Raw genomic sequence first — 54,693 nt, 5'->3', positions numbered from 1 at the left:
ATACCGTAGTGGGCTTATTCGGATTATCCAGGTACTCATCGTACTTCTTTTGGCAGCTACTGCCCACCAAAGCCATTATAGAAATAATTATTATTGAATGCAGGAATTTCATAACTGATAATTTGCTGTTTGTTGATTAAAACACAATATTGATGTTCACGCCATAACGCTTGGTAGTAGGAGTTTGCAGATTGGAACTTCCCTGGCTGCCAGCATACTGATCAATATCCAAATCCTTATACTTTGAAAAATACAGCAGGTTACGACCTACCAACGAAATACTGGCCTGCTTCATAAAGCTCTTGACCAAGATGGTCTGTGGCACATTATAAGTAAGGGTCACTTCCCGTAATTTGGCAAATGTCTTTTCGATCAAATTAGCTTCGTTGGTATTGTAGTAGAAGCTGATATAATCCTGAAGGTAAGTAGGCGTAGTATTGGCAGCATATTGCAGCTTGCCATAATTGGTCACATTGCCCAGGTTATCGAATTCAATAGCAGTATTATTACTGATCACCACACCTTCTCCTACCCATGATTTTACCCCTTTATAATCCTGCAAACGTGCCTCGCCCATTTTGCCCTGTACCGTGTTGATGTGACGGCCACCACGGTAAGTTTGTTGTTGGATATAGTTGACCATCTTGCCACCTACACGTCCATCAAACTGGAAACCTAGCCTGAAATTCTTATAACTTACATTATTAATAAAACTCCATACCCAATCCGGATTGGTATACCCCTGTACCTGTGAAACCGGATTGCGGATAGGCCGCCCACCAGCATCATTGATGATCTTGCCATCAGGCGTTTTAACAAAGGCTGAACCCGTAAATTTATCTACCCGGTCACCTATTTTATTATAAATATCAAGCTGAGTCAGATCGCCATAAAACTTAGTATATACCTCTTTAAATGTCGACCAGTTTACCATCGTAGTCCAGGTAAATCCACTGCGCGTACTTACCGGCGTGGCATTCAGTGTTACTTCCCAGCCCGTTTTTCCGTGGTGATACCATTTTGCAAGGCACCTATGTAACCAGTTGTTTGCGACAGGGGCGAAACAAAGATCTTTGGACCATCCTTAGCTGTAAAGTAAGTCACATCCACACCGATCTTATTGTTCAGGAAGCGAAGATCGGCTCCTACCTCATACACCGTACTGGACAAAGGCTTAATATTCAGATTGTTCAATTGTTGGGAATAATACGCACCCGTTTGATTATTGTATACCGGAGGCGTAGTATAAGCAATAGAATTTTGATAAGAAGGTCCATCATAACTTGAATAATACTCTGTGCCATATCCCAGCGGATAGCTGGCCTGTGGTGTAGCACCAATCGTAGCCTGCGTTAAGCCTCCTTTTACATTCGCATAAGAACCACGAACCTTCAGGAAAGAAATAGCTTCTGGCAATTGCAAATAATCACTCACTACCGTACTTAAAGAAGCAGAGGGATAGAAATACACATTGTTACCAGAAGGCAAAGTAGACAACTTATCAAAACGACCTGTTAAAGAGATATTGGCATATTTGCTCAATGAAACGTCAAGATATCCATAACCGCTTAAGGTCATCAAATTGGCAACGTAGCTCGAAGCCCGCAAAGGATTGCGTGTATTGTTGAAATTGTACCAACCGGGTACGTTCAGATAATCTGTAGTTACAAAGCTCGAATTGTACCGGAAGCTACGGATATTACCACCTATCGAACCTTTCACATCAATATCGCCCTTAAAGCGGTTGGCATAGGTAGCCAGGAAATCAGTGTTGTTTTCAAACAAAGTACGTTTGTCTTCCCGGTAATCACCACGACCTTCTTCACGTCCATAAGGATGGGCGGAGAAAGGCATTTTTTCATTCCTGAACAAGTCGTAAGTGGTAACTTGTGTGCGTGCCATCAACTCCACATTCCGTACCGGATCATAGGTAAGTTTGGCATATCCGTTCACATCTGTTTTGTAATGCCCGCGCAACCATTCTTTCACCATGAACCAGGGGTTATGGTAACGTTGATATTCCGCATAAATACTTTGCACACCCTCTTTACCCGGCTGCCAGTAATTACGCATCTGGTCTATATCCCAATCCGCGCCAGCCCAAATAACTACATTATAGATCATACTATTGGGGCCATAGTTTACATCAGGAAAATTGGGTGTATACTGACGGTTGTAATTGAGGTACCCCTCCATACGGACCTTATCAGAAAACTTGTACCCCGCCGAAATATTGAAGTTGGTGATATTGATCTTCATATTGGGCACAATTCCTTTCTGGTATGTATGTGACAGCGAAAAGCGCAAATCATATTTATCACCCCTTGAAGACATCGAAATATTATTAGTTGACAGGAGCCCTGTTTGCAAAAAACGCTTCAGGTTATCCTTACCACGTGCAACCCAGGAAGTACCCTGCCTTACACCCGTTACCGGATCAACCGGGCTATCATATTGAGGGATAAACTGCCCTTCAAACCTAGGTCCCCATACGTCATAGTCGCCATCGTTCGTACCACCACCTTTACCATCTTTAAAAGCATATTTACCATGGTCGCCAGCGCCATACTCGTCCTGCACCTTAGGGATCGCATTAAAACCCTTCTCCATCAAGGTGCTTGAATTAAATTCAATGGAGAATCCCCGCTTATCACGGGTACCTCTCTTAGTGGTGATCATGATTGCGCCAGATTGCCCCGTGAGCCATACAGCGCAGAAGCAGTGGCGCCTTTTAATACAGTATAAGATTCAATATCATCTGGACTGATATTCCAGGTATCGGAGTTAATAGGCACCCCATCTACTACAAACAGGCTGATGCCTTGTCCACGCAATACCAATTGTGGTCCCGCCAGCATTTCGGCAGAAGCGCCTACCGTTAAACCAGCAACTTTACCTACCAGCGAATTGATAGGGTTCGGCTCACGCGCCTTCACCAGGTCCTCCCCCTTCACTTCCTGCACAGCATAACCCAATTTTTCTTTTCTTTCTTAATACCCAATGCAGTAACTACCACTTCGTTCAATGCACGGGCATCCTGCTCCAGCCCTACGTCCAATTTACTACCCCGCACTACTACCTCTTTGGGCAAAAACCCTACGCCACTGAATACCAGTACATCGCCATCCTTGGCTTCAATAACAAATACGCCATCTGCTGAAGTAGCTGTACCCGTTGCAGTTCCTTTAATTACAACCGATACACCCGATGCAGGCGACTGGTCTTTAGTAATGATAACTTTTCCGGAAACCGGCTTTTGTGCGAGAGATAGCAATGGTATGGCAAATAATAGGCACGCCAGTACCACCCTTGTAATAAGGTAGCATTTACTCATAAACAGATTTTTTAAATGGAAGGAGTGATATTAAAATTGTAGTGCAAAAGTAGAAGCCTGGTGTAAAGGAATCGTTATGCAGAGTTTAACAAAGCATTAAATGTTTATAAATACTAAACTGGAGTTAAGTATTTATAAAAACGAAGTAGGTGCGCTTGAGCCGATGAAAATCACCAACTTAAAACAGATATGCGATCAGGATGGCAGCTTCGCCATCACCAATATTCGGAGTTTGTGCCGGGCGCGTCCGTCAAAGAACAACGTATCGCCGGCATTCAGGATGAATTTTTCCTTCTCTATCTGGTATTCAATACTTCCTTTTAATATATGCTTACATTCAAAAGCATCCGTTTGTATCATTTGTTTACGCGTTGCTCCCTTTTTTGAGCTCCAGTACCGCCATATCAATAGCCTGTGCAACAATGCTTTTGGTAAGGATGCGCTTATAGGAAAATCCCTTTACCGGTTCCTTTTCAAAAGGCTTTTCATCCCCCTTTCGTACAATTAAAACATGTCCATTGGTAAAATGCTCATGCATATCCTCAAAAAAGCTCTTCAGGTCATCCCCCAATGAATGTATAAGATTAAATAATACGGGCAGGGAAGGAACCGTACGGTTATTCTCAATCTGGGATATCAGTCCCTTGGTAACGCCGGCCCTATTGGCCAGATCTTCCAACGTAATATTCTTTTGCGTCCGTTTAGACTTCAGTTTTTCGCCTATCAGTAATATAAGATCTTCCTGCATGATGATGGGATACGTTAAGTGCAATTTAATATTTATTAAAAATAGAATCTCGTAGAATATATCATCCCCGTTTCCAATTAAACTGTAGTTAAAATAGCGTAATCGCTTAATACACTGTTCATATTTGCAAAACAATTACTTAACATCCGCTTAAGATAGAGGTAATATTAGCATTGGAAATTTGCAAAACCCAAACTCCATGGAAAAACGTCCAGTAGACGTAGTGGTTATTTCCGATGTTCACCTGGGAACTTATGGCTGCCATGCCCGGGAACTGGTAGCATACCTGAAAAGTATCGCACCCAATATTCTTATCCTTAATGGTGACATCATCGACGGATGGCAGTTTTCCAAACGCTACTTCCCCTCCTCCCACATGGCCGTTATCAAAGAAGTGTTGAACCTGATGACCAAGGGCACCAGGGTATTTTACATCACCGGCAACCATGACGAGCTACTGAGACGATATGCAGATTTTCAATTGAGCAATTTTACCCTTACCGATAAGCTGGTATTGGAGATCGATAATAAAATGACCTGGATATTCCATGGCGACGTATTTGATAATACAACTAAAGGGGGAGCCAAGATCCTGGCCAAACTGGGTAGCAACGGATATGGCATGCTCATCCTCTTTAACCGGTTTGTAAACTTTATCCTGAAATCCTTCGGACGTGAAAAATTGTCCATCTCCAAAAAGGTAATGGCTGGGGTAAACAAAATGGCCAAAATTGATGCTTTTGAAATGATCGCGGCAGAGTTGGCCATTGAGAAAAAATACGATTACGTCATCTGTGGCCATATCCACCAGCCCCAGAAAAGAGTGGTCGAGAACCAGGAGGGAAAAGTAACCTACCTCAATTCAGGTGATTGGGTAGAGCACCTCACAGCACTGGAATACAGCCATAACGAATGGAAGATATTTGAGTACAATGAAAAAGATTTCCAGCATGTGCCAGCAACCGACATGAGCCGGAAAGTGAATGTAGTGACTGATGAGATCAATTTCTACATCAATTCACTCGCCATATAAAAGTAGTATACATTTATTCATTATATAGTAAAAGAAACAGGGGACTCAAACAAACACATGAAAATACTTTATGCTTTACAGGCTACAGGTAACGGACACATCAGCCGGGCCATGGAATTATTACCCTTTATACAAAAGTTCGGAACAGTAGACCTTTTCCTTAGCGGAGCCAATAGTACCCTGCCCCTTGATGCACCTGTTAAATACCGCAGTAACGGCCTTAGCTTGTTCTATACCTGCAAAGGCTCCCTGGATTATTGGAAACTTACACGCAGCATTTCTCCCTTGCGCATCATGAAGGAAGCCAGGGACCTGCCCGTAGAAAAATATGACCTGGTCTTAAATGACTTTGAATGCATTACTTCCATTGCCTGCGCCCGTAAAAGGTGCCCTCCGTCAACTTTGGACATCAGGCCAGCTTCTTGTCCGATAAAACGCCACGCCCTGAAAAGCCCAATAAAGTGGGTGAATGGATCCTCCAGAACTATGCCCGCGCTACACAATATGTAGGATTACATTTTGAATCCTACGATGATTTCATCTTTTCTCCCGTTATTAAAACCGAGATCCTGCAGGCAGAGGCTCGCAACGACGGACATATAACCGTTTACCTGCCTTCTTATTGCGACAATGAATTATTGGCTTTACTGGCGCCCTTCAAAGATCATCGCTTTGAAGTTTTCTCCCGCCAAACCAAGGAAAGAAAGACCTTTGGCCATATTACCCTTCTGCCGGTTGGCAAGGATTTATTCAACCAAAGCCTCATCAGTTGCCATGGCATCATCTGCGGCGCAGGATTTGAAACACCTGCCGAAGCTATTCACCTCAAGAAAAAAATGATTGCCATCCCCATCAAAGGTCAATACGAACAAATGTGCAATGCGGCAGCCCTAAAAAGATAGGCATAAAAACATTGGATAAACTGGACGATGACTTCCCGGATATATTCAATAACTGGGTGAACGATCCCAATACCCCAACCATCTCCTACCAGTACTCTACCGAGGCCATTATTAATATCCTCATGTTTCGCTGCTCTAACCTGAAACACCAACTCGATATTCCTTATCCCGAGCTGATCTTTAATTAAACCGCCCATTCTTTCTATATATATAAAGTCGTACAATTTTTGATAATTGTACGACTACACTTTACCTTTTTGATCCCATGACACTTTTTTTAGTGGCGATACTGTGCCAGCGCCGTGTCTCTTTTCTCCGTAGAGTCTTTTTCTTTTTGTCCTTTTTCTTCTTGGTCGTGTCCTGAAATTAGCGGTGTAACTTTCGTCACTTGGTGGCATTACCCGATTGCCAGTACCCAATGCACTTAGTGAAGTAGCCGTAAACAGAACGGCCACTACGATCAATAGTGTTTTCATAGATTAATTTTTAAAAATAAACAATAGCGTAAGAATATCAAGCACTGTATCAGATATTGTTATAAGAAATTATGCTGCCTTGAGAAAGTAGAAGTAGCTGTAAGAGTGGGTATGATTAACAGCACACAAGGGGATCACCAAAATTATGCCCAGCGGTATAAAATAAAAGAGCCGTCACGATAGAAATCGAACGGCGTCAGTCACATGAGAGAATTCCTCTCACTTATAAAAAGTTGTATTATTCAATTCAGGCTGTAAAGGTACGTACCTATATGATTATGAATGCATAAACAGCCAATTATTTCAACTCAAGATAAATATGCGACTCTGCATAATGTATTGCCGGCAGCATTTACCCTATGAACGGCTTTGCTCAAATGATCCTTTCATCATTCCATAAGCCAACTCGTAAAACTACGAAACCGGACTGCCTATCCAAATCCATCGCCTCCAGGTAGCATACCAGACATGCTTTCTCTATTGCCTAAAACGTTTGTATATGGGACAGTTTAATGTCTCTACAAGTGCATATAACAGGTATATATAGGTTGCAACAGCCTGTTCATAGGCTTATTTTTCGCAAAAACTACAGCCCTTTGCCAATAAAAAAGCCGTCACGATGGAAATCGTACGGCTGTAGTCACATGAGAAAATTCTACGCTTTAAACTCTTTTCTTAATCTCTTTTTGCAAAAATGGCTGTTTGGCCCTGCAAGTTAGCTTGCTCCTGTTATCCCGCCTTTATGTCAAGTTTACCCTACCGTTAAGAATAGAATACACAAGGAAAAGAAAGGACCACCCATTAGGAAATGCTTATATAACAAAGAGTTGCAATCTTAATATTGCCATTTTACTAATTTTTCGTAAATTATGATACACACAAGCGCTTGCCGTGCTAAGTAAAATGATCATATTATGGCTCCTTTTGGCTACCACCCAACCTATTCTTGCTAAGGCACAGTACCCAATTACCACTATTCAATTCGATTTTTGCGGTTCTCCTATTCAATTTGAGTTTGACAAAGACAATCTTCAACCCACGCCATCACCTTTATCACAACAATCCATCCAATCATTCTATAGCAGCATCAATACCGAATATTACCAGCCCATGGTGAACGCCTTGCTGATGTACAAGGAAAAATACAAACCCGATGATTGGCTATTTTATCAATTGATCCGCAAAACTGCCCAATACATTAGCCCCAAGGCCGATGATTATATCAGGTATACCCTTTACAAATGGTTCCTCCTCACCCAAACCGGTTATGATGCCATGTTGACAATATCAGGCAACCGCATGCTCTTTTATATACGTTGCAATGAAGACGTTTATAATATTCCTACCCGTACAAGCAATGGTAAACAATACGTTTGCCTCAATTATCATGATTACGGGGAGATAGATTTTAAAAAGAGGTATTCACTGCCATAGACATTCCCGGTATTCCTGCAGAAAAGATATTCTCCTATAAAATCCGCCACCTACCCGAATTCAATCCTCACGACTACCAGGAAAAGGACCTCCATTTTACCTACTACGACAATGACTACCATTTTAAAGTAAAACTAAACCCACAAATAATCACCCTATTTACCAACTACCCAACCGTTGACTACGAATTTCAACTCAACATCCCCTGAGTAAAGAAACCTACCAATCACTAATTCCTTTGCTCAAGAAAAATGTGCGGCGCATGAGCACCAAAAACGGCGTAGATTATCTTATGCGGTTTACTCGCTATGCCTTCCTCTTTGAAACTGACTCCAAAAACTTTGGTACCGAAAAGCGACTTTCGCCCGAGCAAACCTTATTTTACGAACAAAGTGATTGCGAGGACCGCGTAGCATTATTCTTTTACCTGGTAAAAGAAATTTACAACCTGCCCATGATTGTCCTGGCTTATCCCAAGCATGTCACCATTGCTGTACAGTTTGATAAACCGAGGGGTAAGTCCATCGTCTATAATGGCAACAAATACTCTATTTGTGAGCCTACCCCTCAAAAGAAGATCTGCCTATTGGCCACTCCCTGGCCAGCCTGCGTAACATACCCTATGAAGTCGTGTACCACTATTCTCCACAGCCAGGCAGTGAGTCCTATAAACCGTAAAGCTATCCCACAAAAAAAGACCGCTTCCAGAGAAGCGGCCCTTCAATACTAAATACGTTATTGTTCAATACTTAGAACTTTGTCCAGCCTTTATGCCAGTTGGCGTAAGCACCTGCAGGAGCAATAGCACCAATGAAATCCACTTTCTGTATGAAAGGACGGGCAGTTAAGATAGGATCGTCAAAATATGTATTTGAGGCTGTAGGAATAACCAGTGTTGAATTACCAAAAGGTACAAAATCAGCATTGGCATAATCAAAAGGACGCGTATAACGGATATCGTCTACAGTTGCCAAAAATTTGTTCTTGGTATTAGCGTTAAAGGCAGCCGTCAATGAAGCTTCCGTTGTACCAGCTACAGTACCAGGACCCGATACAAAGTTAATTGCCTTTCTGCAACCAGCTATTACCACACCACTTAACTGCAGTGTTTTTGCTGTCAGGTAATTTTCGGAGGTAGAAGTACCATCCTTATCGCTGATCTCAATGCCTGAAGGCCAACCAACAATGGCAGTATTAAAGAGAGAGATAGAAGAATTACGTCTGATCTGTGCAGCCGATCCCAGATAATTGGTGCTACCTACATTATTCAGAGTAGCCAAAGGGCCAAAAGCAGATACATTACAGAATACAGCCTTTGTTTGCGGTGTTACATTCGTACCTGTACTATTATTATCACTTTCAAATGCTTCTGATTTTGAGATGTCGGCAATCAGCGAATCACGTACAATCAAGCCAAATTGCACACTACCACTAAAGCCATTGTCTGTATCAAAATCATCATCCTGTGTTTTGTAAGCGATCAGGTATTTACAATTCACTGTACCGCCAAACCACTCGTATGCATCATCTTTTGCATAAGTTACCTGCACGTGGTCAATCACTGTTTTACGTCCAACAGCAGCCATGGTAAGGCTGTTTACCTCTTTATCGGGTTGGAAAGCGTATCCTGCATATTCAATACGTACATAGCGCAGTACGCCTGAACTGTCATCATCATTTGGAGTAGTACCGCCACCGGCCAACGCATCACCATTACCATTATTGATACCACCTTCTACTTCAAAAATACCAGGACCACCTCCTGTGCCAGTGAATGTAGTATTGATACTTGCATTACCGCAAATTACAATACCACCCCAATCGCCAGAAGCAGGAGCGGGCGAATTAGAGGTAAATACGATCGGGTTTTCTACTGTACCATTAGCTACGAGCTTTGAACCGCGTGTAATTACCAATACAGCCACATCAGAACCTGAATAAGCTCCTTTGATCACAGTACCTGGCTCAATGGTCATTGTATGGTTACCTACCAGGTATACTTTATCCTTCAGAATATAAGTATTTACTTTACGCAGAACAGTGTCCGCATTAATACGGCCGGTCAGGGTAATCGTTACTCCGGGGTTATTACCACCACCGCCACCAGGCACAATAATCACTTCTTTTTCTCCGTCCGTTTCAATTTTACGGCAGCCTGCAATAAGAAGTGCCGAAAATGCGGCGAGGAAAAAATCTTCTTTTTCATATTCTTGTATTTGTATTTTAAAGAGATTATAATATAGAGTAGTTAAAGGTTACACCGATGGTAGTGCCGAACTTCCGTGTAAACCGGTAGGGGTCTTTATCTTTCTGCAAACTATTCTTACCGCCGGCATTCTGATAGAAATACTGTGTACGGTTCAGGATGTCAGATACATTTACACGAATCTCTCCCTTGCTTTTCAGCACTTTCTTAGCCATTTGGAAATCGAGTACCGGCCTGGGCGCTTCGTAAATATCAGGAGCACCTGCACCAGCACTGATATCACCTACCAGGTAAATACGTTCTCCAATTTGGTTAAACAATAAGGTGGCATTGAACCCATGCTTTTGCAGATCATAATTCAAGCCCAGGTTCAACAGATAGGGCGATTGTCCCTGCATCGGCCTATCGATCTCAATACCTTGTATATTGGCTTGCACCCGGCTTTTAATATAAGCCGCGTTTGCTTGTAAAGTGAAATTTTTCAATGCAGAGGAGAAGTCCAACTTCTTACGGAATTCAACTTCCGCACCATAAGAGATGGCTTTATCTGTATTCTGGAAGTTAAAGGTGCTGGCACCGCCACTACCTTCATTATATATCTGCTCAATAGCTTTATCAAAATATTTATAGAATACACCAAACGTAAATACCTCGCCGGCCTTAGGATACAACTCATAGCGGAGATCCAAATTCGTTGCTTTTGTTCTTTTCAAAGAAGGATTACCCTGTACAGAAGCATTCAATTCAAAATCATACAGGTTCAGGAATGAAAGCTCACGCAATTCGGGCCTGATCACCGTTTGAGAACCTGACAAACGGATATTGGTTTTCTCATTCAGTTTATAAGTAGCATTCAACCCAGGCAACCAGTCAAGCACCTCACTGTGCGTATGACGGGGGTCCCATTTCTTTACACTACCCACCAGCTGATCATAATTCTCAACACGCACACCCCATACTACCCGGAACTTATTACTAAACTGGTTATCAAATTGTAAGAACCCTGCATTCATTATCGTATTCGCTAAATAACGGAAAGAGTTTCCTTTGATAGCATCAAACCCAAACATAGTGCTCCTGGGAGCGCCGTCACCAAAGTTTTCTGAAGCAAATACTTTATCAGCTGGTAACTGCCTTAGTGAGGCATTGTCCAGCGGAAGATAATTCGCAAACAGTTTCGCATCATACAAGCGGTCTTTGATCTGCAACATATAACCACCCTTCACCGTTTGGCGCTGGCCAAACATATCAAAATTATAAGCCAGGTCGCCACCAGCTGTATATATATAGTCACTCAGGTTCTGAAAAATACGGCTGCCGCTTTCCTGAGAAAGAGAGTTACCTATTAACAGGCTATAAGGATCTTGGGTGTCGGTAGTCCGTGTATATACAATACGACGTTGGTCAGGGCTATAACCATCCAGTATATTAAAAGCGCCATACCATTTCAGTTTCAACGGAGCAAACAGCGTATGTTCACCCGTCAACTGAGTAGTAAAGAAGGTATTTTGCTTGAAGGTCATTTCACTACCCCTTACATCATTCGTCCGGTCAAAATCAAGCCCATTACGATTAGTAAAGTAATTGACGGAATTAATATTGATGATCGATTTCACTGATACCTTATTACGCGGGTTCAATTGTACACTTAAGCTGGCCAAAGCACCTGCCAATACATCTTGTGAATACCTATCATCATTATAAGCATAGTTCTTACTGATGGTTGAACCATTAATATTATTCCGCTGGTTCAGCATATCGATAAAGCGGTTAGTCTTATTATAAGTAATACCAAAACTACCGCCCACCGTTTTATTGAACACCTTGGTGGTAAATCCACCGTTGGCTTGGAACGAAGCATTCAGAGGAGCATTGGAGGTAGTAGCAGTCCATACATTAGGCATTTGCTTACCCATGGCTGTTTTTTCAGCAGGTGCAAGAATATCAAAATTAGATTTGGTGGTATATCCTGGAGGTAATCCCCGTGCACCATCATCTATACCCAACCAGTCCCAGCTTCCACCTTTTGCTTTGTAAAAGTCTTTCCCAATTGTTTGCGTATTGAAACCAGTACCTATCTGTACATTCAAAAAGTTTTGAGAAGGAATATCTTTTGTATTTACCTGGATAAGACCACCAGCCCATTCGCCGGGATACTCTGGCAAGAAGGCTTTATTGATAACAATATTATCAATCATGGGGGCAGGTATCAGGTCGAAAGAGAAGGTCTTACGGTCGGGTTCTGTACTGGTAAGGAGGATACCATTTAGCATGGCCTGGTTGTACCTGTCGGCCAACCCTCTGATCACCAGGAACTTTCCATCCTGTAAACTGGCGCCCGGAGTTCTTTTCAGTACGTCACCTGTATTTCTGTCCGGAGAACGGCGGATGGTTTCTGCCGATACTACAGAAGCAACTGTACCTGTATTTTTTTGGAAAGCGATCACCGCATTTACCGTTTCAAGACGAGCGGGTGTCCGGCGACTGGTCACAGTCACTGTACTCAATTCTGCGCCCCCTTTCTCCATAATAATAGACAAGTCGCCTACCTGGCCGGCAGTAACTTCTACATCACTCACTACCTTGGCAGCATAACCTACTGCCGTAAAGGTTAATTCATATTTTTATCAGTGGAAAGCGAAAGTGTAAAACGGCCTTCTACATCGGAAGTAGTGCCGCCTGGAGCTCCGGTGACCTTGATCGATACACCTTGAAGAGGTTCATTTTTACTGTTCAGGACTTTACCGGTTATTTTCCCGGTCTGGGCAAAAGAAACAAATGCTGCAAATATAAATGCCACTAACAGGAAGTACTTTTTGCTCACAACAGTCTATTTAATGTGCGGGCAAAAGTATCGGCGTCATATTACCGCCATATTACTACAATGTTAAGGAATTATTAACTGCGCCTTTTGCAGGTCCAATGTTAAGCCAATATTACCATTACATTTTTTAAATGTTATTTATTAGCTCAAAACACACAAAAACATGCTGGATCAACCAACCCGAGGTCTTTGTCCCGGTCTGGATCTGTTAAAATCTGAACTGCAGCCGGCAGGTTAAAACATTGGCGTGAAGATTGGATGCATAGGCAGATAAAGAAGTAGATTCATTGTTCACCCAATCGTACCAGAGCAGTAATTTGAGGTGTTCATTTACATAAAAATTATAACCCAGGCTCCAGGTATCATACCGGATATTCGCAGCTGTAACATTACTACCAGGGTATCCGATCTCTTTACCTTTTACCTCAGTGTTTGGATCATACCAATCATATTTAATACCTATTTGGTGTTTCTTATTAACAATATTTTGCAGCAAGTAAAAGAAGGCTCCATCAAATTTCCTTATATAATAAGGTGAATTGAGCAATAAGCCGGGTGTTTCCGAATTATCAGCAGTCGCTGTTTGCGTACCCCACCAATATTCACCACGCAACTCAGTAGTTCCCCAGCCATGTTTGAGCTTCCATTGCATGTCCATACCCCGGTAATGACGTGGTGCCTCATTATATAAATTGTCTTCCGAAGAGTCTACCACAAACTGCTCTTTCCCATTAATTAGTTCCGTATTGTATACGTATTTGGTGTTTTGTATAAACCCACCTTGTAAAAAAGAAAATCCTGCCGACACAAAGAGATTCTTCGTAATAGGATAAGGTTTTAATGACACCCGGGTGATGATATCCTTGAAGCCATCGTATTCATTGGGCCCCGTTAACCCCTGCCCATTAAAAACGCCCAGGTCCAGTTTAAAGTACCGCCAACCATTCGATCTTCCCCTTGGCTCCAGTGAGCCCATAACACCCAGGTCACGCTCACTCTTCATCAATATTTGCGACATACGCCCCCGCTCAGGTGATTCGCGGTCAACCGACGATACATTCACCTCATACCCAAAAGGCCGCGCAAACATCCCGGCAGTGAAGGAAAACAAGCGCCAATTATTTTCAAAAACACGCCCCCAGAAATCCCGGATATTTACCCCCGCTCTGTACCATCAAACTGAAACACAAACTGGACAAAAGGCTGATTCCTATCATTAAATCGTGTATAATCGAAGCGGATACGCCCCCGCCGTAACATAAACCGGCTATTGGAATGGGGAGCAAAATCACCCCCGTTAAAACTTTCTATCCCTTTGTGATTAGCCACCTGGTACTGCGGCTGCATATAACCGCTGATATTGATCCTGTCAAACTTCTTATAAATGGAAAGCAACCCCTTCCCCACGTCCGTACTGGTATCTACCATGTCCATCAAAAACTGGGCTTTCGACAATTGTGTCGTCATTATCAATACTATAAAAATCCACAACCGGCGGGTGCTTAACAATAATTTCATATATTCATAACATTGCTACAAAGGTAATTTGGAACAAAAAGCTATTGTTAAGAAATTATTACCAATTTACCTCCACTTTAACCGTAGGCTATTAGTTCTATTTTTGCCACCAAATTATAAGGGATATGGGTTTAAACTCGATTATGAAGATTTTTATGCCGAAAGATAAGATCTTCTATACACTGTTCGAACAGGTGGCTGTTACAGTGGCCCAAATGGGCAAATTGATGAAAGATGTGGTTACAGAGCCAGATTTTGATAAAAGGGCTGCCATCATCGCCCAAATTGAGGACATGGAGCATGTAAATGATGATTATACCCACAAGATCTTCACCGAGTTGGGCCGGAATTTCATTACTCCCTTCGACCGGGAAGATATCCACTACCTCGCCACCGCCCTGGACGACATTGCCGATTACATCTTCGCTTCCGCTAAAAGATCAACTTTTATAAGGTAAACCCCAATGATCAGGGCATCCAGAAAATGGCCGACCTGATTGAACAAGGCTCCGAGCAGATCAAAAATGCAGTATTCGAGCTCCGTAATATGCGCAATATGCGGGCCATTACAGATGCCCTGGTTAAAGTAAATAGCATTGAAAATCAGGCAGATGATATCTTCGACTTAAGTATCGACAGGCTGTTTGAAACAGAACCCGATGCCAAAGAAGTTATCAAGAAAAGAGAGATCTATCAGGTAATGGAAATCGTGACCGATAAATGTGAAGATGCAGGGAATGTGATCGAGTCCATCATTATCAAATACGCGTAATTAATTTGAGAATGTGACAATGTGTTAATTTGAAAATGAAGCCCCGAAGGCCATAGCATTACTAAACAATTTCCCCGCTCAAAAATTTGAAGCAATAAAATTTGACAAGATGGTCTTCCAACAGTCATTTTCAAATTTTCAAATCTTCAAATTTTCAAATTCCACCATATGACTTTCCTGGTTATCATCATCATACTGGCGCTGGTATTCGACTATATCAACGGATTTCATGATGCCGCTAATTCCATTGCCACCATTGTTTCTACCAAAGTACTCACCCCTTCCAGGCTGTGATCTGGGCTGCAGTATTCAACTTTGCCGCCTTCTTTATTGCCAAATACTGGATCGGTGAGTTCAAGATCGGGATGTCTTTTGCCAAATCCATCAATTCCCATTTCATTACCTTGCCCGTGATCTTTTCGGCCCTCGTGGCAGCTATCTGCTGGAACCTCCTTACCTGGTGGTTCGGTATCCCCTCCTCTTCTTCCCATACCCTGCTTGGTGGATTCATGGGCGCAGCCATTGCCCATGTAGGTGGCCTCTCTTCTGGTGGTTTTGATGTGATCAACTACAGTGTGGTAGTACCTATCTTCTTGTTTATATTTGGTGCCCCCTCATCGGTATGACCATGGCCCTCATTATCACCCTTATTATTGTGAACTTGTGCCGTAAGGCCAATCCTTATAAAGCCGAAAGCTGGTTCCGTCGGCTGCAGCTCGTTTCCTCCGCCCTATTCAGCCTTGGCCACGGTAGTAATGACGCCCAAAAAGTACTGGGCCTCATCGCCGCAGCCATGGTAGCCAACGGAAGCCTGGATAGCGTTAAAAACGTGCCCGACTGGGTGCCTCTGGCCTGCTTTACCGCCATTGCCTTCGGTACCATGAGTGGTGGCTGGAAGATTGTAAAGACCATGGGCTCCCGTATTACCAAAGTAACTCCACTGGAAGGCGTTGCCGCTGAAACAGCCGGCGCTGCCACCTTGTTCTTAACAGAACACCTCGCCATACCGGTCAGTACAACACATACCATCACCGGCGCCATCATGGGCGTAGGCGCCACCAAACGCTTATCGGCTGTACGTTGGGGGTAACCATTAACCTCCTCTGGGCCTGGATACTTACCATTCCCGTAAGCGCCTTGCTGGCCGCTATTGTATATTATATTGTAAAACTCTTTTTATAGAAGAACTTCCTTCCAAGAAGTCCTGCCCGTTTCACGACCGGCAGGACTTCTTGTTTTAAGGCCATTCCAGTACAGCTTACTCCAGATTTTTTACTATTTTGGCAAATAATCAATGACTTTTGCGCACAAACAACCAGATCTAATAAACCGCGTGTAGTAATTTTTGCTGTACAAAAGAAACTACTATACCGAGATTCCATCTGGCCAAAATAAAATAACAGATGAAAGGAATTATACTGGCAGGAGGTTCCGGAACACGTTTACACCCCATTACCTACGCCATCAGTAAACAGATCATGCCTATTTATGATAAGCCCATGATCTATTACCCCTTGTCCACCCTGATGCTGGCCGGTATCCGGGAAATACTGATCATTTCCACTCCTTACGACCTGCCACAATTCAGCAGGTTGCTGGGCGACGGCTCCAAACTGGGGCTTAAATTCTCCTATGCGGAACAGGCTATACCCAATGGACTGGCCCAGGCCTTTGTAATTGGCGCCGATTTTATCGGACAGGACAATGTAGCCCTCGTATTGGGCGATAACGTATTCTACGGTGCTGGACTGGGTGAGCAACTGGCTAAAAATACCCAGCCCAATGGTGGCATTGTATATGCCTACCATGTAAGCGATCCCGAGCGTTATGGCGTAGTAGAGTTTGATAAGCAAAAACAGGTGATCTCTATTGAAGAAAAACCATTAAAGCCCAAAAGCAACTATGCTGTTCCCGGCCTCTACTTTTATGACAATGAGGTAGTAAAAATTGCCCGCGAACTGCAACCTAGCCCAAGGGGTGAGTACGAGATCACCGATGTAAACAAAGAATACCTTAAACGCAAGCAGCTAACCGTATCCATTCTCGACCGCGGTACTGCCTGGCTCGATACCGGCACCTTCGATTCCCTGATGCAGGCTTCACAGTTTGTACAAGTCATTGAACAACGCCAGGGCATCAAGATAGCCTGCATCGAAGAAATAGCTTACCGAAAAGGATTTATTTCAAAGGAACAACTGGAAGCAATGGCGCAACCCTTGCTCAAAAGTGGTTACGGTCAATACCTGATGAATGTGCTGAAGGAAAAAAACGAATAGGGGTCGTGCGAAATAAGCTGTCAGGCAGTAGCTCCGCCACAGGACGGGTGGTTTTACTACTTGTAGCTCGGCGCCCAAACCTCATCGCTTTTTGATGTATTGCCTGATTAATCCTAATTTGCGGTCGAATTCACTTCCTGAACAATACCGTACCCCTTACAGGAGTTTAATAGAACTATTTTAGTAAAACAATTTTCAACCTGGTCTTTGATAATTCAAGGCTCTGTCAGATGACGCGATTCCTGCTTACTCAGGCAGCATTGATCATTGACCACTCACCATTCACATACGATGAGTAAAATTCTTGTTACAGGCGGATGTGGCTACATCGGTTCACATACCATAGTAGACCTGGTAGAAAACGGATATGAGGTTATTTCAGTTGATAATAACTCACGTTCCACACCCCGCATTTTTGAAGGCATTGAAAAATAACCGGCAAAAGGATCAAAAACTATAAGGTAGACCTTTGCAATTTTGATGATACGTTTGCCATTTTCCAGGAAAATGAAGACATATCAGGCATCATTCATTTCGCTGCCTATAAAGCGGTAGGAGAGTCCGTGGAGCAGCCCCTAATGTATTTTGAGAACAACCTGGTATCGCTCATCAACCTGCTCAAATGCGTGCAGGAGTTCAACATTCCCCATTTTGTATTCTCTTCCTCCTGTACCGTATACGGCAACCCCGATAAGATACCGGTAACCGAAATGACGCCCCCAAACCAGCAGAATCGCCGTATGGGTATACCAAGCAAATGGGTGAGCAGATCATCAATGAATTTTCCAAAGCCAATGCCGCACAATGTGTGTTATTGCGCTATTTTAACCCAGTTGGCGCCCACCCCTCTATCTTAATTGGTGAACTGCCTATTGGCAAACCCGCCAACCTGGTACCCGCCATTACCCAAACTGCCATTGGCAAACTGCCTTTGATGCAGGTTTATGGCGATGATTATGATACCCGTGATGGCTCCTGCGTACGCGATTTTATCCATGTAAGCGATATCGCCCATGCCCATACCCTGGCCATCCAATTCCTGGAAGAAGGCAAAAGCACCAAACGCTGTGAGGTGTTTAACCTGGGCAGTGGCAATGGCTTTACCGTACTGGAAGCCATTAAAACTTTTGAAAAAGTAAGCGGTGTACACCTCAATTATGTAATAGGCCCTCGCCGCCCCGGTGATGTAATAGCCATTTATGCCAATAATGACTTTGCAGTGAAAACCCTGGGATGGAAATTAAAATATTCCCTGGAAGATATGCTCCTTACCGCCTGGAAATGGGAGCAGCGTCTCAAAACCGACGAAAAATTCTACCAGAGCAAACCCGCAGATTTAAATTAGACCGGAAGACCGCCAGTCAGTAAGTCCGAAAGAAGGAGACACTTTGCACAATAATGTATTTTCGGACTTCCGGACTTTCCGACTTTTCGGACTTATATTTGCACCACCAAATTTTGATCATGCTGAAAGAGATACAGCCCACCGGGCAAAAGATACAAGAAGTGGATTTGGCGATGGCATTGCAGAAGCTGCCCGCAAAAATCCCAATATCGTAGCCTTAACAGCCGACCTGGCAGGCTCGTTAAAACTCAATCAATTCATTAAAGAATTCCCTGAGCGTTTCGTTCAGTGCGGTATTGCCGAAGCCAATATGATTGGCATTGCTGCCGGATTAACCATTGGCGGTAAAATTCCTTACACCACTACTTTTGCCAATTTCTCTACTGGCCGTGTTTATGACCAGATCCGTCAGTCAGTAGCCTATTCCGGAAAGAATGTAAAAATATGCGCTTCTCATGCCGGTTTAACCCTGGGAGAAGATGGCGCTACCCACCAGATATTGGAAGATATTGGTATGATGAAAATGTTGCCCGGCATGACCGTGATCGTGCCTTGCGACTATAACCAAACCAAAGCAGCTACCCTGGCCATTGCCGATTACCAGGGTCCTGTATACCTCCGTTTTGGTCGTCCTGTATGGCCCATTTTTACCAAGGTAGAAGACTTTGTGATTGGTAAAGCACAGGTATTCTCCGAAGGTACCGATGTTTCCATCTTCGCTTGTGGTCACATGGTATGGAAAGCCATTGAAGCCGGCGTGATCCTCCAGGAAAAGGCATCAGCGTGGAAGTGATCAACATCCACACCATTAAGCCACTGGACACCGAAGCAGTGATCAAATCCATCAGCAAAACCAAATGCGCTGTTACTGTCGAAGAGCACAACATCATTGGTGGCCTGGGCGATTCCATTGCACAGGTAGCTGCCCGCAACCTGCCCATCCCTATTGAGTATGTGGGCACCAACGATACCTTTGGCGAAAGTGGTACCCCTACCCAATTGCTGGAAAATATGGCCTGTCTACACCACATGTCGTGGAAGCAGCCCAGAAAGTAATAAAACGTAAATAACCCTTCCAGGGTTTAACCCATATTGCAGGCCCCGGTTAAAAACCGGGGCTTTTTATTGCCTGGTACCAATCAGCTACTTTTTGTTCTCCAACCTAATAGATATTATAAAATACAACCATATGAAATAGCTGACGAGGACCTGTAGAGGACATACAGAGGACCTGACGAGGACCTGATGAGAACCAAACCCTAAGATCATGGTAGGATGATCCACATACCACCCATATAATACCCACTAAACACACCCTACATAACCACCAGGTACAGCATAGCGACTAGCTAGCCGGGAGCGGGTGTTCAGGCTATTCCAGTAGAATACGTAGAGAATATCCAGGCTATTAGCCATGCATAAAGCCCAGCTTTCCCTCCAATTCGGGATGGAGGGCAGGCAGTTTTCTCCGCTCTATTAAAAGCTGGTAAGACGGGCTATTTCTGCGAAAATGTAATGTTTATCCAAAGCCCCTTTGAGGTAATCGCGGCCTGTACTGCCGCCAGTGCCAATACGAGTACCGATCATACGGTGCACCATATTCATGTGGCGGTAACGCCAGGTACTCAGCTGCTCATCGATCTCCAGCAGGTTATTCAGCAATTGAAAGGGAAGCTGTAGAATGGGGTATCCCCGGTACAACATGATAAACAAAGCCGCCCGGCAGGCCCGGGGCTCAATCTTCTTTCCTCATTGACAGAAGCATCATCAAATACCCCATCAAAGAAAGCCTGGTTCTCCTGTTCGGCAGTGGCCAGGCTGGTTATGTAAATATGCCGGTAATCGTTCCAGAAATTTTTCGCTTCATCCACAAAAGGCATCCGCTCCAACCAGTCATTCAGCAATTCAATAAACGACCTTTCCGATTCCACTTGCCTGATGAGGTCTACCTGTTCCTGTCGCAATTGCGAAACATAATATTGCTGACCAAAACGATGTTGATATTTCAAACCCAACTTAGCTTCCAGTATCTTGAATTGCCAACTTTGAAATCCCGAAGCGGGCCGCAACATATCACGAAAATCAAGGAAGTCCATTGGCGTCATCGTTTCCATGATATCGATCTGCTGCACCAGCACTTTGAGGATAGATACCATGCGGGATAAGCGATGCACTACTGTTTGCAATTCCGGTGAGTTATCATTCACCGAAGGCTTCTTCATAATACCAGCCACAGAATCTACTTCATACAACAATTGTTTGAACCAAAGTTCATAAGCCTGGTGAATAATGATGAACAACATTTCATCATGAGCAGGTTGCTGTAACTTTTCACTTTCCGGCAACTGCGCTCCCAGTATCTTATCCAACTGCAAGTAATCGCTGTAATGTACATCCTGATGGGCCATGTGTATCTTATTATATGGACTTTTACTTTCTGTTATTCCAACCAAAAGAAGTAATCCACTATCCTAGCAAAGGAATTACCGATTGCTGACGTTTTCAAAGCAATCGATTCACTATTCACTAAACTCATATCCAATATCCTTCCTGTAATACATATCTTCAAAACTGATCTGCTGCAATACCTTCTTTGATTTATTGACAGCTCCACTGATCGTATGGTCGAAGGAAGTTACACACAATACCCTTCCACCGCTCGTCAGCACTTCATTTTCTACAGGCACTGTACCCGCATGAAATACCATACTATCAGCCGGGAAGGATTGGTTCAACCCATTGATCGGGTAACCCTTTTCATATGATCCCGGATATCCACCACTAACCGCCATAACGGTACAGGCAGCACGATCATCTTTTTCAATCCGGATGCTATCCAGCTTTCCTGTTGCTGTTGCCATTAACAGGTCAACCAGGTCTGTTTTCAATCGTGGCATCACTACTTCTGTTTCCGGATCACCCATACGGCAATTGTATTCAATGACCATTGGTTCATCTCCTACCTTTATAAGCCCTACAAATACGAACCCTTTATAGTCAATATTTTCCTTTTCAATACCCTTTACAGTGGGCTCAACCACTTTTTCAATCACCTTCTTCATAAAAGCATCATCTGCAAAAGGTACCGGACTCACCGCTCCCATTCCTCCCGTATTCAATCCCGTATCTCCTTCGCCAATACGCTTATAGTCTTTCGCTTCCGGCAGCAACACATAATTTTTGCCATCCGTTACTACAAATACACTTAGTTCAATACCATCCAGAAATTCTTCTACCACTACTTTTTACCGGCATCTCCAAACTTACTTTGCTGCAACATCAGCTCAAATTCGGCCATCGCTTCTACATGCGAATGACAGATCAATACACCTTTACCAGCTGCCAATCCATCTGCTTTCAATACGATGGGCAGAGCATGTTCCTGCAGGTAAGGTATCCCTTCCTCATAATTCGTAGCATCAAATTCACGATACCGGGCGGTAGGTATCTCGTGGCGCATCATGAACTTCTTAGCAAAAGCTTTACTGCCCTCCAATTGCGCACCATATTGCGAAGGGCCAATGATGGCAACGGATTGCAGATCCTTGTCTTTCCTGAACAAGTCTACAATACCCTTTACTAACGGCTCCTCAGGACCGACCAGCACCAAGCCAATTCCCTTGTCCAATACAAATTGCCTGATAGCGTTAAAATCCGTAACAGACATGTTAATATTGGTGCCGCACAATGCTGTTCCGGCATTGCCCGGTGCGATGTATAACTGTTGACACTTTGGACTTTGTGTAAGTTTCCAGGCCAGTGCATGCTCACGGCCTCCAGAGCCAAGGAGTAAAATATTCATAGTGTTCATGGTACATTTTAACCGCTGCGAATTTCGGGGATTCGCGGGTATTGGCGAATTTTAATTGGTGTTTGGGACGGCTGTATAGAATTTATCACTATTTTACGCCGCTATGGGTCTGGTCACCCCTACGGATGCCCACCCCCAATCTTATCCCTACAACGAATTGCTAAATCAACCCCCAACATATATGGCGCAGCCTTTAAGCGGCAAACATCCTCAGGGACTTTTCGTATTATTCTTCACTGAAATGTGGGAACGTTTCAGTTACTATGGCATGCGGGCTTTACTGGTATTATATGTAGTCAATGCCTTGCAAATGAATGATAAATACGCGCAGGATGGCGTGTACGGCAGCTATACCGGCCTTATATGGCTCACCCCTATCCTCGGGGGATACATTGCAGATCGTTTTTGGGGCAACCGCCGCTCTATCATCGTAGGCGGTTTTCTCATGGCGGTAGGCCAATTCCTGATGTTTATAAGTGCTTCCAATTACTCCAACCCCAATTTGGCCCATGCCATCATGTGGGTGGGGCTTGGCGTATTGATCATTGGAATGGGGTTTTTCAAACCAAATATCTCCACCCTGGTAGGCCAACTGTATCCGCAGGGCGACCGCCGGTTAGACTCGGCCTATACCATCTTTTATATGGGCATTAACCTGGGCGCTTTCATTGGTCCTCTCATCTGTGGCGGGTTGGGCAACCAGTATGATGAAAATGGTAAAGCCATTTTGGGCGTCTTCAAATGGGGATTCCTATCAGCAGGCTTTGCCATGTTAGTCGGAACCCTTGCCTTTATCTGGCTTAAAAATAAATACATTGTTGACCCCGAAGGCAAAGGCCTGGGTATTACGCCCAATAAACTAATGGTTAGGCCAGAGGACGAAGTCCGCAAGCCCGAAAGCACCCAATCATCCCTGGCCCAGGTAGGCTTATGGGCTGGTATAGCAGCGGCGTTGTTCCTTGGATTCATGTACCTGGGGGGCAGGATTGGATCAGCGCCTTTATTTTCAGTGTGGCGATAGCCGTATCCGGCCTGATCATTTTCGATCGTTCATTAACCCCTACTGAACGCGGAAGAATATTGGTGATCTTCATCTCTGCTTTCTTTGTGATCTTCTTCTGGGCCGCCTTTGAACAGGCCGGATCATCCTTAACCTTGTTTGCCGAAAGAAACGTGAACCGCGCTTATGTTGTCAATACCCAGTTGGGCTCAGCAATTTTGTTCCTGGTGGCATTGGCGGCTGTACTTTACTACTTCTTGCAACGGATCATGTTGATACCCGTAGAGCTGAGAAGGGTATTTGGAGGCCTGGCTATTGCCGCTATAATACTGGCTATCTACCATTACATTCAGCGTACCCCTTATAACCTAAAAGAAATTCCCGCCAGTTGGTTCAATAGCGTGAATTCAATGTGGCTCATCTTAGTAGCACCGTTCCTGAGCCAACTTTGGCAATGGATGGGCAAAAGAACATTGAACCTTCTTCACCCAAAAACAAGCACTGGGTTTATTATGCCTCGCTTTGGGTTACTTACTCATAGCTTATGGCGTAAAAGATGTTGCCGGTTCCGTTAGCATGCTTTGGTTATTGGGATTATATTTCCTTCATACCGTAGGTGAATTGTGTTTATCACCCATTGGCCTCTCACTGGTGAATAAACTGGCCCCTGCCCGTTTTACTTCCGTACTGATGGGCGTATGGTTCTTATCCAATGCTGTGGCTAATAAATTCGGTGGCAAATTAGGTGCATTGTTGCCCAGTAAAGGTCCAACCCAATTTGCAGGTTTCACCATCAATAACCTGTATGATTTCTTCATGCTGTTTGTGATCATGAGCAGCGTAGCAGCTTTGCTACTTTTCTTGCTTTCCTCATGGATGGAGAAACGCATGGGCACTGTAAAATAGCTTAATAAGAGCTCACGTATCTTCGTGGGCTCTTTTTGTATACTGTCAAAAACTACATGATTTAATTTAAACAGATCGCTATGGCGGAAAAGAAGTTCCAGCCGTTTGTTTCTCCGGAAACCAATATGGCTGAGTTCACGTTAAAATCGGTGCTAGTAGGTTCGGCCTTTGGAATTATTTTTGGTGCAGCCACCGTATACCTCGCTTTAAAAGCGGGCCTTACCGTTTCGGCATCCATACCCATTGCGGTAATGGCCATTACACTCAGTCGTTTGTTCCTGCGTACTACCATTCTTGAAAACAACATCATTCAAACAACAGGTAGTGCCGGCGAAAGCATCGCAGCCGGTGTGGTATTTACATTACCAGGCTTCCTATTCCTGAGTGAAAAAAATAGTGCCGATTATTTTAACTACTTCACCATCCTCATCCTGGCGATATTGGGCGGTATCCTCGGCACCTTAATGATGATCCCTTTAAGGAAACCATTGATCGTAAAAGAACATGAAACCTTACCCTATCCCGAAGGTACTGCTTGCGCTTCTGTACTGAAAGCAGGGGAGAAAGGGGGCGAATTCGCCAAGACAGCATTCTATGGTTTAGGTGTTGCTTTCGCTTATGCCTTCCTGCAAAAATACTGCACCTGGTGGCAGAAACACCGCGCTATTTAAGTCAGCAAACCAACAAATATTTTCCTTCAGCCCGTACCGCAGCGGAGATCACACCCGAATATTTAGGGGTGGGATATATTGTAGGCCCTAAGATCGGTGGTGTGCTCGTAGCTGGTAGTGTGCTGTGCTGGTATGTATTTATTCCTTTACTGGCCTCCCTGGTACCCGGCGATGTAGTAGCTACTCAACTGGTAAAATTAGGATACCTCAGTTCCATCACACAAGCCGGCGGCCCCGGCGCCTGGGATCCGGCCACCCATACCTTCGGTGATTTCGCTACCGCCCTCTACCGCGCCTATGTGCGCCAGGTAGGTGCAGGCGCTGTAGCTGCTGGCGGTTTCATTACCCTTATCAAAACCATCCCTACCATCATTTCTTCTTTTAAAGGAAGCCTCGGCTCTTTGAAAGGTGGTGCCTCCACCGAAGCAGTAAAACGTACCGACCGCGACCTTTCCCTGAAAGTGGTAGGTATTGGTAGTTTGCTGATGATTGCACTGATCTCCATTTTACCACAACTGCCCGGTACAGGATTTGGCAGCAAATTATTGATCGGTATACTGGTGGTTATTTTCGGAGCATTCTTTGTTACCGTTTCTTCCCGCATTGTAGGATTGATCGGCTCTTCCAATAACCCCATCAGTGGTATGACCATTGCCACCCTCATGGGCACCTGCCTCGTGTTCATTGCTGTAGGTTGGACCGGTAAAGTATATGAACCCATGGCACTCGTAGTAGGCGGTCTTATTTGCATTGCCGCCGCTAATGCAGGCGCTACCTCACAGGACCTGAAAACAGGCTACCTGGTAGGCGCCACACCGAAGTTTCAACAGATCGCTTTATTTATAGGCGCTATTGTTTCTTCTGTTGCCATCGGTCTTACTGTAAAGATCCTGGATACGCCAACACAAGAAATGGTACAACAAGGAATTACCCACGCCATTGGTACCGATAAATATCCTGCGCCGCAGGGAACCCTGATGGCCACCCTCATCAAGGGGATCTTATCCTTTAACCTCGATTGGCAATTTGTACTCGTAGGCGTTGCCATTGCCATCATGATGGAATTGTGCGGTATCAAAGCCCTGTCATTTGCCATTGGTATTTACCTGCCCCTGGCTACCACTTTGCCTATCTTTATTGGTGGTGCTATCCGAGGTTTTGTTGATTATAAACACAAGAAACGTGGCGAAGCCGTTGCAGCTGAGGAAGAAGACCTTCGTAAAGGCAACCTCTTTGCTACCGGCCTGGTGGCAGGTGGCGCACTGGCAGGTGTTATTGTAGCATTCCTTTCCTCCAGCGACAAGATCAGTGCAGGACTGGCAAAGATCAATATGGAACATGGATTGATAGATAAAATGGGAGAAAATAAATACTTCCTGATGGGTGTAGTGTTCTTTGCCCTCATGGCCTTTATCTTATACAGAGTGGGTATGCAAAAGAACCCGGTCGATACAACAACTAAACCGTAAGTATAAGATCATAATAATATTCCTTTCACGAAAAAGCCACGGACCTTCTCAAAAGTCCGTGGCTTTTTATTTTAAATAGCTCTTATCATTCTTTTATTATTACGGTCAAAGGAGCCCCACCGAAAAGCAAAGCTTGTCCTGCTCCGCAGGAAGATTCCGATTGCCGGTACGCGAAGCAAAAGGGCTCTTAACTATCTTAATTCATCTTAAACGGAACAATCATTTCAAACACGGGGATGTTTACCTCGAAATGTGCCTTGCTGTGGAGGTTTTCCATGAGGTAGATGCCATACATCTTACCCATTTCACTGCGGAGGTTGCAACCACTTACATATTGGTACCGTTCGCCGGGTTGGAGGGAGGGCTGAACGCCTACTACCCCTTCGCCTTCTACTTCACGCGTACTTCCATTACTGTCTACAATGTACCAGTGGCGGCGATGGAGCTTTACGGGGAAACTATTATGATTTTCAATGGTAATGCGGTAGGCAAACATGTATTCTCCGGACACCGGATTGAGTAATCCGGCTGGTAGAAAGTTTCTACGCTGATCTCAATTCCCTCGGAGATTTTAGATACCATACTATCGGTTTGCCCGTTTAAAGGTAAACAAAAATAAAGGCCGTGTGTAGTATTAGGTAAGATTTAATAGCATTTATTGCCTGTAGGTGCTAATTTTGCCCCGCTTAGAGTCGTTTTCTTCAAAAATTACCCATTTACATTAAATAATTCACTTATGAAAATAGCAGTTGCGAAAGGTGATGGTATCGGACCAGAAATCATGGAAGCAGTTTTATCAATTTTGAAGCCAACAAAGTTCCTCTCGAGTACGAAGTAGTTGAAATGGGTAAATGGGTATTCGATAAAGGTTTCTCCAATGGTATGACCCCGAAGCACAACAAACCATTGAAAGCCTCGGTATGCTGTTCAAAGGGCCCATGGAAACCCCCAAAGGAAAGGGCGTAAAAAGCGTAAACGTTACAGCCCGCAAAACCTGGAATACCTTCGCCAATAAAAGAGTATTTCAAACCCTGCATGGTGTAGACACCGTTTTCTCCAAAGCAGGTATCCCAATTGATATTACCGTTGTTCGTGAAAACATCGAAGATACCTATGGTGGTATTGAACACATGCTCACGCATGACGTAGCGCTTAGCCGTCGTTTTATTACCAAACCTGGTAGTTTACAAGTGATCCGCTATGCCTTTGAAATGGCCAAACAGAAAAAGCCAAACGCATCAGCTGCGGCCACAAAGCCAATATCATGAAGCTCACCGATGGCCTATTCCTTGAATGCTTCTATGAAGTTGCCAAAGAATATCCCGAACTGAAAGCCGATGATATTATTGTAGATGACCTCTGTATGAAAATGGTTACCCGTCCAGATCTTTTGACGTGGTAGTACTCACTAACCTCCAGGGTGATATCGTTTCCGACCTTTGTGCCGGCCTGGTAGGTGGTTTGGGTTTTGCTCCTTCGGCCAATGTGGGCGATCATATCTCCATCTTTGAAGCCGTACACGGCACCGCACCCGATATTGCTGGTAAGAATATTGCCAACCCTACGGCCCTATTATTGAGCGGCATATCAATGTTGCAACACCTGGGCTTGACAGAAAATGCAGCCATCATTGAAAATGCTTTGCTGTATACCCTCGAAAGTGGCGTTCATACCGGCGACTTTGGCGATAAGTCAAAATCATCGGTTAATACCACCCAATTTGCAGAGGCTATCATCGGCAACTTTGGCAAACAACCGGCACACAATCCCAAACCCGTTTTCCCCAATCAGCCTGGTACACCCACCCCTTTAAGCTGAAGGAAAATGCCATGATGGAGTCCAAAGAATCCGTAAATGAAAATATTGTGGGTGTAGACATGTTCATTGAAAGCAATGAACAACCCCTGTCTATTGCTACCAAATGTCAACGTCATGCAGGTGTTAAATTCAAGCTGGTCAACATTAGTAACCGCGGTACCCAGGTATGGCCAACCGGATCAGTATATACCAACCTGGTGAACGTATATAATGTGCGCTTTGAATCACTCGATGGCGAACCCTCAATCAGCAAGATATCCTTGGCCTGTATGTGAGCCTTAGCGGCAACTTCAAAATCTGCTCTTCTGAATTGCTCAACACCTGGGGTGAAAAGAAAGCCTATAGTGTGGCAGCAGGACAATAAGACGCCCAATTACATAGCATAAAACATACTTTATAGAAAGGTCTACAATCACCAGATTGTGGACCCTTTTTATGGGTTAAACACCTGCACTTAACTCTTTCAAAATATCGTAACTTACATACAAGACGAAATCCGCAAAGCGCGGAAGCATTCTGTATACTGTATTCTAAATTCTGTATTCTATTCACCATGCCTAAGCAAACACACAAATACACCAACAACGAGGTAACCGTAGTATGGAAGCCCGAACAATGCATCCATTCCAAATTATGCTGGAACGGGCTTAAGGAAGTATTTGATCCCACCAAACGACCCTGGATCAATATGCAAGGCGCTACCACCCAGCGTATCATTGATCAGGTTCGCCATTGTCCCAGTGGCGCTTTAAGTTACTACATGAATGAGGCAGCCGAAACCACCAAGGATCCTGTAGCCGAAGCCGCGCATATTGTCAAAGTAGAAGTAAGCCCCAGGGGCCCTTACCTCCTCAATACCGAGTGTATCATTCAACATGCCGATGGCCGCCAGGAAGTGAAGAAAGGCAAGGTAGCTTTATGTCGTTGTGGCTCCTCCAACAACAAGCCCTATTGCGATGGCAGGCATAAGGAAATAAACTTTGAAGGATAGGGTATTCCATCGTTTTACCGGCGTATCGTTGCAATTCTAAGAAACGCCCTACATCTAAAAATGGCAGCAAGGACAAAAGGTACTAAAAGGAAATAACCATAAATGACCATTGGGGAAGGATGCTATGTAACGATCCTTAGCACAAAGCACAAGGGGTCCACAGCTTAGATTTTCTTTGCCTTTGTATACCCATTCTTCTGCATCCACTGCATCACCTTATCCCGCTGATCGCCCTGGATGATCACTTCCCAATCCTTCACCGATCCGCCCGTACCACAAAAATTCTTGATCTTTTACCCATCTCTTCCAGGTCTTCTTCCACACCCACAAATCCTTGTACAAGTGTTACCGCTTTGCCGCCCCGGTTCTTGGTATCTAATCGTACTTTCAGCAATTGCTGGGCAGGAGGCAAAGTAGCTTGTTGTTCCCCCTCTTCTTCTTCAAACCGGAAATTGGGGTCCGTACTATATACAAACCCTTTATTATCGGGCTTATTCTTTTACTCATGCCTTAGAGATTTATTATTTAAGACGCCGCTCTATACAGTTTATCCGCCATTTCGCAAGCACAGTACTGCTAATTATCAAATCTCCAAATCACCAAATTTTCAAATTATAACAGCTTTCAAGCTCAAATCCAAGCTCTTTGCCTGGTGTATCAGCGCCCCAACGCTTATATAATCCACCCCTGTTTTGGCATAAGACTCGATATTGTCCAGGTTAATGCCTCCACTCGCTTCCGTTTCTATTTTACCATTGATCAACTTCAACGCTTCCGCCAATTGCTGCGGATTGAAATTATCCAGCATAATACGGTCAACTTTTCCAAACGCCACTACCCTTTCCACCTCGGCCAGGTTACGCGTTTCCACTTCTATTTTTAATGCCGGATTTACCTCCTGCACATATTGCCAGGCCCGCTCTATCGCTTTCTCCAACCCACCAGCATAATCAATATGATTGTCTTTGAGCATGATCATATCATACAATCCCATCCGGTGATTATACCCACCACCAATACGTACCGCTTCTTTTTCGAGCAAACGGAAATTGGGGGTTGTTTTCCTCGTATCCAGCACCTTCGTCCGGTAGTCCTTTATTTTGGAGCTGTATGTATGGGTCAATGTTGCAATACCGCTCATTCGCTGCATACAATTTAATACCAGCCGTTCACACTGTAAAATGGTATGAACCGAAGCCATTACCTCAAAGGCTGTTTCGCCAACCTGCATGGCATCGCCATCTATTTTAAAAGGGGTGAATTGCGCGCCAGGTTCTTTATACTGGAAGATCGCTGCAGCCACCTCCATGCCGGCCAGTATCCCCTCCTGTTTGATCTTTAATACGGCTTTTCCACGTGTATCAGCAGGAATACTACTTAAAGTAGAGTGATCGCCATCACCAATATCTTCGGCCAGTGCTGAACTGATGAGTATATCCAATTGCTCGTCAAAAGTTAACATCAAACAAAGATAAAAAAAAAGATCCACCGCACTTTTCCCCAGCCGGCCTTCACTACATACACCTGTATTCAATCCGTTTAATCAGTATTCAATTAGCGTAATCTGCGATAAAAAGGTCCATAGCATTCCTGCTATGAACCTTCAGCTATTTTCAGGGATCAATGAATTTATTCAACTAATTCGAAGCCCATTTCCTGTACTACTTGTTGCTCACCCTTCTGCTTCATAAAAACTTCGTACGGTAATTGCCATTGCTCGTTTGCAAAGTGCCTACACAGAACAATGAACCGTCCTTATTCTCACCCCGGTGTTTGATCTGGAAGTTTTTTACCTTATTGCTGGCAAAAAAATCTTTCAGGATCATTTCAGCCTGGCTTTTACTGTAATTATCACTTTTTCCGGGCATGGAAATATCTACCCTGCTGTCAAAATACCGGGACAGCTGATTGGCATTGCCGCTTCGCATCGCAACAACAACATCATCAATGGAGTAGTAGAACGCAGTGAATGAGACCAGGAATAGCGAAAGAGCTATCGTCGCCAGCCTCAGATGTTTTTTCATAATTGCATCAATTTACTGTTTCAAAATTGCCAAAAACATGCCAAAGTAAGTCTACGTTGAAAAATACTAAACGCTGTGTATTACTTACCTTTGCCCCGACTTTTCCACAAATCTAACATAATCATATCGTTATATGACAGCTAGTAAAGCAATTTTAGTAATTATGGACGGCTGGGGCCTCGGTAAAGTAAAAACGCCGATGCTATCCAAAACGCACATGTTCCATTTGTAAGCTCCCTCTACACAAAATACCCAAATACCACCCTGGTCACCTGCGGCGAAGCGGTAGGATTACCCGATGGGCAAATGGGTAACAGTGAAGTGGGTCACCTGAACCTGGGTGCCGGGCGCATTGTGTACCAGGAGTTACAACGAATCAATGTGGCCGTACGCGACGGATCATTTGATAAGAATCCTGAGTTGTTAAATTCCATACAATATGCCCTCGACAATAAAAACCCCTGCACCTCCTGGGCCTCGTAAGCGATGGCGGCGTACACTCACATACCCTCCACCTCAAAGCCATTGTATCTCTCTGCGCTAAAAAGGATTGAAAGAGGTATTCATCCATGCCTTTACCGACGGACGCGATACAGATCCCAAAAGCGGTCTCGGTTATTTAAAAGACCTGCAAGACCACCTCAACAAAACAACTGGTAAAATAGCCTCCGTAAGTGGCCGTTACTATGCCATGGACCGTGATAAACGCTGGGAAAGGGTAAAACTGGCTTATGACGCACTTGTAAATGGCCAGGGTGAAAAAGCTACCGATGGCCTTGCGGCTGTTGAACAATCTTATGCCCATAATATTACTGACGAGTTTATCAAACCCACAATTATCGTTGGTCCCGATCAACAACCATTGGCTACGATCAAAGACCGCGATGCAGCCATCTGCTTTAATTTCCGTACCGACCGTTGCCGGGAGATTACCCAAGTGCTCACCCAGACGGATATACCCGAGCATGGTATGAAAAAACTGTCGCTACACTATACCACCATGACCGATTATGACAAAACCTTTAAGGACGTACATGTGGTATTTGAAAACGACAACCTGAATAATACACTGGGAGAAATATTAGCAGCCAATGGCAAAACCCAGATCCGTATTGCTGAAACAGAAAAATATCCCCACGTATCTTTCTTCTTCAGTGGTGGCCGCGAAGTTCCATTTGAAGGAGAACGTCGCATCATGATCCCCTCGCCCAAGGTGGCTACCTATGATCTCCAGCCAGAGATGAGCGCCAATGAGCTTACCGATGCCATTGTTCCGGAAATTGAAAAAGAAACAGCCGATTTCATTTGCCTCAACTATGCCAATGCCGATATGGTGGGCCATACAGGTATTTGGGAAGCCGCCATTAAGGCCGTACAAACAGTCGACAAATGCGTGGAGCGTGTAGTGACCGCCGCCCTGGACCATGGATATACCGTTTTCCTGACGGCCGACCATGGCAATGCCGATTTTATGGTCAATGAAGATGGTACCCCAATACAGCCCATACGCTCAACCTGGTACCCCTCTTTATCATCGATAAGGACTGGAAAGGCACTGTAAAGCCTGGAAAGCTGGGCGATCTGGCACCTACCATCCTCACGAAAATGGGCCTCCCATTCCACCTGAAATGACCGGAGAAGTATTGATCGGATAATTTCCCATCAAATACAACCGCCAAAATAAAAGCAAGGCCCCGGAATCCGGGGCTTTGCTTTCACCCATAGCTCCTGTCAAAAGCAGGCAGGGAGGTAATTTCGGCCCTGGATAAGTTGCACAGCATCAATCTTCCCCGTCCATCTGGGAACCTATCGCCTGAATCACCCTCACCCCGCACCCAGCACATACCAACCAATAGGCAGGCTCCCATTCCAATTACCGATCCATAACTTGTTCCGGTAATGCGGCATTCTACCACCACCAAGATCCGCTGCTGATACAAGTCAAAATCAATCTTGACCAGCATTATTTTTCCACGGTACGCAGCTTTTACTGCTGGAAATTGTCTAAATTACAGGGCAACCAAACGGTTTATATGACCGAAGACGCCATTTTACAAGGCTGTTTACAAAACAATACAACTGCCCAACGGGAATTGTACCAACGGTATAGCCCAAAGATGTTGTCTGTTTGTTACAGGTTTGCCCACAACCGGGAGGATGCAGAGGATATGTTGCAGGAAGGTTTTATCAAAGTATTCTCACAAATTCACACCTTCCAAAATAAAGGCGCTTTTGAAGGCTGGATACGCCGGATCATTGTTCATACCTGCATCAACCACCTAAAGAAAAATAAGAAGTTTAATGAAAGTGTGGATATTATTCACGCCACCACTATCCAGGTACGGGAAGAATCTGTCCCGTCCATTGTACAGGCCAAGCAGGTTGTTGAATGCATCCGCATCTTGCCCATAGGATACCGCACCGTATTGAACTTATATGCTGTAGAAGGATATTCGCACAAAGAGATCGCAGAAATGCTCGACATAGAAGAAAGCACCAGCCGCTCCCAATATACAAGAGCCCGGCAAATGCTGGAAGATATACTGGTTAAAAAGAAAATCATCCAAAAGCCTAAAGAAAAGATCAGCTGGCTTGGAATGGCCTCGGGACAGTGATAGTTTAAATACCCTGATTGTTGCTATGAAACTAATCCTTTGAAAAACACATACCCGTACAAACACCAACGATTATGGAGCGCGGTTACTATATTGATGAATTTGACGAGCTGATAAAGCAAAAAGCTGATCAATACAAAATGTATCCTTCCGACCAGGTGTGGAAGGGAATCAACCGTTCATTGCATACCCGCAAAAATGGTACTGGCTTAGTTTCCTCATTTTTGTTTCCGGTATCAGTTATTACGCCATCGTTCAATTGTTCACTCCATCATCTGATAATAAAAACCTTCTGCCAATAACAACCCTGCCACTCAGATCGCCGCATCCAATAAAAGCACCAACAATACTGGCAAACCTGCAGTGGTGGTTCCATTCTACGCCCAGGTAACCCAGCGCGATGCACACAGCAATCAAACAGGTGCACCACGCTCTTTTGTATTGAATCCTGAAAAGTTCACTACAGAAGAAACAACCAACAGCATGGTGCCTACCATCGTTACCATTCAGAACATCGACGCCAAAGCTGAAGCCAATAAAGATAATACCGATAACGAGGCCGAAGAACCCACTGGGCGTTCTGGCAAAACACCATCCGCCAAAACATTATTAGCCGACCGGCTCACTGCCGTCATCCCGGCACATGATAACAACATCAGGGCTTCTATTGAAAATACGCCACTGATCATCTTTAGTGAGCCTTCATTGGCTGCTCCGCCTGAAGCCGAACAAAAAACAGCCATTGCACCAAAAGCAGTTATCCCTGATCCAGGCGCTGCCGAAGACGAAGCAAGGATCAATTGGCTACAGCAATTTGCAGTATACAATCTCACTGTTCCCAAAATGAAGCGTTTGAGCTGGCAACTGGCTTTTGCCCCTACCATGAACTACCGGAAATTGATTGGTAGCGATGCTTCCATTCCCTCTGATATCAAAAATGTACCCATTGCCCAAAATGTAGCAGGCGACCCCAATAAACTGGTCAATCATAAACCTGCCCTGGGTTTTGAACTTGGCTCTCATTTTCTGTATGCCCTGAACAAGGATTTCCAGGTGAAGGCCGGCGTTCAGTTTAATTATTCCCGCTATGCCATCCAGGCTTATGGCTCCTATGCTTCCGATGTAGCCACCATTGCATTGAACAATTCAAATGGCCGGGGAAACGATTCTCTGACCAACTATACCCGCATCCGTAACTTTGGCGGTGATGTATCTGAAAACTTACAAAACCAATACTTCCAACTCTCCCTACCCGTAGGATTTGAACTACGCGTCCTGGGCGCAGGCAAAATACAGATAGGAATGGCAGGAACAGTACAGCCTACCTACCTGATCAACCGGCAAACTTACCTGATCACTACCGACTATAAGAACTATACCAAAGAACCCTCCCTCGTAAGACGATGGAACCTTAATACCGGTGCAGAAATTTACCTCGCCTATAAATCAGGCGATCTTAAATGGCAAGTGGGGCCCCAGTTCCGCTATCAGCTCTTTTCCAGCTATGTTAAAGAATACCCCATCCGGGAATACCTGATGGAATATGGTATTAAGATAGCCGTAACCAAAACTATCCGCTAAGGTATATACACAATTATGGTGAAAAGCTGCCGTTATACACAACAGCAGCCTTTCATTTTTCATCTATTTACCAAACATGAAGTTATTCCCGGCCTTATTTGTTATACTGCTTATCATCTCTTGTAAAAACAACAATAGCCAGCCGGCCAGCAATACCCAGCCATCGGGTACAGATTCCACCTCCCAGGATTCTACCACAGCTTATATACCCTTACTAGACCTCCTCTGTCAGGATCTGACACGTGTGGACTCCTTTGCGGGTGGTATCCTTAAAAAAGCACCCTCAGGGATAAAACCGACTCCCTGTTTATAAAACCAGCCGAATTTCGCCAGGCCGCCGCAGCCTTCTTATTGCCTGAACTGGAAGCCACCTCCTTCCGCCGGTCCTTTACCGAAAACTCCATCATAGACGAAACCACCGGGCAGATACAGTTTATATACACCCCTAATTATGCTGACATTGCCTTGCGTAATGTGGTGGCCTATATCACTCCCACTTCCTCAGGTCGCCACCAGGTAAGCAGGATTTACCTGGAAAAACAATCCATGGCAGGCGATACCCTCCTACAACAAAAGCTCACCTGGAAAATCCGCCAATATTGCTATATTATTACAATCCGCCAGCCTAAAAGGGCCCCTCCACCACCAGCATTGAAAAACTGATATGGGATCCTGAGCATTTCGAGGATTAACCAACGCAATCCATATTTATGAGCTTAATCAGTAAACACCCTGTTCGCAAAATCTCCAAAAATCTGTGTAATCCGCATTCTCAATCCGCGTAATCTGTGATTCTATTCACTAATTTGCACCCTGCCCTAAGGCGTGGCAGATCAGCTATGACGGCACAGGAATTTCAACATATTGCACATACCATCCCGGTCAACCCAGGTATTTACAAATACTACGATGCACAGAATACCCTCTTATATGTAGGTAAAGCCAAAAGTCTGCGTAAACGAGTGAGTTCTTACTTTGTCAAGACCTTTACCTCCTATAAAACCCATGAGCTGGTACAGCGCATTCATCACATCGAATTTACCATTGTAGATTCCGAGCAGGATGCCTTTTTGCTGGAAAATTCCTGATCAAACAGTTTCAGCCCCGGTACAATATCAACCTTAAAGACGATAAGACCTATCCCTATATCGTTATTAAGAAAGAACCCTTTCCCCGAATTTTCCTTACCCGTACCGTAATAGCCGATGGGTCCGAATACCTGGGTCCTTTCACCTCAGTGGGTAGGGTACGGGAACTGCTTGCTTTTATTCGCAACAATATCCCCTTGCGCACCTGTAAACTCAACCTTACTGATAACAACATACAAAAGAAAAATTCAAAGTATGCCTGGAATACCACCTGGGCAATTGTAAAGGCCCCTGTGAAGGATTGCAAACTGCCGAAGATTACCGCGATGGCCTTCAACAGATCAGGAATATCCTGAAAGGCAATCTTACCCCAGTTATCCAGCATTTTAAAGAGGAAATGAAAGCCGCTGCTTCTCAACTGGCCTTTGAACGGGCCGAGATCATCCGTAAAAACTGGACCACCTCGAACAATACCAGGCCAAATCCATCATCACCACCAACAGGCTCACCAATGTAGACGTGTTTTCCCTGTTGCGCGATGGCGATCAAGCCTACGTCAACTACCTGATGGTCGAAAATGGCACCATCGTTCAAACCCATACCTCCCAATTGGAAACCCACCTGGATGAACCAGATGAGGAAGTATTGTCTTTTGCCATTGCCCAGCTACGCAGCACCTTCAATAGCCTGGCCCATGAGATCGTAGTGCCATTTGAGGTGGAATATTCCGAAACCAATATTATCCTTACCATTCCCAAAGGAGGCGATAAAAAGAAACTACTTGAACTGTCGGAGAAGAATGTCAACTATTTTAAAGAAGAACTAAAGCGGAAAAAGATCCTGCGCCTGGAAGGTAAGGACGATTGGGAACGCAAAGAAGTATTGTACCAATTGCAGGAAGACCTACAGTTGTCCGAAGCCCCCATCCATATTGAATGTTTCGATAACTCCAACTTCCAGGGTAGCTATCCTGTTTCGGCCATGGTTTGTTTCAAAGATGGCATCCCCAGCAAAAAAGACTACCGTCATTATAATGTGAAGACCGTACAAGGCATCAACGACTTTGCCACCATGAAAGAGGTAGTATACAGGCGGTATAAAAGATTGCAGGACGAAAACCAATCCTTCCCCCAATTGGTGATTATCGATGGTGGCAAGGGCCAGTTGGGCGCCGCCCTGGAAAGTATTGAGGAATTGGGCCTACAAGGTACCATGACCCTGGTAGGATTGGCCAAAAATGAAGAGGAGATCTTTTTCCCTGGCGACCAGGAATCTGTAAAACTCCCCTATAATAGTGAAAGCCTCAAATTGATTCGCCGCATCCGCGATGAAGTACACCGGTTTGGCATCACTTTCCACCGCCAGAAACGCAGCAAAGGCACCTTTAAAAATGAATTGGAGCAGATCAAAGGCATCGGCAAAAACACTGCCGATCAGCTGCTGAAGGAGTTTAAATCGGTAAAACGTATCAAGGAACTACCCGAAGAAGAATTGATAAAATCTGTTGGCGCCTCCAAAGCCAGGCTCATTCGGGATCATTTTTCCGGCACCAACCAGCCTACTGATACCCCGCCTTTGAACCCTTAGCAGCCAACACCTTTACCTTAAATAGTAGCGAAGCAGCCTGCTAAAAATTAATGCATTCCTGATCCTAAAAATCCCACCAATCATGGTCCAGACAAAGAAGGCCCGCCCTTAACAGAGCCGGCCATGCTAACCTATAAAAAACACCTAAGTAAGTACCAGATTGATTAGTTATTGCGCTTTTTCCTGCCTTTGTTGCCGGCGCTCCATCAGTTCCTTTTGCAAAACAGTACCAAAGTCTTTCTCGGCCTTGAAAAAGGCATTTACCTTTCGGCCGAAAGGGCCTTTGTGAATTCACCATTGTACTTTTTGCGGATATTTAGCAGCTTCTCTTCAATCTCTATTTCATCCTCTTTATTCAACCGGCCATCTACCCGCACTTTACGGATCTCTGCTGCGTATTTATTGTAAATAGGCCAAAAACGCTGCGCCTCTTCAGTAGACAGGTTCAGTTTTTGCGTGAGGTAGGCGATCTTTAACGCTTCCACCCTTCCCCTTGATTTTTCTTATCATCGCCTTCATCCTGCGCCAGCACAGCCGAACCAATGGTTAAGAAAAGGGTTGCTATTAATAATAACTTTTTCATGATCGTAATAAAATTAGTTCGTACCAGTTTGATTGGTGAGCAGGTTTTGTTCAACGTATTTCTGGATTTCTTCATCTGATACATTTTGTAGCAGATCACGCACATCACTGACATCCAGTTCCGGCCTGCCATTAGACGCTAATAAATCAACAGGCACTGCTACAGTTGTATTCTCCAGATAGCTCTGCAGCTCTTCTTCAGAGATATTTGCCACTTTGGCTGTTACAGGATTCTTCGAGACAGTCCCTTGTTTGCCGGTAAACCACCAGGCAGCCATCACCACCAGGCCTAGTACAGCAGCAGCACTGGCATAACGAATCAACTTACGCCCGAAATGGATGGAGACTACTTTAGCAGGCACTCCCTCCCTTGTTACCCGGCTCAATATCTGGTCGGGTAACCCTTCAAAGTAACCGGCAGGCGCCTCAAAAACAGGTTTATTCCGGATTGCTGCCAGTACAGGCGGCAGGTTTTCCAACTCTTCATTCACAAAATCAATGGCCTTGGCGCCCGAAATTGCATGTTCCGTAAGTTCAGTAAAATAACCGACAGGAGCTTCAAAAGGTAGTTTTTATCCAGCTTGCTCAATAAGGGAGAAAGTAGAGATAACTCTTCCCCCACAGTCAGCGTACTATCCATTGACTTTACCCGCATCAGTAGGTTATCAGCCAGTTGATCGAAGTAACCGGCCGGCACCGAATAAGGGTTGCTACCTGCTTGTCCCAATAGCGACAAAGCAGGTGCTTCATCCCCAGCCCTGATCCGCTCCATTACCTGTGCAGCCAGGTCGGCAAAATAGCCGGGTGGCGCCTGATAAAGCAATACCCGGTTGATCCGGGCCACCTCGGGACTGATTGCCTGTAACTCGTTTAATATGTTGACACTGTGATCCATGAGTTCAATATGAGACCTTTTTTGTTAATGGAAGTTTAATGGTTCAGTATATAATCCTCAATTTTTTTACCGCATGGTGGTAAGAGGCTTTTAATGCACCCTCCGAGGTTTCTAATACTTTGGACATTTCTTCATAAGGCATTTCGTCATAATACCGCAAGCTAAATACAATTCTCTGCTTTTCAGGCAGTTGCTGGATAGCCAATTGCAGCTTCCATTCCAATTTGGAGGCATCAAAATGCTTATCGGCCTTGATCTTGTTTTCCAGCCCGCTTTCCACGTCGCCCAGGGGCACTGCAGCCCGTTTTTCTGTTGCTCCAGGAAAGTGAGACATTCATTTGTCGCAATCCGGTAAAGCCAGGTATAGAGTTGTGAATCTTCTCTGAAATTCTCCAATGCATTCCATACCCGGATGAACACGTTTTGTAACACATCATTGGCATCTTCATGATCAATCACCATACGACGTACATGCCAGTAAAGCTTTTCCTGGTATTTCTTGATAATGGATGTATAGGCGCTTTCTTTGGTAGCAGGATCCCTGAATTGAACCAGCAACTCACTGTCTTGAGTAGTAACCGCCATAGGTTAGCATTTATGGTTGGTTAGTAATATGAATTCGATTAAAATTAACCCATTTGGTTTAAAACGTACAGATACTTTAAGAAAGTATTTGCATACCTTACACGTGGTAAGCGGGTTCTACATGAAGCGCAGAGAACCCGCTCCAGGTAAGAGATACAAAGATTGCACCCCAACCCAAACAACATCCCGGGATCGTATGTTATTCAAAGCTAATCCGGCGCTTAACTGCTACTTTACCTTGATCCCTTTTTGTTCTGGTACCTTTTTTGCCTGATGACTCCCTAACCTGGTGATGCACAAAAAATGTTTGAAATAAACTGGACAAAACAATTATCAGTGATATCGAACGTTAGTGCAACAGCAGGCAACCGCAATTCTCAAAAGATCGATCTCAGCCGAAGTAGTAGTGAAGGCAACTGCAACAGAATTCACAGATGTTGAAAAAATACTGTTCTGGTAAGGGTTACACTTTGTTAATTCGGATTATTTGCATCAATTTTGCAGGCATTATATTCATATCCAAAAATCTGACCTTTTAAAATGGGCTTATTCAACTTTTTTACCCAGGAGATTGCCATAGACCTGGGTACAGCCAATACCCTCATTATCCATAACGATGAAGTTGTAGTAAATGAACCAAGCATCGTTGCCCTGGATCGAAATAACCCCAAAACCGTACTGGCAGTAGGTAAGCGTGCCTTAATGATGCACGAGAAAACCCATGAAAGTATCCGCACAGTTCGCCCATTGAAGGATGGTGTAATTGCCGATTTTAATGCCGCCGAACTCATGATTCGGGAGATGATCAAAATGATCTATCCCAAAAACCTTTGTTTCCCCGAGCTGGCGCATGATGATATGCATCCCTTCCAGCATCACCGAAGTAGAAAAACGCGCTGTTCGCGATAGTGCCGAACAGGCAGGCGCCAAAGAAGTATACCTTTTACACGAACCAATGGCAGCGGCACTGGGTATCGGAATTGACGTGGAAGAACCCGTTGGTAACATGATCATCGACATTGGCGGTGGTACTACCGGTATTACCGTAATAGCCCTGGCAGGTATCGTTTGTGACCAAAGTATCCGTATCGCTGGTGACGAATTTACCGCCGATATCATGGAAGCCTTACGCCGTTACCATAGCTTACTCATCGGTGAGCGCACCGCCGAGCAGATCAAGATCAATATCGGCGCCGCCATGAAAGACCTCGACAACCCACCCGATGATATCCCCGTTAATGGCCGTGACCTTGTAACCGGTATCCCCAAACAGATCATGGTAAGCTACCAGGAAATTGCCGAAGCACTGGATAAAAGCATCTTCAAGATCGAAGAGGCCATCCTGAAAGCCCTGGAAATGACCCCTCCCGAACTGGCAGCAGATATCTACCGCCGTGGTCTATACCTCACCGGCGGCGGCGCTTTACTGCGCGGCCTGGATAAAAGACTTAGCCAAAAGATCAAATTACCGGTACATGTGGCCGACGATCCCCTGAAAAGCGTGGTACGCGGCACCGGTCTGGCTTTAAAGAACTATGAACACTATCCATTTGTAATGCGATAATAGGTGAAAAGCTGATAGGTGAACGGGAAAGGCATTTTTTGCCAGCTTTCAACTTATCGACCTTTAACCTTTCAATTGAAAAACTCTACATCAGGTGCGTAATATTTTCCTCTTCATCAGAAGGTACTTTAACTTCCTGTTCTTCATGGTGATGCAACTGGTGGCATTGTATATCCTGTTCCATTACAATCGCTTCCATGAAGCTGCCTTTATGGGCGTAGCCAATGAGGTAACAGGCCGGATCAATGAAAAATACAACAACATTGAGTATTACTTTAAGCTCAAAAAAGACCAACGAAGCCCTGGTAAAGGAAAATGAGCAACTACGCAACCAGTTACGTCAGAATTTCGAAGGTCCCGATACCACCCAACGCATTCAACAGGACACCATTGCCTATGATACCCTGGGCCACTATCGCAAATACCTTTTCCGCGCTGCCAAGGTGATCAATAACTCAGTTAATTTCCAAAATAACTACTTTACCATCCATCGCGGCGAAAATCAAGGCATTAAAGAGATATGGGCGTTCTCAGCCCCTCCGGCGTGGCCGGTACCGTCGTCTTTACCAGTAAGAACATGGCTGTTGTTATGAGCTTACTCCACAGCCAGAGCCGCCAAAGCGGTAAACTGAAAAAGAGCGGTGAAACAGGCCAGATCTTTTGGGATGGCCTCAACCCTTCTTACCTCACCATGACCAACCTGCCCAAAAGTATGCAGGTGAATAAAGGAGATACCATTATTACCAGCCAATACTCCAGCCGCTATCCCCAGGGAGTCATGATCGGTACAGTAGCAGAAATAGTGGACGACAAATCCAGTAATTTCTACACCCTTAAATTGAAAACAGCCACCGACTTCTATAACTTAGAGCATGCAACCGTAGTAGAAAACCTGCAAAAGGATGAGCAAAAAAGCTGGAGGATCAAATAAAAACCAATGAGTGATCTAGTTAAAAATATAATCCGCTTCGCTTTATTCATATTCATCCAGGTGTATGTATTATTTCAAATACCTCCCATACACCGCTTTGTAGTACCGTATATCTATTTTCTATACATCCTGTGGTTGCCTTTCAGGATCTCCCGCGGAACCTTAACCCTGGTGGGTTTTCTTTTGGTCTTACACTCGACTTTTTACCAGCACTCCAGGCCTGCACGCCGCCCCTTGTGTATTGATTGCCTACCTCCGCCCTTTTCTGATCAATATCCTGATACCACAGGAAGGTGCAGAACAAAACTATAAATCGCCTTCCATTACCAGTATGGGATTAGCTCCCTATGCTACCTACATCCTTATTTTAACCTTGCTGCACAATACATGGCTTGTCATTTTGGAATGGATCCAATTTGGCTCCTTCTGGTACTTCCTCGGTAAAGTACTGGCAACTACCGGTGTCAGTTTATTGTTAATACTGATCACCGAATTACTGTTTTACCGTAAAGAAAAATTCAGGACCAATACCGCTTAACCAGTCCCTGCTATCCTATGGCGCTATTTAACCAATCACGCAGCAATATAATCCGGCTCATCTTCGTGGGTATATTCTTCATTGTATTGGTTCAACTACTCAATCTGCAGGTATTCTCAGGTAAATACCAGCAGCTGGCCATGGACAATGCCGTTTTTCCCAAAGTAAAATACCCCGATCGCGGTATCATCTTCGACCGGAAGAACAGGGCCATCCTCAACAATACCATCATGTATGACCTGGTGGTTACCCCCAACGAATCCAAACAGACTGACACTTTCAGCCTTTGTGAAATATTAGAAATCGACACCGCCGAATACAGGAAGCGAATGTTGGAAGCCCGCTTTAAGAACGGCCCTTACCGCCCTTCTATTTTTGAAGATCTGCTCACTCCCGAATTACATGCCCGCTTGGACGAAAACATCTGGAAATTCCCTGGCTTTGCCCTGGTTGAAAGGCCTGTACGCGTATATCCATTCAATGCTGCAGCCCACATCTTAGGTTATATCGGAGAAGCCGATTCCTCCATCATCAAAAGATCACGTGGATTTTACAGAATGGGTGACTATGTGGGCCGCAGTGGTTTGGAATCCTACTACGAATCTGTACTGATGGGCCAACGTGGGGTACAGTACATGATCAAAGATAATCGCAACCGCCTGGTAGGTAGCTACGAAAACGGCCGCTTTGATACATCCGCCGTCGCAGGCCGTAACCTGCGCACCTCCATCGATATGGACCTGCAGCAACTGGCCGAAAGGCTTATCAACAATAAAGTAGGCGCCGTTGTGGCCCTCGATCCTAAAACTGGCGGCATCCTCGCCATGGCCTCTGGCCCAACCTATGACCCCAACAGCCTTACCGGCCCCAATAAACAAAAGAACTATGGTCAACTGACGCTTGATGTGGCTGGCCCCTTGTTGAATAGAGCCATTCAGGGTAATTATGAACCAGGCTCTACTTTTAAACCCCTGGGCGCCCTGGTGGCCCTGGATGAAGGGGTGATCACTCCGTCTTATGGGTATCCTTGCCCCGGCCGCTATTTCGGTTGTGGACATGGTAAACCAGCCTGTACACACAGCAATCCCGGGCATGCGGCCAACCTCCGTTTAGCCATTGCCAACTCCTGTAATTCTTATTTTGTACAGGTATACAGAATGGCTGTTGACAATCCCCAATACAGGGGCGTTAAAAAGGTTATGAAAAATGGAAGGAATACATGAATGCCTTTGGCCTTGGACAACGCACGGGCGTAGACCTTACCAGCGAACTGCCTGGCCTGATTCCCGATACATCCCGCTACAATACCGTTTATCGCGGATCCTGGAACTCCTGTACCAATCTTACTTTGGGCATCGGTCAGGATATGATGCAGTCTACCCCACTCCAATTGGCCAATGCTATCTGTATCATCGCCAATAAAGGATATTATTATACCCCGCATTTTGTACAACAAATCGACGGACAAACCGCCAACGATACCATACTCAATAAATTCAAGGCTAAGCATGAAGTATTGACCCAAATTTCAGATGAAGCTTACGAAGCTGTACACAGCGGTATGCAGCAGGTAATTGAAGGCACTTCTTCCAGGGCAAAAGTACCCGGCATCACCATTTGTGGTAAAACCGGTACGGCCGAAAAATACCGTATCATCCAGGGCAAGCGCATTAAACTCGAAAACAATTCAGTATTCGTTTGCTTTGCACCCCGGGAAAATCCTAGAATTGCACTGGCCGTAGTAGTTGAAAACAGTGGCTTTGGTAATACCTGGGCCGCCCCCATTGCAGGCCTCATGCTGGAAAAATACCTGAAAGACAGTCTACCAGCCGAAAGACTGAAGGAAGTAGACAGGATAGCTCATTCCAGCCTCATGCCTTCCTATATTCCCTATCTGCAGTACATCGAAGATTCGGCCAGGGCCTCTAACTGGTTGCAACGGTACAGAGACAGCTCCGCAATAAAAAGTTCCAGCGGGAACGGACGCGACCTCCTTTTCCCAGGTCTAAAGAATCGAAATCTTCCGTGCGGCATTCACTTGGCGCTGTTATACCCGATCCCAGATTATTCATTAAAAACCTTACCGCATAAATTGGTATGAGCCAACGAAATCCTGCTATATCCAAAGGAGTTGACTGGGTCCTTATCTGGCTTTACCTGGCCCTGGTAGCCATCGGCCTGTTAAGCATTTTCTCAGTCACCTGGCGCGAAGGAGATAGTGTAGTGCAGAGCTTTATCGGATTCAAAACCGACTATAGCAAGCAATTCTATTTTTTCCTTGGCTCGCTAACACTCGGCTTGTTCATACTACTCACAGATAGTAAGTTCTTTACGGCAACCGCCAATATATGGTATGCGGTAGGTATTTTCCTGCTCTTATTGGTATTCCCCTTTCATACCGAAGTTAAAGGTACCGAGTCCATCATACGCCTGGGAGGATTTAACCTGCAGCCAGCCGAACTGATGAAAGTCTTTGTGAACCTGGCCCTGGCCAAGTACTTATCGCGGGTAGAAACAGATTTCAGCACACCCCGTTCGCACCTCATTGCATCGGCCATCATATTGGTACCTGCCGCCATTACCATTGCCCAAAAAGAAACAGGCCTCGCCCTGGTATTCTTTGCCTTCTTCCTGGTCATGTTCCGCGAAGGTTTTCCCGCTGGCTACCTGATCGCAGGTTTCTCTATCGGTGTACTGGTAGTGGCGACCCTGCTGGTAGATAAGATCATTTTAGCCCTTGTTCTTTCGGCCATTGCTGTAACCATGATCTATTTCATGCGCAAGCAGATCAAACGTCAAAGAAAATTACTCCTGTCCGTCATTGCTATATGGGGTCTAAGTATCATAACCATTGTATTTGTAGTACCCTTCCTGTTTACCAAAGTATTGCAAAAACACCAGGTAGAACGTATATTCTCCCTGATTGGTAAAGAGAACCCATATGCCAAGCTCAACACCGTAGAAGGAGAAGAAGCTCCCACTACCAGTAAAAAGACACCGACTACAACGTACGTCAAAGTAAAATTGCCATTGGTAGTGGTGGCTTTAAAGGAAAAGGGCTCCTAAAGGGTACCCAAACCCGCTTTGACTTTGTTCCGGAACAACGTACCGACTTCATATTCTGCACCATTGGTGAAGGCTTTGGTTTTTTAGGCTGCACCCTGGTATTGGGTATCTATCTCTTCCTATTACTACGGATCGTAAACATTGCCGAGCGACAGCGAAGCGTATTCAGCCGGTGTTATGCCTATGGCGTAGCCTCCGTATTTTTCTTTCATATTGCCATCAATATTTGTATGACCATAGGTTTGGCTCCCGTAATCGGTATCCCATTACCTTTTATAAGTTATGGCGGTACTTCATTGCTCACTTTCTCCACCATGTTATTCATCTTGATCCGACTTGATGCCGACAGGCAAATGGTTTTGCGATAAAAAAACTCCATGGCCCTCTTCAACCAATCCCGTAGCAATATTCTCCGGGTGATCTTCCTCGGGATATTCCTTATTATTGTAGCCCAACTGCTTAACCTGCAGGTATTCTCAGGCAAATACCAGCAATTGGCCATGGACAATGCTGTTTTTCCTAAAGTAAAATACCCCGACCGGGGCATCATCTTCGACCGGAAGAACAGGGCCATCCTTAATAACACCATCATGTATGATTTGGTAGTTACCCCTCAGGAGGCAAAACAAACAGACGTAGCTGGTATTTGTGACATATTGGGTATCGACACTGCTGAATACAGGCAGCGAATGCTGGATGCCCGCTTTAAGAATGGCCCTTACCGCCCGTCTATTTTTGAAGACCTGCTCACACCCGAATTACATGCCCGTCTGGAAGAGAGTATCTGGCAGTTCCCTGGCTTTGCCCTCGTAGAACGGCCAGTTCGCACCTACCCATTCAATGCCGCCGCCCAAATCCTGGGATATATCGGCGAAGCCGATTCAATGATCATCAAACGTTCACGTGGCTATTATAGAATGGGTGATTATACAGGTATAAGTGGATTGGAATCTTACTATGAATCGGTTTTGATGGGCCAGCGCGGGGTACAACACATGATCAAGGACAACCGCAACCGCCTGGTAGGTAGCTATGAAAACGGCCAATTTGATACAGCCGCTATTGCTGGCCGTAACTTGCACACCTATATCGACATGGAACTGCAGCAACTGGCCGAAAAACTCATCGACCATAAATTGGGTGCAGTGGTAGCCCTGGATCCAAAAACAGGCGGCATCCTGGCCATGGCCTCTGGACCTACCTATGATCCCAACAGCCTTACCGGTCCCAATAAACAAAAGAATTATAGTCACCTGGCGTTGGATGTAGCTAGCCCCTTGTTTAACCGGGCTATTAAAGGACAGTATCCTGCCGGATCAGCGTACAAGCCTTTAGGTGCTCTCGTAGCTCTGGAAGAAGGGCTTATTACACCTGCCAGCGGCTATGATTGCCATGGAGCCTATTTTGGGTGTAACAGACCTGTTAAGTGCATGGAAAAATGGGCCGGCCATGCCACCAACCTACGCCAGGCCATTGCCTGGTCCTGTAACTCCTTTTTTTCTGAAGTGCTCAAAAAAACGATCGACAATCCCCAATACCACGATGCCCGGAAAGGGCTTACCAAATGGAAAGAATATATGACCGCATTTGGATTGGGCCATCGCATAGGGGTTGATCTGCCCAGCGAAGACGGAGGTAATATTCCCGATACCAGCCAATACGATAAAGAATATCGCGGATCATGGAACTCCTGTACGATGACCGGCGGTGGCCTCGGCATTGGCCAGGATAAAATGACCATCACGCCTTTGCAAATGGCCAATGCCATGTGTATTGTAGCCAATAAGGGATTCTATTATATCCCTCATTTTGTAAAATCGCTGGAAGCCGAAACCGTTAAAGACACAGCTTTGCTGAAAAATACCGCACCAAACACGAAGTACTTACCCATATTCCTGACAATGTATATGAAGTGGTGATCAGCGGGATGCAGGATGTGGTAGACCTGGGAACAGCCAGGGTGGCCAGGATACCCGGTATTAATATCTGCGCCAAAACCGGTACGGCCCAAAACAAAATGGTATTGGATGGGAAGGTGATTGAGCTGAAAGACAATTCTATGTTTGTGTGTTTTGCCCCCGTGAAAATCCTACCATTGCCGTGGCGGTAGTGATCCAGAATGGGGGCACAGGTGCTGCCTATGCAGCACCCATCGCTTCTTTAATGGTTGAAAAATATTTAACCGATACCTTAAGAACCGAGCGGCTCAAAGAAGTGGACCGCCTTGCAGGCACAAACCTCCTTCCTTTTTACCTGCCAAGGTTACAATACAAGGAAGATTCATTACGCGCCAGAAGGTGGTTTAAAATGACGAATGACAGCAATTATATTCGCAAATACACCACCAGGCGCTAAATCGTACTACAATAAAAAAATACCTGCAACTTTGCAGGATGAAAATCATTCCACTTAGCGAAGGCACTTTCACAATCGACAAATCAAAGCTGTTCGTACCTTTTGATCTCTCTTCGGATGAGTTGCAACAAAGACCCACCGGCAGTTTACTGGTAGAAGTACAGCCATTTGTGGTGATTACTTCTGAAGATGTGCTGCTGCTGGATACAGGTCTGGGATTCACCACAGCATCCGGCAAACTTCAGCTTCATGAAAACCTGATCACTAATGGCATTAATCCTTCCGAGATCACAAAAGTATTAATGACCCATCTTCATAAAGATCATGCAGGTGGTGTGAGCAATCCCGATTTCACCTCGGCCCTGTTGAGCTTTCCACAGGCTAAATATTATATCCAACGAAAGGAATTTGAATTTGCCTTCGAGAAAGGCTTTCCATCCTACATACCTGAAGAGCTTGAATCACTACGTAATGCCCCACAGGTTACCTGGCTGGATGGCAATGGAGTTATTGATGGATACATCAAATATGAAATTACAGCGGCTCATAGCCCCTGGCACCAGGTATATTGGATAGTAGATGGTGGCGAAAAGGTGTTTTTGGCGGTGATGATGCCCCTCAACTACAGCAAATGCGCAGCCGCTTTGTAGCTAAGTATGATTTTGATGGTAAGAAATGTATGGAATTGCGTCAGCAATGGTGGAAACAGGGAGAAGAAGAGAAATGGACCTTTCTTTTTATCATGATGTAAAGAATCCAGTATGGCGTTTTTAGAGTACATGAGCGCGTAATAAATGATAGTGAATTCCGCAATTATATCTCGTAAAAACCACAATGATATATGATAAATGGATATAATAAAAAAGGGGCCCGGATAGAAATCCAGCCCCGTTTTTAAAATCCAATATCCTATGAAAAACCATTGTAAAAATAGTGAATCATACCCACAAAACAATACCTGATAGTGGGTATTTTAAAAAAAAATTGTCTCCAGGATTGCCCAGAATTGTCCTCATTTTTAGGGGTTACGTACTTCCTGTAATTAAAAAGAAAAGGCACCGTAAAACTACGGTGCCTCAATTAAATATTATCATTAAATTTAATAGGACCAGAGATCTTGTTCATAATTAAAGATCTTCTCCCGGATGTTTTCGCCTTCCAGCAAAGCAAGGATCGGGTCTTTAATGTATGATTTAATGAATTCGTCGTTCGGATTACTGATCGTAGATTTAATAATCCGGCTGGCGAACATCCGGCTTTCAAACAATTCCTCCCAGCTCATGCGGGCGCCAAAGTTTTTACCATTATACACTTCATGTTTGGCAAAAATAGGCCGCAGATCGGGATAGTAGATCAAAAAACAGGCGTTACGTCACGGAAAGATCCGTCTTCATTCGTTACTGTTTTCAGGGGAGCTATACCCAGGATCCGCACATGCATTCTGGAAGACTCCTTGTCAAATACCCAGTCTTCCTTGATCCAATATCTTTCAACTTTATCGGGATTAAATTCCTCGATGATGGTTGTATCCCTCATGATGCCTTTAGAACCATCTGGATCCTGATTAAGATCGGGTACAGAAATGATCCTTGGCTTGGCAACCAGCTGTTCAGAAATCTGGCTGTAGGTCATGGGAGTGGTAAACCGGTCATCTTCGGAAGAGAAGGCAGTAATGCTGTCGTTTTTAATGGCGGCCAGCAAAATATTAATGAACCGTTGGTTACCCTGGTCACCATCTGCCTTGTAAATAAAAGGCAGGTTCATTTTTCGTGTACATCGATCTCTCTCCATACACGCTGCAGATAAGCCGCATCATCTTCGCGAATGTGCTCATAGCTAAGGGAATCCGGTCTTTCACCAGGTTCCGCTCAATGGCATTGTCATTGCGCAATGACCGCTTTATGGTAGCCAATTTTATTTCCGCAGGAGGAGCCGCCGGCTTAACAGTATCCACCTTGGGAGGTGCAATGGCTGCTGCATTGTTCTCAGCATTGTTATTCCTGCTGGCATTACCACCTTTAGGCTTAGTAGCAGCTGCCCGCTTTTAGCTGGCCTGTTAGGCTTTTTCACCTGCGCATCGACTTCAACAGTAGCAAATGCCATCACTGTGAGCAACAAACACAATTTGATAATACGGTTCTTCATTATCCCTGTTGTTTAAAATGTTATTATTTAAGCGTGAACTGCAAACCTGGGATCTCTTGTTGCCTTCCATCAGGACCAATAACATTGATCTGATCAAAGAATACACGTGTACCAGGGCCAGTACGGCCGATCAGCGCTTCTGCAGCTCCCGACCAGCGGTTACCAGTGTTTACCTTTTCGTCATAGATCTGGATGGGACCACCTACTGCACCTACCCGGTAGCTCACTACCTTATAAGGAGCTTCGAAGTCAGAATCCAGTTTTGCAATCACAGCGCCAATGGCTTTCAGCTCAGCAGAAGAAATATTACCGCCTTTTTAGCACCTACAAAGGCTGTAGGAGGAGGCAGGAATTTAACCCGCATAGGGAACTCAAATGGCTTACCGTCGGCAACTACAGTGATCTTAGCCAAACCAGGAGCAGTGGGCTTGATAAAGTAGCTATCGCCACTTTTTCTGTTAACCGGGGCTCCACCAGAGAAACTAACTCTTACTTTTTCGCTACCTACACTACCACCAGAAATGGTGAGCGGGTTTTCAACGCCTACATACAGTACGTTCATTTTTTCCAGGAACACAGAAGCTCCTGAAGGAACACCTACTGTATAGTTGAGTTTCTTATTAACAGTGGCTATAGAGCCATCAGGTTTAGCATACTCAATACGAACGTCTACACCATGGCTACCAGTACCACTGGCAGTTGTTTTGAAGACGGCAGTACCTTCGGCAGTTAATGTCTGCGCCTGACCATTGATAAATATCTTAGGTTTGGCTGCGGCACTAAATGCACCTACCCCGGCAGTGATCTCGATAGCGTCACCAGGCATGGCATAAGTAGTATTGGAAGTAGCAATAGCCTGGAACTCATCATATACGATCTTCACCGTACCAATCTGGTTGTGCAGATAATCTACCATTTGAGATTCAGAACCTTTTACATCGTTCTGAAATTTGCTCAGGATAGTTAATGCAGCTACCGTAGGCGTCATGTGAAAGTAATTGGTAGTCCAGCCTTTTGCATCATTGCTGTATTCTTTACCACTTTGACTTTTGGGCACATTCATGTTAATAGGAATTGACTTTTGGAAACCTTCAATATCCTTTTTGATCTGTGCCTGCAAAGAGGGATTGTCTTTAAATTCATCAGCATTGAGTACAGCGATCACCTGTGTTTTATAGGCGGTCAGCTTGTCGTACAATTCTTTACCTTTTCCTTCTTTGTCCATTAAAGCGGTAGGGGCATCGAGGTTGTCTTCAGAGTAATGTTCAACACCATCTTTGATCTCCAACTTGGATTTTTCTTCATATCCAGCTTGAGGTTCTCAATGTAGGTGTACAGGTCAGCAGACAGTTTTTTTTTACCTGTTCGGCTTTAGGTGCCCAAATCTCAGCTTTCGCTTTAGTTTGGGGTCCTTTAATTTTTCAGAAAAGGAAGTATAAGTAAGGTTGGTTTTCTCAGTAATTACCGCATTTGAATTGGCAATACTGGTATTTACAACTTTAAAGGCATTGAGAATCTCTGATGATACATTTAGTGCCAGCAGGGCTGTAAGCACCAAATACATCATGTTGATCATCTTCTGTCGGGGCTCTTTGGGTAGACCCATAGATTTAGGTTTTTCAGTTTAAACAATTCTTTTTAGGGAGCTTCTTTGGTTCATGGATACAGGATTTTAATAACCCTTTACTTTAGCGGCCTTGCATAGCGCTGAGCATATTGCCGTAAACTGTATTCAGGCTGCTTAAGTTGCCAGCCAGTTTGGCAATTTGTTCGTGTGCTTTCTTGGCATCATCTACGCTTCCTTTCATGGTTTGAGAAGCCTCAGCCAGGTTGCTGTAGAAGGTGTTCATCGCTTTCAGGTGGTTATTGGTATCCTGCAATTCCAGTTCATAAATAGCATTCAATGAACCTAAATTCTTGGTCAACACCTGTACCTGCTCGTGGAATTGTTTTGTACTGTCTGCAGCATGATTAAAATGCGTAATGGTAGCGGTAGCACCCTGGTAAGCATTTTTCATGGTTTCCAATGCGGCAGAAGCCTCTTTTGTTTTAGCTGAATAATCACTGGTTGCTTTTACAGCATCCGATACATCAGCAATCTTGTCAACAGAAGTGCCTAATTTCTTAAAGCCATCGCTCAATTTGCTCAGGTTAGCCGGCGTAATGTCAGCCTCCTGGAGCATTTTATCCATTTTATCCAGTGCTGGGTTTCCTGCTGATGATGCACCGCCAGCCAGTTTGGGTAATGCTTCTGCAATAGCATGCATTTCGGAACCGGGAGGGGGTAATATTGCATACACCACGAAGATAACAGCTTCAGTTATGAGGCCGGCTGTTAGGAAGAAGTCAGCAAGCGCCTGGTGAGTAATTTTTGCCAGGCACCAAAGATTACGATAGCAGCGCCCATACAAACTACTACATTCACCACTCTTTCGGTTGATTTAGAAACTCCAGCCATAATTTTAATTGTTTAAATGGTTAGAAAACGGATTTTATAGGGTTAAATTAGAGAAAACAATACTATATAGTCTTGATCGCAGTGTATAACATTGCCATCAATAACGGGTTAAGCAGCCAGAAAAGTACTCGGAAGCAGCATTTTATTTTCTCTGCATCGGAGGCAAGTCAATTACACAACGGAAGCCAATGTAAGACTTAGCAGTATCCATGTACTCGTAATTACGGGTGCTGGTTTGCAGGAAATAACCCACATCTTTCCAGCTACCGCCACGAATAACTTTACGTTTCATACGGGGAGGATCAGCGTCATCCGCATTAAAGCGAATGTCTGGGTTCATATCGTGTTGGAAGTTGTAAGCACCTTCATAATACATGGAAGAAGTCCACTCCGCCACATTACCTGCCATGCAATACAGACCGAAGTCGTTGGGCCAGTAAGCATCGGCACGTACTGTATAGAAACCACCATCTTCAGGGTAGTTACCACGGCCGGGTTTAAAGTTGGCCAGGAGACAACCCTTTTTGTTCCGGAGATAGTAGTTACCCCATGGGAACATGGATTGTGAACGGCCGCCACGGGCTGCATATTCCCACTCTGCTTCCGTAGGCAGGCGGAAATCTGATTCCGTTGGTCGCTTTTTGCTTTCGAGGAATGAATTGAGGTAATGCGTTCTCCACTCACAGAAAGCAGTAGCCTGCTTCCAGCTAACACCTACTACCGGATAATTACCGAAGGCAGGATGCGAGAAATAACGCTTGGTCATGGGCTCATTGTAAGAATAGCTGAAATCGCGTATCCAAATCAATGTATCGGGATAGATCTTCACATCTTTCTTCCTGATGAATTTGGAACGGGGAACGCCAGCATTTTCTCTTTTAGCAGCCTCCTTAAGATCGAAGGTCTCAGAGTGATATTCAAGCTTGTTGGGGTCAATTTCTTTTTACCAAAGATCCTATTCTCAGGACTCAGGATCATTTGGTCCATCTTTTCAATGGTTGCTTTGTCATTCCATTTGATGGTCTTGGCTTTCTTCCAATCAATCACAAAAACACCATCCACTTCTTTACCATATTGCAGTCGAACAGCGGCCGTGGAGTCGCGCACCCATTGTACAAACTGGCGGTATTCATTGTTGGTGATTT

At 44.7% G+C, this 54,693-nt stretch carries 78 protein-coding genes and 7 pseudogenes (2 of these 85 only partly in view); 50 read left to right on the top strand and 35 right to left on the bottom strand.

Going from position 1 to position 54,693, the window contains the following annotated elements; genetic code table 11:
• The 7 genes from RS881_RS05570 to RS881_RS05540 form a co-directional block, all read right to left on the bottom strand.
• Positions 1-112 carry the start of a SusD/RagB family nutrient-binding outer membrane lipoprotein gene (locus tag RS881_RS05570; protein ID WP_315820162.1) on the bottom strand. Its footprint begins 950 nt before the window's first position, so 112 of the gene's 1,062 nt are visible here — the first part of the coding sequence; its start codon is at positions 110-112; the stop codon falls past the left edge of the window.
• A 24-nt stretch (positions 113-136) separates the two neighbouring features.
• Positions 137-934: a hypothetical protein gene (locus RS881_RS05565; RefSeq protein ID WP_315820161.1), complete on the bottom strand. Its 798-nt coding sequence runs from the start codon at positions 932-934 to the stop codon at positions 137-139.
• A 50-nt stretch (positions 935-984) separates the two neighbouring features.
• Positions 985-2,679, bottom strand: a complete 1,695-nt coding sequence (locus tag RS881_RS05560) for a SusC/RagA family TonB-linked outer membrane protein (protein ID WP_315820160.1) — start codon at positions 2,677-2,679, stop codon at positions 985-987.
• Entirely contained in the window at positions 2,676-2,963 is a 288-nt protein-coding gene (locus RS881_RS05555) for a TonB-dependent receptor plug domain-containing protein (protein WP_315820159.1), read from the bottom strand. The genes RS881_RS05560 and RS881_RS05555 overlap by 4 nt, the downstream gene beginning before the upstream one ends.
• The gene (locus RS881_RS05550) at positions 2,951-3,334 is read right to left on the bottom strand and encodes a carboxypeptidase-like regulatory domain-containing protein (protein ID WP_315820158.1); all 384 of its coding nucleotides are present in this window, start codon (positions 3,332-3,334) and stop codon (positions 2,951-2,953) included. The genes RS881_RS05555 and RS881_RS05550 overlap by 13 nt, the downstream gene beginning before the upstream one ends.
• A gap of 195 nt (positions 3,335-3,529) precedes the next feature.
• Positions 3,530-3,694, bottom strand: a complete 165-nt coding sequence (locus RS881_RS05545; RefSeq protein WP_315820157.1) for a cupin domain-containing protein — start codon at positions 3,692-3,694, stop codon at positions 3,530-3,532.
• Between the two features lie 4 nt (positions 3,695-3,698).
• Positions 3,699-4,106, bottom strand: coding sequence for a helix-turn-helix domain-containing protein (locus RS881_RS05540; RefSeq protein WP_315820156.1), 408 nt, complete (start codon positions 4,104-4,106; stop codon positions 3,699-3,701).
• Between the two features lie 175 nt (positions 4,107-4,281).
• On the opposite strand from RS881_RS05540, the gene RS881_RS05535 reads away from it, so the two are divergent.
• The 6 genes from RS881_RS05535 to RS881_RS05510 all read left to right on the top strand — a co-directional run bounded on the left by RS881_RS05535 (position 4,282) and on the right by RS881_RS05510 (position 8,657).
• Complete coding sequence (locus tag RS881_RS05535) at positions 4,282-5,115, top strand: UDP-2,3-diacylglucosamine diphosphatase (RefSeq protein ID WP_315820155.1); 834 nt, start codon at positions 4,282-4,284, stop codon at positions 5,113-5,115.
• Positions 5,116-5,226: 111 nt separating this feature from the next.
• Positions 5,227-5,625 carry a hypothetical protein gene (locus tag RS881_RS05530; protein ID WP_315820154.1) on the top strand — a complete coding sequence of 133 codons (399 nt, stop codon included), beginning with the start codon at positions 5,227-5,229 and terminating at the stop codon, positions 5,623-5,625.
• On the top strand, positions 5,577-6,017 hold the full coding sequence (locus RS881_RS05525; RefSeq protein WP_315820153.1) for a glycosyltransferase family protein: 441 nt from the start codon (positions 5,577-5,579) through the stop codon (positions 6,015-6,017). Before RS881_RS05530 ends, RS881_RS05525 begins: the two co-directional genes overlap by 49 nt.
• Before the next feature lie 11 nt (positions 6,018-6,028).
• On the top strand, positions 6,029-6,205 hold the full coding sequence (locus RS881_RS05520; RefSeq protein ID WP_315820152.1) for a hypothetical protein: 177 nt from the start codon (positions 6,029-6,031) through the stop codon (positions 6,203-6,205).
• A 1,191-nt stretch (positions 6,206-7,396) separates the two neighbouring features.
• Positions 7,397-7,927, top strand: coding sequence for a hypothetical protein (locus RS881_RS05515; RefSeq protein WP_315820151.1), 531 nt, complete (start codon positions 7,397-7,399; stop codon positions 7,925-7,927).
• Positions 7,928-8,189: 262 nt separating this feature from the next.
• Positions 8,190-8,657: a hypothetical protein gene (locus RS881_RS05510; protein ID WP_315820150.1), complete on the top strand. Its 468-nt coding sequence runs from the start codon at positions 8,190-8,192 to the stop codon at positions 8,655-8,657.
• Between the two features lie 19 nt (positions 8,658-8,676).
• On the opposite strand, the gene RS881_RS05505 is transcribed toward RS881_RS05510, so the two are convergent.
• The 5 genes from RS881_RS05505 to RS881_RS05485 all read right to left on the bottom strand — a co-directional run bounded on the left by RS881_RS05505 (position 8,677) and on the right by RS881_RS05485 (position 14,475).
• Positions 8,677-10,047 carry a beta-helix domain-containing protein gene (locus RS881_RS05505; protein WP_315820149.1) on the bottom strand — a complete coding sequence of 457 codons (1,371 nt, stop codon included), beginning with the start codon at positions 10,045-10,047 and terminating at the stop codon, positions 8,677-8,679.
• Between the two features lie 112 nt (positions 10,048-10,159).
• Positions 10,160-12,712 (bottom strand): TonB-dependent receptor domain-containing protein, encoded by a 2,553-nt coding sequence (locus RS881_RS05500; RefSeq protein ID WP_315820148.1) that lies wholly within the window; start codon positions 12,710-12,712, stop codon positions 10,160-10,162.
• Between the two features lie 32 nt (positions 12,713-12,744).
• Positions 12,745-12,957, bottom strand: coding sequence for a carboxypeptidase-like regulatory domain-containing protein (locus RS881_RS05495; RefSeq protein WP_315820147.1), 213 nt, complete (start codon positions 12,955-12,957; stop codon positions 12,745-12,747).
• Between the two features lie 208 nt (positions 12,958-13,165).
• The gene (locus RS881_RS05490; RefSeq protein ID WP_315820146.1) at positions 13,166-14,068 is read right to left on the bottom strand and encodes a porin; all 903 of its coding nucleotides are present in this window, start codon (positions 14,066-14,068) and stop codon (positions 13,166-13,168) included.
• A gap of 44 nt (positions 14,069-14,112) precedes the next feature.
• Positions 14,113-14,475 (bottom strand): hypothetical protein, encoded by a 363-nt coding sequence (locus RS881_RS05485; protein WP_315820145.1) that lies wholly within the window; start codon positions 14,473-14,475, stop codon positions 14,113-14,115.
• Between the two features lie 143 nt (positions 14,476-14,618).
• On the opposite strand from RS881_RS05485, the gene RS881_RS05480 reads away from it, so the two are divergent.
• The 11 genes from RS881_RS05480 to RS881_RS05430 all read left to right on the top strand — a co-directional run bounded on the left by RS881_RS05480 (position 14,619) and on the right by RS881_RS05430 (position 19,924).
• Positions 14,619-14,933: a DUF47 domain-containing protein gene (locus RS881_RS05480; RefSeq protein WP_315820144.1), complete on the top strand. Its 315-nt coding sequence runs from the start codon at positions 14,619-14,621 to the stop codon at positions 14,931-14,933.
• Positions 14,934-14,959: 26 nt separating this feature from the next.
• On the top strand, positions 14,960-15,247 hold the full coding sequence (locus RS881_RS05475; protein WP_315820143.1) for a DUF47 domain-containing protein: 288 nt from the start codon (positions 14,960-14,962) through the stop codon (positions 15,245-15,247).
• A gap of 168 nt (positions 15,248-15,415) precedes the next feature.
• Positions 15,416-15,541: a hypothetical protein gene (locus tag RS881_RS05470; protein ID WP_315820142.1), complete on the top strand. Its 126-nt coding sequence runs from the start codon at positions 15,416-15,418 to the stop codon at positions 15,539-15,541.
• Positions 15,538-15,873 (top strand): inorganic phosphate transporter, encoded by a 336-nt coding sequence (locus tag RS881_RS05465; protein ID WP_315820141.1) that lies wholly within the window; start codon positions 15,538-15,540, stop codon positions 15,871-15,873. Before RS881_RS05470 ends, RS881_RS05465 begins: the two co-directional genes overlap by 4 nt.
• Positions 15,874-15,875: 2 nt before the next feature.
• On the top strand, positions 15,876-16,337 hold the full coding sequence (locus RS881_RS05460; RefSeq protein ID WP_315820140.1) for an inorganic phosphate transporter: 462 nt from the start codon (positions 15,876-15,878) through the stop codon (positions 16,335-16,337).
• A gap of 313 nt (positions 16,338-16,650) precedes the next feature.
• Entirely contained in the window at positions 16,651-17,523 is an 873-nt protein-coding gene (gene rfbA, locus RS881_RS05455) for a glucose-1-phosphate thymidylyltransferase RfbA (protein ID WP_315820139.1), read from the top strand.
• Between the two features lie 291 nt (positions 17,524-17,814).
• Positions 17,815-17,958 (top strand): NAD-dependent epimerase/dehydratase family protein, encoded by a 144-nt coding sequence (locus RS881_RS05450; protein ID WP_315820138.1) that lies wholly within the window; start codon positions 17,815-17,817, stop codon positions 17,956-17,958.
• The gene (locus RS881_RS05445) at positions 17,955-18,380 is read left to right on the top strand and encodes a GDP-mannose 4,6-dehydratase (RefSeq protein WP_315824366.1); all 426 of its coding nucleotides are present in this window, start codon (positions 17,955-17,957) and stop codon (positions 18,378-18,380) included. The genes RS881_RS05450 and RS881_RS05445 overlap by 4 nt, the downstream gene beginning before the upstream one ends.
• Entirely contained in the window at positions 18,281-18,868 is a 588-nt protein-coding gene (locus RS881_RS05440; protein WP_315820137.1) for an NAD-dependent epimerase/dehydratase family protein, read from the top strand. The genes RS881_RS05445 and RS881_RS05440 overlap by 100 nt, the downstream gene beginning before the upstream one ends.
• A gap of 43 nt (positions 18,869-18,911) precedes the next feature.
• Complete coding sequence (locus RS881_RS05435) at positions 18,912-19,661, top strand: transketolase family protein (protein ID WP_315820136.1); 750 nt, start codon at positions 18,912-18,914, stop codon at positions 19,659-19,661.
• Entirely contained in the window at positions 19,652-19,924 is a 273-nt protein-coding gene (locus RS881_RS05430) for a transketolase C-terminal domain-containing protein (protein ID WP_315820135.1), read from the top strand. Before RS881_RS05435 ends, RS881_RS05430 begins: the two co-directional genes overlap by 10 nt.
• Before the next feature lie 420 nt (positions 19,925-20,344).
• On the opposite strand, the gene RS881_RS05425 is transcribed toward RS881_RS05430, so the two are convergent.
• The 4 genes and pseudogenes from RS881_RS05425 to purD all read right to left on the bottom strand — a co-directional run.
• The gene (locus RS881_RS05425; RefSeq protein WP_315820134.1) at positions 20,345-20,572 is read right to left on the bottom strand and encodes a tryptophan 2,3-dioxygenase family protein; all 228 of its coding nucleotides are present in this window, start codon (positions 20,570-20,572) and stop codon (positions 20,345-20,347) included.
• Positions 20,524-21,276 (bottom strand): tryptophan 2,3-dioxygenase family protein, encoded by a 753-nt coding sequence (locus RS881_RS05420; RefSeq protein ID WP_315820133.1) that lies wholly within the window; start codon positions 21,274-21,276, stop codon positions 20,524-20,526. Before RS881_RS05420 ends, RS881_RS05425 begins: the two co-directional genes overlap by 49 nt.
• A gap of 111 nt (positions 21,277-21,387) precedes the next feature.
• Positions 21,388-21,660 carry a phosphoribosylglycinamide synthetase C domain-containing protein gene (locus tag RS881_RS05415; protein ID WP_315824365.1) on the bottom strand — a complete coding sequence of 91 codons (273 nt, stop codon included), beginning with the start codon at positions 21,658-21,660 and terminating at the stop codon, positions 21,388-21,390.
• Positions 21,661-21,834: 174 nt separating this feature from the next.
• Positions 21,835-22,670, bottom strand: a pseudogene (purD, locus tag RS881_RS05410) (phosphoribosylamine--glycine ligase); the annotation flags it as partial.
• A gap of 190 nt (positions 22,671-22,860) precedes the next feature.
• Here purD and RS881_RS05405 point away from each other — a divergent pair.
• The 5 genes from RS881_RS05405 (at position 22,861) to RS881_RS05385 (ending at position 26,725) form a co-directional block, all read left to right on the top strand.
• A complete protein-coding gene (locus RS881_RS05405; RefSeq protein WP_315820132.1) occupies positions 22,861-23,700 on the top strand; it encodes a peptide MFS transporter in 840 nt (279 codons plus the stop codon).
• Positions 23,691-24,254 (top strand): MFS transporter, encoded by a 564-nt coding sequence (locus RS881_RS05400; RefSeq protein ID WP_315820131.1) that lies wholly within the window; start codon positions 23,691-23,693, stop codon positions 24,252-24,254. The genes RS881_RS05405 and RS881_RS05400 overlap by 10 nt, the downstream gene beginning before the upstream one ends.
• Positions 24,202-24,585 (top strand): POT-type proton-dependent oligopeptide transporter, encoded by a 384-nt coding sequence (locus RS881_RS05395; RefSeq protein ID WP_315820130.1) that lies wholly within the window; start codon positions 24,202-24,204, stop codon positions 24,583-24,585. Before RS881_RS05400 ends, RS881_RS05395 begins: the two co-directional genes overlap by 53 nt.
• Before the next feature lie 80 nt (positions 24,586-24,665).
• Positions 24,666-25,256, top strand: a complete 591-nt coding sequence (locus RS881_RS05390; RefSeq protein ID WP_315820129.1) for an OPT/YSL family transporter — start codon at positions 24,666-24,668, stop codon at positions 25,254-25,256.
• The gene (locus RS881_RS05385; RefSeq protein ID WP_315820128.1) at positions 25,232-26,725 is read left to right on the top strand and encodes an OPT family oligopeptide transporter; all 1,494 of its coding nucleotides are present in this window, start codon (positions 25,232-25,234) and stop codon (positions 26,723-26,725) included. The genes RS881_RS05390 and RS881_RS05385 overlap by 25 nt, the downstream gene beginning before the upstream one ends.
• A 196-nt stretch (positions 26,726-26,921) precedes the next feature.
• Here RS881_RS05385 and apaG read toward each other — a convergent pair whose 3' ends face one another.
• The gene (apaG, locus tag RS881_RS05380; RefSeq protein WP_315820127.1) at positions 26,922-27,221 is read right to left on the bottom strand and encodes a Co2+/Mg2+ efflux facilitator ApaG/CorD; all 300 of its coding nucleotides are present in this window, start codon (positions 27,219-27,221) and stop codon (positions 26,922-26,924) included.
• A 424-nt stretch (positions 27,222-27,645) separates the two neighbouring features.
• Between apaG and RS881_RS59065 the strand changes: the two are divergent.
• From RS881_RS59065 to RS881_RS05355, 3 genes and pseudogenes are all read left to right on the top strand, one after another.
• Positions 27,646-28,543: pseudogene (locus RS881_RS59065) on the top strand (isocitrate/isopropylmalate dehydrogenase family protein).
• Positions 28,544-28,554: 11 nt separating this feature from the next.
• A complete protein-coding gene (locus RS881_RS05360) occupies positions 28,555-28,818 on the top strand; it encodes a hypothetical protein (RefSeq protein ID WP_315820123.1) in 264 nt (87 codons plus the stop codon).
• Positions 28,819-29,096: 278 nt separating this feature from the next.
• The gene (locus RS881_RS05355; RefSeq protein WP_315820122.1) at positions 29,097-29,534 is read left to right on the top strand and encodes a (4Fe-4S)-binding protein; all 438 of its coding nucleotides are present in this window, start codon (positions 29,097-29,099) and stop codon (positions 29,532-29,534) included.
• A 164-nt stretch (positions 29,535-29,698) separates the two neighbouring features.
• Here RS881_RS05355 and RS881_RS05350 read toward each other — a convergent pair whose 3' ends face one another.
• The 4 genes from RS881_RS05350 to RS881_RS05335 all read right to left on the bottom strand — a co-directional run bounded on the left by RS881_RS05350 (position 29,699) and on the right by RS881_RS05335 (position 31,558).
• Complete coding sequence (locus RS881_RS05350) at positions 29,699-29,794, bottom strand: hypothetical protein (RefSeq protein WP_315820121.1); 96 nt, start codon at positions 29,792-29,794, stop codon at positions 29,699-29,701.
• Positions 29,791-29,946 (bottom strand): hypothetical protein, encoded by a 156-nt coding sequence (locus tag RS881_RS05345; protein WP_315820120.1) that lies wholly within the window; start codon positions 29,944-29,946, stop codon positions 29,791-29,793. Before RS881_RS05345 ends, RS881_RS05350 begins: the two co-directional genes overlap by 4 nt.
• Positions 29,947-30,141: 195 nt before the next feature.
• Entirely contained in the window at positions 30,142-30,996 is an 855-nt protein-coding gene (gene nadC / locus RS881_RS05340; RefSeq protein ID WP_315820119.1) for a carboxylating nicotinate-nucleotide diphosphorylase, read from the bottom strand.
• 223 nt (positions 30,997-31,219) lie between these two features.
• Entirely contained in the window at positions 31,220-31,558 is a 339-nt protein-coding gene (locus RS881_RS05335) for a DUF4783 domain-containing protein (RefSeq protein WP_315820118.1), read from the bottom strand.
• A gap of 204 nt (positions 31,559-31,762) precedes the next feature.
• Between RS881_RS05335 and RS881_RS59060 the strand changes: the two are divergent.
• From RS881_RS59060 to gpmI, 3 genes and pseudogenes are all read left to right on the top strand, one after another.
• Positions 31,763-31,855, top strand: a pseudogene (locus tag RS881_RS59060) (hypothetical protein); the annotation flags it as partial.
• A 9-nt stretch (positions 31,856-31,864) separates the two neighbouring features.
• The gene (locus RS881_RS59055) at positions 31,865-32,041 is read left to right on the top strand and encodes a hypothetical protein (RefSeq protein ID WP_315820117.1); all 177 of its coding nucleotides are present in this window, start codon (positions 31,865-31,867) and stop codon (positions 32,039-32,041) included.
• Positions 32,020-33,119: pseudogene (gpmI, locus tag RS881_RS05320) on the top strand (2,3-bisphosphoglycerate-independent phosphoglycerate mutase). Before RS881_RS59055 ends, gpmI begins: the two are co-directional and overlap by 22 nt.
• Positions 33,120-33,273: 154 nt before the next feature.
• On the opposite strand, the gene RS881_RS05315 reads toward gpmI, so the two are convergent.
• Positions 33,274-33,522 carry a hypothetical protein gene (locus RS881_RS05315; protein ID WP_315820116.1) on the bottom strand — a complete coding sequence of 83 codons (249 nt, stop codon included), beginning with the start codon at positions 33,520-33,522 and terminating at the stop codon, positions 33,274-33,276.
• Between the two features lie 36 nt (positions 33,523-33,558).
• On the opposite strand from RS881_RS05315, the gene RS881_RS05310 reads away from it, so the two are divergent.
• From RS881_RS05310 to RS881_RS05285, 7 genes and pseudogenes are all read left to right on the top strand, one after another.
• On the top strand, positions 33,559-34,173 hold the full coding sequence (locus tag RS881_RS05310; protein WP_315820115.1) for an RNA polymerase sigma factor: 615 nt from the start codon (positions 33,559-33,561) through the stop codon (positions 34,171-34,173).
• A 366-nt stretch (positions 34,174-34,539) separates the two neighbouring features.
• The gene (locus RS881_RS05305; protein ID WP_315820114.1) at positions 34,540-35,754 is read left to right on the top strand and encodes a hypothetical protein; all 1,215 of its coding nucleotides are present in this window, start codon (positions 34,540-34,542) and stop codon (positions 35,752-35,754) included.
• 351 nt (positions 35,755-36,105) lie between these two features.
• Positions 36,106-36,417 carry a hypothetical protein gene (locus RS881_RS05300; RefSeq protein ID WP_315820113.1) on the top strand — a complete coding sequence of 104 codons (312 nt, stop codon included), beginning with the start codon at positions 36,106-36,108 and terminating at the stop codon, positions 36,415-36,417.
• Positions 36,418-36,593: 176 nt separating this feature from the next.
• Positions 36,594-36,842 (top strand): GIY-YIG nuclease family protein, encoded by a 249-nt coding sequence (locus tag RS881_RS05295; protein ID WP_315820112.1) that lies wholly within the window; start codon positions 36,594-36,596, stop codon positions 36,840-36,842.
• Positions 36,791-37,012 (top strand): annotated as a pseudogene (locus tag RS881_RS62530) (hypothetical protein); the annotation flags it as partial. The gene RS881_RS05295 and the pseudogene RS881_RS62530, both read left to right, overlap by 52 nt.
• Positions 37,013-37,143: 131 nt before the next feature.
• Entirely contained in the window at positions 37,144-37,359 is a 216-nt protein-coding gene (locus tag RS881_RS05290; protein ID WP_315820111.1) for a hypothetical protein, read from the top strand.
• Between the two features lie 2 nt (positions 37,360-37,361).
• A complete protein-coding gene (locus RS881_RS05285; protein ID WP_315820110.1) occupies positions 37,362-38,429 on the top strand; it encodes an excinuclease ABC subunit UvrC in 1,068 nt (355 codons plus the stop codon).
• A 260-nt stretch (positions 38,430-38,689) separates the two neighbouring features.
• On the opposite strand, the gene RS881_RS05280 is transcribed toward RS881_RS05285, so the two are convergent.
• From RS881_RS05280 to RS881_RS05260, 5 genes and pseudogenes are all read right to left on the bottom strand, one after another.
• The gene (locus RS881_RS05280; RefSeq protein WP_315820109.1) at positions 38,690-38,914 is read right to left on the bottom strand and encodes a hypothetical protein; all 225 of its coding nucleotides are present in this window, start codon (positions 38,912-38,914) and stop codon (positions 38,690-38,692) included.
• A 111-nt stretch (positions 38,915-39,025) separates the two neighbouring features.
• Positions 39,026-39,502, bottom strand: coding sequence for a hypothetical protein (locus RS881_RS05275; protein WP_315820108.1), 477 nt, complete (start codon positions 39,500-39,502; stop codon positions 39,026-39,028).
• Positions 39,499-39,906, bottom strand: coding sequence for a hypothetical protein (locus tag RS881_RS05270; protein ID WP_315820107.1), 408 nt, complete (start codon positions 39,904-39,906; stop codon positions 39,499-39,501). Before RS881_RS05270 ends, RS881_RS05275 begins: the two co-directional genes overlap by 4 nt.
• A 43-nt stretch (positions 39,907-39,949) precedes the next feature.
• Positions 39,950-40,240 (bottom strand): RNA polymerase sigma factor, encoded by a 291-nt coding sequence (locus RS881_RS05265; protein ID WP_315820106.1) that lies wholly within the window; start codon positions 40,238-40,240, stop codon positions 39,950-39,952.
• Between the two features lie 32 nt (positions 40,241-40,272).
• Positions 40,273-40,368, bottom strand: a pseudogene (locus RS881_RS05260) (sigma factor); the annotation flags it as partial.
• A gap of 663 nt (positions 40,369-41,031) precedes the next feature.
• On the opposite strand from RS881_RS05260, the gene RS881_RS61505 reads away from it, so the two are divergent.
• From RS881_RS61505 to RS881_RS05190, 14 genes are all read left to right on the top strand, one after another.
• Positions 41,032-41,400 (top strand): rod shape-determining protein, encoded by a 369-nt coding sequence (locus RS881_RS61505; RefSeq protein WP_315820105.1) that lies wholly within the window; start codon positions 41,032-41,034, stop codon positions 41,398-41,400.
• Positions 41,342-42,055 (top strand): rod shape-determining protein, encoded by a 714-nt coding sequence (locus RS881_RS05250; RefSeq protein WP_315820104.1) that lies wholly within the window; start codon positions 41,342-41,344, stop codon positions 42,053-42,055. Before RS881_RS61505 ends, RS881_RS05250 begins: the two co-directional genes overlap by 59 nt.
• A 94-nt stretch (positions 42,056-42,149) precedes the next feature.
• Positions 42,150-42,374 carry a hypothetical protein gene (locus tag RS881_RS05245; RefSeq protein WP_315820103.1) on the top strand — a complete coding sequence of 75 codons (225 nt, stop codon included), beginning with the start codon at positions 42,150-42,152 and terminating at the stop codon, positions 42,372-42,374.
• Entirely contained in the window at positions 42,319-42,648 is a 330-nt protein-coding gene (locus tag RS881_RS05240) for a hypothetical protein (RefSeq protein WP_315820102.1), read from the top strand. Before RS881_RS05245 ends, RS881_RS05240 begins: the two co-directional genes overlap by 56 nt.
• Positions 42,576-42,986 (top strand): rod shape-determining protein MreC, encoded by a 411-nt coding sequence (gene mreC / locus RS881_RS05235; RefSeq protein WP_315820101.1) that lies wholly within the window; start codon positions 42,576-42,578, stop codon positions 42,984-42,986. Before RS881_RS05240 ends, mreC begins: the two co-directional genes overlap by 73 nt.
• A 241-nt stretch (positions 42,987-43,227) precedes the next feature.
• Entirely contained in the window at positions 43,228-43,524 is a 297-nt protein-coding gene (locus RS881_RS05230; RefSeq protein ID WP_315820100.1) for a hypothetical protein, read from the top strand.
• Between the two features lie 17 nt (positions 43,525-43,541).
• The gene (locus RS881_RS05225) at positions 43,542-44,747 is read left to right on the top strand and encodes a penicillin-binding transpeptidase domain-containing protein (protein ID WP_315820099.1); all 1,206 of its coding nucleotides are present in this window, start codon (positions 43,542-43,544) and stop codon (positions 44,745-44,747) included.
• On the top strand, positions 44,744-45,625 hold the full coding sequence (locus tag RS881_RS05220; protein ID WP_315820098.1) for a penicillin-binding transpeptidase domain-containing protein: 882 nt from the start codon (positions 44,744-44,746) through the stop codon (positions 45,623-45,625). Before RS881_RS05225 ends, RS881_RS05220 begins: the two co-directional genes overlap by 4 nt.
• The gene (gene rodA / locus RS881_RS05215) at positions 45,622-46,590 is read left to right on the top strand and encodes a rod shape-determining protein RodA (RefSeq protein ID WP_315820097.1); all 969 of its coding nucleotides are present in this window, start codon (positions 45,622-45,624) and stop codon (positions 46,588-46,590) included. Before RS881_RS05220 ends, rodA (RS881_RS05215) begins: the two co-directional genes overlap by 4 nt.
• The gene (gene rodA, locus RS881_RS05210; RefSeq protein WP_315824364.1) at positions 46,548-46,958 is read left to right on the top strand and encodes a rod shape-determining protein RodA; all 411 of its coding nucleotides are present in this window, start codon (positions 46,548-46,550) and stop codon (positions 46,956-46,958) included. The genes rodA (RS881_RS05215) and rodA (RS881_RS05210) overlap by 43 nt, the downstream gene beginning before the upstream one ends.
• A 9-nt stretch (positions 46,959-46,967) precedes the next feature.
• Complete coding sequence (locus RS881_RS05205) at positions 46,968-48,509, top strand: penicillin-binding transpeptidase domain-containing protein (RefSeq protein WP_315820096.1); 1,542 nt, start codon at positions 46,968-46,970, stop codon at positions 48,507-48,509.
• Entirely contained in the window at positions 48,503-48,700 is a 198-nt protein-coding gene (locus RS881_RS05200; protein WP_315820095.1) for a penicillin-binding transpeptidase domain-containing protein, read from the top strand. The genes RS881_RS05205 and RS881_RS05200 overlap by 7 nt, the downstream gene beginning before the upstream one ends.
• Positions 48,691-48,945, top strand: coding sequence for a hypothetical protein (locus tag RS881_RS05195; RefSeq protein WP_315820094.1), 255 nt, complete (start codon positions 48,691-48,693; stop codon positions 48,943-48,945). The genes RS881_RS05200 and RS881_RS05195 overlap by 10 nt, the downstream gene beginning before the upstream one ends.
• Before the next feature lie 38 nt (positions 48,946-48,983).
• A complete protein-coding gene (locus tag RS881_RS05190; protein WP_315820093.1) occupies positions 48,984-49,595 on the top strand; it encodes an MBL fold metallo-hydrolase in 612 nt (203 codons plus the stop codon).
• A 449-nt stretch (positions 49,596-50,044) separates the two neighbouring features.
• On the opposite strand, the pseudogene porN reads toward RS881_RS05190, so the two are convergent.
• Positions 50,045-50,709: pseudogene (gene porN / locus RS881_RS05185) on the bottom strand (type IX secretion system ring subunit PorN/GldN).
• Between the two features lie 5 nt (positions 50,710-50,714).
• On the opposite strand from porN, the gene RS881_RS05180 reads away from it, so the two are divergent.
• Positions 50,715-50,993, top strand: a complete 279-nt coding sequence (locus RS881_RS05180) for a hypothetical protein (protein ID WP_315820092.1) — start codon at positions 50,715-50,717, stop codon at positions 50,991-50,993.
• 120 nt (positions 50,994-51,113) lie between these two features.
• Here the strand turns inward: RS881_RS05180 and RS881_RS05175 are convergent, their stop codons facing one another.
• The 7 genes from RS881_RS05175 to RS881_RS05145 form a co-directional block, all read right to left on the bottom strand.
• Complete coding sequence (locus RS881_RS05175) at positions 51,114-51,362, bottom strand: GldM family protein (RefSeq protein ID WP_315820091.1); 249 nt, start codon at positions 51,360-51,362, stop codon at positions 51,114-51,116.
• A gap of 14 nt (positions 51,363-51,376) precedes the next feature.
• The gene (locus RS881_RS59050; protein WP_350340091.1) at positions 51,377-52,378 is read right to left on the bottom strand and encodes a hypothetical protein; all 1,002 of its coding nucleotides are present in this window, start codon (positions 52,376-52,378) and stop codon (positions 51,377-51,379) included.
• Between the two features lie 69 nt (positions 52,379-52,447).
• Complete coding sequence (locus RS881_RS59045; protein WP_350340090.1) at positions 52,448-52,696, bottom strand: hypothetical protein; 249 nt, start codon at positions 52,694-52,696, stop codon at positions 52,448-52,450.
• A gap of 82 nt (positions 52,697-52,778) precedes the next feature.
• Positions 52,779-53,414, bottom strand: a complete 636-nt coding sequence (gene porL / locus RS881_RS05160) for a type IX secretion system motor protein PorL/GldL (RefSeq protein ID WP_315824362.1) — start codon at positions 53,412-53,414, stop codon at positions 52,779-52,781.
• An 11-nt stretch (positions 53,415-53,425) separates the two neighbouring features.
• A complete protein-coding gene (locus tag RS881_RS05155; RefSeq protein WP_315825055.1) occupies positions 53,426-53,548 on the bottom strand; it encodes a hypothetical protein in 123 nt (40 codons plus the stop codon).
• Between the two features lie 142 nt (positions 53,549-53,690).
• A complete protein-coding gene (gene porK, locus RS881_RS05150) occupies positions 53,691-54,485 on the bottom strand; it encodes a T9SS ring complex lipoprotein PorK/GldK (protein WP_484557629.1) in 795 nt (264 codons plus the stop codon).
• Positions 54,374-54,693, bottom strand: the 3' portion of a protein-coding gene (locus RS881_RS05145) for an SUMF1/EgtB/PvdO family nonheme iron enzyme (protein ID WP_315820089.1). The gene runs 88 nt beyond the window's last position; only the last 320 of its 408 coding nucleotides appear in the window; its start codon lies off the right edge, out of view; it ends in the stop codon at positions 54,374-54,376. Before RS881_RS05145 ends, porK begins: the two co-directional genes overlap by 112 nt.

It is taken from the genome of Paraflavitalea speifideaquila (assembly GCF_032395985.1).
Lineage (GTDB): Bacteria > Bacteroidota > Bacteroidia > Chitinophagales > Chitinophagaceae > Paraflavitalea > Paraflavitalea speifideaquila.
The sequence above is the reverse complement of the archived record's forward strand: the minus strand, read 5'-3'. Positions and strand labels throughout refer to the sequence as shown.

What these genes read in the sequence shown, in the direction of transcription:
- RS881_RS05565 (WP_315820161.1), bottom strand. Translation starts at nt 934, where the DNA reads ATGGTAAACTGGTCGACATTTAAAGAGGTATATACTAAGTTTTATGGC.
- RS881_RS05560 (WP_315820160.1), bottom strand. Translation starts at nt 2,679, where the DNA reads ATGATCACCACTAAGAGAGGTACCCGTGATAAGCGGGGATTCTCCATT.
- RS881_RS05550 (WP_315820158.1), bottom strand. Translation starts at nt 3,334, where the DNA reads ATGAGTAAATGCTACCTTATTACAAGGGTGGTACTGGCGTGCCTATTA.
- RS881_RS05545 (WP_315820157.1), bottom strand. Translation starts at nt 3,694, where the DNA reads ATGATACAAACGGATGCTTTTGAATGTAAGCATATATTAAAAGGAAGT.
- RS881_RS05535 (WP_315820155.1), top strand. Translation starts at nt 4,282, where the DNA reads ATGGAAAAACGTCCAGTAGACGTAGTGGTTATTTCCGATGTTCACCTG.
- RS881_RS05530 (WP_315820154.1), top strand. Translation starts at nt 5,227, where the DNA reads ATGGAATTATTACCCTTTATACAAAAGTTCGGAACAGTAGACCTTTTC.
- RS881_RS05515 (WP_315820151.1), top strand. Translation starts at nt 7,397, where the DNA reads ATGATCATATTATGGCTCCTTTTGGCTACCACCCAACCTATTCTTGCT.
- RS881_RS05510 (WP_315820150.1), top strand. Translation starts at nt 8,190, where the DNA reads ATGAGCACCAAAAACGGCGTAGATTATCTTATGCGGTTTACTCGCTAT.
- RS881_RS05485 (WP_315820145.1), bottom strand. Translation starts at nt 14,475, where the DNA reads ATGAAATTATTGTTAAGCACCCGCCGGTTGTGGATTTTTATAGTATTG.
- RS881_RS05480 (WP_315820144.1), top strand. Translation starts at nt 14,619, where the DNA reads ATGAAGATTTTTATGCCGAAAGATAAGATCTTCTATACACTGTTCGAA.
- RS881_RS05475 (WP_315820143.1), top strand. Translation starts at nt 14,960, where the DNA reads ATGGCCGACCTGATTGAACAAGGCTCCGAGCAGATCAAAAATGCAGTA.
- RS881_RS05470 (WP_315820142.1), top strand. Translation starts at nt 15,416, where the DNA reads ATGACTTTCCTGGTTATCATCATCATACTGGCGCTGGTATTCGACTAT.
- RS881_RS05460 (WP_315820140.1), top strand. Translation starts at nt 15,876, where the DNA reads ATGGCCCTCATTATCACCCTTATTATTGTGAACTTGTGCCGTAAGGCC.
- rfbA (WP_315820139.1), top strand. Translation starts at nt 16,651, where the DNA reads ATGAAAGGAATTATACTGGCAGGAGGTTCCGGAACACGTTTACACCCC.
- RS881_RS05450 (WP_315820138.1), top strand. Translation starts at nt 17,815, where the DNA reads ATGAGTAAAATTCTTGTTACAGGCGGATGTGGCTACATCGGTTCACAT.
- RS881_RS05440 (WP_315820137.1), top strand. Translation starts at nt 18,281, where the DNA reads ATGGGTGAGCAGATCATCAATGAATTTTCCAAAGCCAATGCCGCACAA.
- RS881_RS05425 (WP_315820134.1), bottom strand. Translation starts at nt 20,572, where the DNA reads ATGTTGTACCGGGGATACCCCATTCTACAGCTTCCCTTTCAATTGCTG.
- RS881_RS05420 (WP_315820133.1), bottom strand. Translation starts at nt 21,276, where the DNA reads ATGGCCCATCAGGATGTACATTACAGCGATTACTTGCAGTTGGATAAG.
- RS881_RS05415 (WP_315824365.1), bottom strand. Translation starts at nt 21,660, where the DNA reads ATGGCGGTTAGTGGTGGATATCCGGGATCATATGAAAAGGGTTACCCG.
- RS881_RS05405 (WP_315820132.1), top strand. Translation starts at nt 22,861, where the DNA reads ATGGCGCAGCCTTTAAGCGGCAAACATCCTCAGGGACTTTTCGTATTA.
- RS881_RS05390 (WP_315820129.1), top strand. Translation starts at nt 24,666, where the DNA reads ATGGCGGAAAAGAAGTTCCAGCCGTTTGTTTCTCCGGAAACCAATATG.
- apaG (WP_315820127.1), bottom strand. Translation starts at nt 27,221, where the DNA reads ATGTTTGCCTACCGCATTACCATTGAAAATCATAATAGTTTCCCCGTA.
- RS881_RS05360 (WP_315820123.1), top strand. Translation starts at nt 28,555, where the DNA reads ATGATGGAGTCCAAAGAATCCGTAAATGAAAATATTGTGGGTGTAGAC.
- RS881_RS05355 (WP_315820122.1), top strand. Translation starts at nt 29,097, where the DNA reads ATGCCTAAGCAAACACACAAATACACCAACAACGAGGTAACCGTAGTA.
- nadC (WP_315820119.1), bottom strand. Translation starts at nt 30,996, where the DNA reads ATGTTAACTTTTGACGAGCAATTGGATATACTCATCAGTTCAGCACTG.
- RS881_RS05335 (WP_315820118.1), bottom strand. Translation starts at nt 31,558, where the DNA reads ATGAAAAAACATCTGAGGCTGGCGACGATAGCTCTTTCGCTATTCCTG.
- RS881_RS59055 (WP_315820117.1), top strand. Translation starts at nt 31,865, where the DNA reads ATGGGTAACAGTGAAGTGGGTCACCTGAACCTGGGTGCCGGGCGCATT.
- RS881_RS05315 (WP_315820116.1), bottom strand. Translation starts at nt 33,522, where the DNA reads ATGCTGGTCAAGATTGATTTTGACTTGTATCAGCAGCGGATCTTGGTG.
- RS881_RS05295 (WP_315820112.1), top strand. Translation starts at nt 36,594, where the DNA reads ATGACGGCACAGGAATTTCAACATATTGCACATACCATCCCGGTCAAC.
- RS881_RS05270 (WP_315820107.1), bottom strand. Translation starts at nt 39,906, where the DNA reads ATGGATCACAGTGTCAACATATTAAACGAGTTACAGGCAATCAGTCCC.
- RS881_RS05265 (WP_315820106.1), bottom strand. Translation starts at nt 40,240, where the DNA reads ATGTCTCACTTTCCTGGAGCAACAGAAAAACGGGCTGCAGTGCCCCTG.
- RS881_RS61505 (WP_315820105.1), top strand. Translation starts at nt 41,032, where the DNA reads ATGGGCTTATTCAACTTTTTTACCCAGGAGATTGCCATAGACCTGGGT.
- RS881_RS05250 (WP_315820104.1), top strand. Translation starts at nt 41,342, where the DNA reads ATGATGATATGCATCCCTTCCAGCATCACCGAAGTAGAAAAACGCGCT.
- mreC (WP_315820101.1), top strand. Translation starts at nt 42,576, where the DNA reads ATGGGCGTTCTCAGCCCCTCCGGCGTGGCCGGTACCGTCGTCTTTACC.
- RS881_RS05225 (WP_315820099.1), top strand. Translation starts at nt 43,542, where the DNA reads ATGGCGCTATTTAACCAATCACGCAGCAATATAATCCGGCTCATCTTC.
- RS881_RS05220 (WP_315820098.1), top strand. Translation starts at nt 44,744, where the DNA reads ATGAATGCCTTTGGCCTTGGACAACGCACGGGCGTAGACCTTACCAGC.
- rodA (WP_315820097.1), top strand. Translation starts at nt 45,622, where the DNA reads ATGAGCCAACGAAATCCTGCTATATCCAAAGGAGTTGACTGGGTCCTT.
- RS881_RS05205 (WP_315820096.1), top strand. Translation starts at nt 46,968, where the DNA reads ATGGCCCTCTTCAACCAATCCCGTAGCAATATTCTCCGGGTGATCTTC.
- RS881_RS05190 (WP_315820093.1), top strand. Translation starts at nt 48,984, where the DNA reads ATGAAAATCATTCCACTTAGCGAAGGCACTTTCACAATCGACAAATCA.
- RS881_RS59045 (WP_350340090.1), bottom strand. Translation starts at nt 52,696, where the DNA reads ATGGGTCTACCCAAAGAGCCCCGACAGAAGATGATCAACATGATGTAT.
- RS881_RS05155 (WP_315825055.1), bottom strand. Translation starts at nt 53,548, where the DNA reads ATGGCTGGAGTTTCTAAATCAACCGAAAGAGTGGTGAATGTAGTAGTT.